The sequence below is a fragment of the Acidovorax sp. NCPPB 3576 genome (assembly GCF_028473605.1).
Lineage (GTDB): Bacteria > Pseudomonadota > Gammaproteobacteria > Burkholderiales > Burkholderiaceae_C > Paracidovorax.
The window spans coordinates 4034854-4091013 of the sequence record NZ_CP097267.1; the positions used below are offsets into that span (position 1 = coordinate 4034854).

General features: G+C 64.7%; 53 protein-coding genes and 2 tRNA genes (1 of these 55 only partly in view). 25 read left to right on the forward strand and 30 right to left on the reverse strand.

All coding sequences use genetic code 11. The features are described from left to right. Positions 1-39: 39 nt before the first annotated feature. The 6 genes from M5C98_RS18410 to serA all read right to left on the reverse strand — a co-directional run bounded on the left by M5C98_RS18410 (position 40) and on the right by serA (position 8368). Positions 40-1062, reverse strand: coding sequence for a Tim44 domain-containing protein (locus M5C98_RS18410; RefSeq protein WP_272548899.1), 1023 nt, complete (start codon positions 1060-1062; stop codon positions 40-42). Between the two features lie 53 nt (positions 1063-1115). Continuing rightward, a complete protein-coding gene (gene ubiE, locus M5C98_RS18415) occupies positions 1116-1847 on the reverse strand; it encodes a bifunctional demethylmenaquinone methyltransferase/2-methoxy-6-polyprenyl-1,4-benzoquinol methylase UbiE (protein WP_272548900.1) in 732 nt (243 codons plus the stop codon). Between the two features lie 121 nt (positions 1848-1968). Continuing rightward, positions 1969-2406: a DUF971 domain-containing protein gene (locus M5C98_RS18420; RefSeq protein WP_272548901.1), complete on the reverse strand. Its 438-nt coding sequence runs from the start codon at positions 2404-2406 to the stop codon at positions 1969-1971. 123 nt (positions 2407-2529) lie between these two features. After that, positions 2530-2988: an HIT family protein gene (locus M5C98_RS18425; RefSeq protein WP_272548902.1), complete on the reverse strand. Its 459-nt coding sequence runs from the start codon at positions 2986-2988 to the stop codon at positions 2530-2532. After that, entirely contained in the window at positions 2988-6902 is a 3915-nt protein-coding gene (locus M5C98_RS18430) for an FAD/FMN-binding oxidoreductase (RefSeq protein ID WP_272548903.1), read from the reverse strand. The genes M5C98_RS18425 and M5C98_RS18430 overlap by 1 nt, the downstream gene beginning before the upstream one ends. Positions 6903-7138: 236 nt before the next feature. Further along, entirely contained in the window at positions 7139-8368 is a 1230-nt protein-coding gene (gene serA, locus M5C98_RS18435; RefSeq protein WP_272548904.1) for a phosphoglycerate dehydrogenase, read from the reverse strand. 359 nt (positions 8369-8727) lie between these two features. Here serA and ugpB point away from each other — a divergent pair, with 359 nt between their 5' ends. The 7 genes from ugpB to M5C98_RS18470 all read left to right on the forward strand — a co-directional run bounded on the left by ugpB (position 8728) and on the right by M5C98_RS18470 (position 16780). Continuing rightward, on the forward strand, positions 8728-10038 hold the full coding sequence (ugpB, locus tag M5C98_RS18440) for a sn-glycerol-3-phosphate ABC transporter substrate-binding protein UgpB (protein WP_272548905.1): 1311 nt from the start codon (positions 8728-8730) through the stop codon (positions 10036-10038). Between the two features lie 100 nt (positions 10039-10138). After that, positions 10139-11020 (forward strand): sn-glycerol-3-phosphate ABC transporter permease UgpA, encoded by an 882-nt coding sequence (gene ugpA, locus M5C98_RS18445; RefSeq protein ID WP_272548906.1) that lies wholly within the window; start codon positions 10139-10141, stop codon positions 11018-11020. Positions 11021-11074: 54 nt separating this feature from the next. Next, positions 11075-11926 carry a sn-glycerol-3-phosphate ABC transporter permease UgpE gene (ugpE, locus tag M5C98_RS18450; RefSeq protein WP_272548907.1) on the forward strand — a complete coding sequence of 284 codons (852 nt, stop codon included), beginning with the start codon at positions 11075-11077 and terminating at the stop codon, positions 11924-11926. A gap of 44 nt (positions 11927-11970) precedes the next feature. Then, positions 11971-12975: a sn-glycerol-3-phosphate import ATP-binding protein UgpC gene (locus M5C98_RS18455; RefSeq protein WP_272548908.1), complete on the forward strand. Its 1005-nt coding sequence runs from the start codon at positions 11971-11973 to the stop codon at positions 12973-12975. A gap of 8 nt (positions 12976-12983) precedes the next feature. Further along, entirely contained in the window at positions 12984-13343 is a 360-nt protein-coding gene (locus M5C98_RS18460; RefSeq protein WP_272548909.1) for a bleomycin resistance protein, read from the forward strand. Between the two features lie 117 nt (positions 13344-13460). After that, positions 13461-14243, forward strand: a complete 783-nt coding sequence (ugpQ, locus tag M5C98_RS18465; protein ID WP_272548910.1) for a glycerophosphodiester phosphodiesterase — start codon at positions 13461-13463, stop codon at positions 14241-14243. Positions 14244-14326: 83 nt separating this feature from the next. Beyond that, positions 14327-16780 carry a DUF3772 domain-containing protein gene (locus M5C98_RS18470; RefSeq protein WP_272553333.1) on the forward strand — a complete coding sequence of 818 codons (2454 nt, stop codon included), beginning with the start codon at positions 14327-14329 and terminating at the stop codon, positions 16778-16780. Positions 16781-16878: 98 nt separating this feature from the next. Here the strand turns inward: M5C98_RS18470 and M5C98_RS18475 are convergent, their stop codons facing one another. Then, a complete protein-coding gene (locus tag M5C98_RS18475) occupies positions 16879-17844 on the reverse strand; it encodes a Bug family tripartite tricarboxylate transporter substrate binding protein (RefSeq protein ID WP_272548911.1) in 966 nt (321 codons plus the stop codon). A gap of 156 nt (positions 17845-18000) precedes the next feature. Here M5C98_RS18475 and M5C98_RS18480 point away from each other — a divergent pair, with 156 nt between their 5' ends. After that, entirely contained in the window at positions 18001-18639 is a 639-nt protein-coding gene (locus tag M5C98_RS18480) for a LysE family translocator (protein ID WP_272548912.1), read from the forward strand. Between the two features lie 27 nt (positions 18640-18666). Here M5C98_RS18480 and M5C98_RS18485 read toward each other — a convergent pair whose 3' ends face one another. After that, complete coding sequence (locus M5C98_RS18485; protein ID WP_272548913.1) at positions 18667-18942, reverse strand: hypothetical protein; 276 nt, start codon at positions 18940-18942, stop codon at positions 18667-18669. A gap of 73 nt (positions 18943-19015) precedes the next feature. On the opposite strand from M5C98_RS18485, the gene hemA reads away from it, so the two are divergent. The 6 genes from hemA to M5C98_RS18515 all read left to right on the forward strand — a co-directional run bounded on the left by hemA (position 19016) and on the right by M5C98_RS18515 (position 25520). After that, positions 19016-20314, forward strand: a complete 1299-nt coding sequence (gene hemA, locus M5C98_RS18490) for a glutamyl-tRNA reductase (RefSeq protein WP_272548914.1) — start codon at positions 19016-19018, stop codon at positions 20312-20314. Positions 20315-20413: 99 nt separating this feature from the next. After that, the gene (prfA, locus tag M5C98_RS18495) at positions 20414-21496 is read left to right on the forward strand and encodes a peptide chain release factor 1 (protein WP_272548915.1); all 1083 of its coding nucleotides are present in this window, start codon (positions 20414-20416) and stop codon (positions 21494-21496) included. A gap of 86 nt (positions 21497-21582) precedes the next feature. Beyond that, positions 21583-22431, forward strand: a complete 849-nt coding sequence (prmC, locus tag M5C98_RS18500; protein WP_272553334.1) for a peptide chain release factor N(5)-glutamine methyltransferase — start codon at positions 21583-21585, stop codon at positions 22429-22431. 136 nt (positions 22432-22567) lie between these two features. Further along, the gene (grxD, locus tag M5C98_RS18505; RefSeq protein ID WP_272548916.1) at positions 22568-22894 is read left to right on the forward strand and encodes a Grx4 family monothiol glutaredoxin; all 327 of its coding nucleotides are present in this window, start codon (positions 22568-22570) and stop codon (positions 22892-22894) included. Between the two features lie 158 nt (positions 22895-23052). After that, a complete protein-coding gene (locus tag M5C98_RS18510; RefSeq protein WP_272548917.1) occupies positions 23053-24060 on the forward strand; it encodes an AAA family ATPase in 1008 nt (335 codons plus the stop codon). 125 nt (positions 24061-24185) lie between these two features. Next, positions 24186-25520, forward strand: coding sequence for a hemolysin family protein (locus M5C98_RS18515; protein WP_272548918.1), 1335 nt, complete (start codon positions 24186-24188; stop codon positions 25518-25520). A 53-nt stretch (positions 25521-25573) separates the two neighbouring features. On the opposite strand, the gene M5C98_RS18520 is transcribed toward M5C98_RS18515, so the two are convergent. Further along, positions 25574-26242, reverse strand: coding sequence for a lytic transglycosylase domain-containing protein (locus M5C98_RS18520; RefSeq protein ID WP_272548919.1), 669 nt, complete (start codon positions 26240-26242; stop codon positions 25574-25576). Continuing rightward, a complete protein-coding gene (locus tag M5C98_RS18525; RefSeq protein ID WP_272548920.1) occupies positions 26239-27981 on the reverse strand; it encodes a proline--tRNA ligase in 1743 nt (580 codons plus the stop codon). The genes M5C98_RS18520 and M5C98_RS18525 overlap by 4 nt, the downstream gene beginning before the upstream one ends. A gap of 91 nt (positions 27982-28072) precedes the next feature. On the opposite strand from M5C98_RS18525, the gene M5C98_RS18530 reads away from it, so the two are divergent. Next, positions 28073-28780 carry an RNA pyrophosphohydrolase gene (locus tag M5C98_RS18530; protein ID WP_272548921.1) on the forward strand — a complete coding sequence of 236 codons (708 nt, stop codon included), beginning with the start codon at positions 28073-28075 and terminating at the stop codon, positions 28778-28780. 54 nt (positions 28781-28834) lie between these two features. On the opposite strand, the gene proB is transcribed toward M5C98_RS18530, so the two are convergent. From proB to rplU, 4 genes are all read right to left on the reverse strand, one after another. Beyond that, positions 28835-29974 (reverse strand): glutamate 5-kinase, encoded by a 1140-nt coding sequence (proB, locus tag M5C98_RS18535; RefSeq protein WP_272553335.1) that lies wholly within the window; start codon positions 29972-29974, stop codon positions 28835-28837. An 82-nt stretch (positions 29975-30056) separates the two neighbouring features. Beyond that, positions 30057-31127, reverse strand: coding sequence for an Obg family GTPase CgtA (gene cgtA, locus M5C98_RS18540; RefSeq protein WP_272548922.1), 1071 nt, complete (start codon positions 31125-31127; stop codon positions 30057-30059). A 123-nt stretch (positions 31128-31250) separates the two neighbouring features. Next, positions 31251-31508, reverse strand: coding sequence for a 50S ribosomal protein L27 (gene rpmA, locus M5C98_RS18545; protein ID WP_272548923.1), 258 nt, complete (start codon positions 31506-31508; stop codon positions 31251-31253). A gap of 14 nt (positions 31509-31522) precedes the next feature. Continuing rightward, positions 31523-31834 (reverse strand): 50S ribosomal protein L21, encoded by a 312-nt coding sequence (gene rplU, locus M5C98_RS18550; protein WP_092741307.1) that lies wholly within the window; start codon positions 31832-31834, stop codon positions 31523-31525. A gap of 256 nt (positions 31835-32090) precedes the next feature. On the opposite strand from rplU, the gene M5C98_RS18555 reads away from it, so the two are divergent. The 8 genes from M5C98_RS18555 (at position 32091) to M5C98_RS18590 (ending at position 38790) form a co-directional block, all read left to right on the forward strand. Further along, positions 32091-33020, forward strand: coding sequence for a polyprenyl synthetase family protein (locus M5C98_RS18555; RefSeq protein WP_272553336.1), 930 nt, complete (start codon positions 32091-32093; stop codon positions 33018-33020). Positions 33021-33039: 19 nt separating this feature from the next. Further along, positions 33040-33116: transfer RNA gene (locus tag M5C98_RS18560), tRNA-Pro, on the forward strand. Positions 33117-33228: 112 nt separating this feature from the next. Then, complete coding sequence (pilB, locus tag M5C98_RS18565) at positions 33229-34959, forward strand: type IV-A pilus assembly ATPase PilB (RefSeq protein WP_272553337.1); 1731 nt, start codon at positions 33229-33231, stop codon at positions 34957-34959. A 20-nt stretch (positions 34960-34979) separates the two neighbouring features. Further along, a complete protein-coding gene (locus M5C98_RS18570) occupies positions 34980-36197 on the forward strand; it encodes a type II secretion system F family protein (RefSeq protein WP_272548924.1) in 1218 nt (405 codons plus the stop codon). Further along, a complete protein-coding gene (locus M5C98_RS18575) occupies positions 36197-37081 on the forward strand; it encodes a prepilin peptidase (protein ID WP_272548925.1) in 885 nt (294 codons plus the stop codon). Before M5C98_RS18570 ends, M5C98_RS18575 begins: the two co-directional genes overlap by 1 nt. Positions 37082-37088: 7 nt before the next feature. Next, complete coding sequence (gene coaE / locus M5C98_RS18580; protein ID WP_272548926.1) at positions 37089-37709, forward strand: dephospho-CoA kinase; 621 nt, start codon at positions 37089-37091, stop codon at positions 37707-37709. A gap of 63 nt (positions 37710-37772) precedes the next feature. After that, positions 37773-38528: a cell division protein ZapD gene (gene zapD, locus M5C98_RS18585; RefSeq protein ID WP_272548927.1), complete on the forward strand. Its 756-nt coding sequence runs from the start codon at positions 37773-37775 to the stop codon at positions 38526-38528. A 13-nt stretch (positions 38529-38541) separates the two neighbouring features. Beyond that, positions 38542-38790, forward strand: a complete 249-nt coding sequence (locus M5C98_RS18590) for a DNA gyrase inhibitor YacG (protein ID WP_272548928.1) — start codon at positions 38542-38544, stop codon at positions 38788-38790. Positions 38791-38842: 52 nt separating this feature from the next. On the opposite strand, the gene M5C98_RS18595 is transcribed toward M5C98_RS18590, so the two are convergent. The 7 genes from M5C98_RS18595 to M5C98_RS18630 all read right to left on the reverse strand — a co-directional run bounded on the left by M5C98_RS18595 (position 38843) and on the right by M5C98_RS18630 (position 48595). Then, entirely contained in the window at positions 38843-39274 is a 432-nt protein-coding gene (locus tag M5C98_RS18595; RefSeq protein ID WP_272548929.1) for an NUDIX domain-containing protein, read from the reverse strand. Positions 39275-39278: 4 nt separating this feature from the next. Further along, complete coding sequence (locus M5C98_RS18600) at positions 39279-40151, reverse strand: ATP-binding protein (RefSeq protein ID WP_272553338.1); 873 nt, start codon at positions 40149-40151, stop codon at positions 39279-39281. 22 nt (positions 40152-40173) lie between these two features. Beyond that, entirely contained in the window at positions 40174-41403 is a 1230-nt protein-coding gene (gene argJ, locus M5C98_RS18605) for a bifunctional glutamate N-acetyltransferase/amino-acid acetyltransferase ArgJ (protein WP_272548930.1), read from the reverse strand. A 61-nt stretch (positions 41404-41464) separates the two neighbouring features. After that, positions 41465-42787, reverse strand: coding sequence for an ABC transporter ATP-binding protein (locus M5C98_RS18610; RefSeq protein ID WP_272548931.1), 1323 nt, complete (start codon positions 42785-42787; stop codon positions 41465-41467). Positions 42788-42818: 31 nt separating this feature from the next. Further along, complete coding sequence (locus M5C98_RS18615; RefSeq protein WP_272548932.1) at positions 42819-44546, reverse strand: ABC transporter permease; 1728 nt, start codon at positions 44544-44546, stop codon at positions 42819-42821. A gap of 149 nt (positions 44547-44695) precedes the next feature. Next, complete coding sequence (secA, locus tag M5C98_RS18625) at positions 44696-47452, reverse strand: preprotein translocase subunit SecA (RefSeq protein WP_272548934.1); 2757 nt, start codon at positions 47450-47452, stop codon at positions 44696-44698. Positions 47453-47587: 135 nt separating this feature from the next. Further along, on the reverse strand, positions 47588-48595 hold the full coding sequence (locus tag M5C98_RS18630; RefSeq protein ID WP_272553339.1) for a M23 family metallopeptidase: 1008 nt from the start codon (positions 48593-48595) through the stop codon (positions 47588-47590). 4 nt (positions 48596-48599) lie between these two features. Here M5C98_RS18630 and M5C98_RS18635 point away from each other — a divergent pair, with 4 nt between their 5' ends. Beyond that, positions 48600-48899, forward strand: a complete 300-nt coding sequence (locus M5C98_RS18635; RefSeq protein ID WP_272548935.1) for a hypothetical protein — start codon at positions 48600-48602, stop codon at positions 48897-48899. A gap of 40 nt (positions 48900-48939) precedes the next feature. Here the strand turns inward: M5C98_RS18635 and M5C98_RS18640 are convergent. The 6 genes from M5C98_RS18640 to petA all read right to left on the reverse strand — a co-directional run bounded on the left by M5C98_RS18640 (position 48940) and on the right by petA (position 53145). Continuing rightward, positions 48940-49015: transfer RNA gene (locus M5C98_RS18640), tRNA-Thr, on the reverse strand. 49 nt (positions 49016-49064) lie between these two features. Beyond that, positions 49065-49598, reverse strand: coding sequence for a ClpXP protease specificity-enhancing factor (locus M5C98_RS18645; protein WP_272553340.1), 534 nt, complete (start codon positions 49596-49598; stop codon positions 49065-49067). Positions 49599-49631: 33 nt separating this feature from the next. Beyond that, positions 49632-50243, reverse strand: a complete 612-nt coding sequence (locus M5C98_RS18650) for a glutathione S-transferase N-terminal domain-containing protein (RefSeq protein ID WP_092741337.1) — start codon at positions 50241-50243, stop codon at positions 49632-49634. 99 nt (positions 50244-50342) lie between these two features. Further along, positions 50343-51098, reverse strand: coding sequence for a cytochrome c1 (locus M5C98_RS18655; RefSeq protein ID WP_272548936.1), 756 nt, complete (start codon positions 51096-51098; stop codon positions 50343-50345). A gap of 20 nt (positions 51099-51118) precedes the next feature. Beyond that, entirely contained in the window at positions 51119-52534 is a 1416-nt protein-coding gene (locus M5C98_RS18660; protein WP_272548937.1) for a cytochrome b, read from the reverse strand. An 11-nt stretch (positions 52535-52545) separates the two neighbouring features. Beyond that, positions 52546-53145: a ubiquinol-cytochrome c reductase iron-sulfur subunit gene (gene petA / locus M5C98_RS18665; RefSeq protein ID WP_272548938.1), complete on the reverse strand. Its 600-nt coding sequence runs from the start codon at positions 53143-53145 to the stop codon at positions 52546-52548. 136 nt (positions 53146-53281) lie between these two features. Here petA and mscL point away from each other — a divergent pair, with 136 nt between their 5' ends. Further along, on the forward strand, positions 53282-53710 hold the full coding sequence (gene mscL, locus M5C98_RS18670; RefSeq protein WP_272548939.1) for a large conductance mechanosensitive channel protein MscL: 429 nt from the start codon (positions 53282-53284) through the stop codon (positions 53708-53710). A gap of 59 nt (positions 53711-53769) precedes the next feature. Here mscL and pdxA read toward each other — a convergent pair whose 3' ends face one another. The 3 genes from pdxA to M5C98_RS18685 all read right to left on the reverse strand — a co-directional run. Then, positions 53770-54831: a 4-hydroxythreonine-4-phosphate dehydrogenase PdxA gene (gene pdxA, locus M5C98_RS18675; RefSeq protein WP_272548940.1), complete on the reverse strand. Its 1062-nt coding sequence runs from the start codon at positions 54829-54831 to the stop codon at positions 53770-53772. Between the two features lie 79 nt (positions 54832-54910). Continuing rightward, complete coding sequence (gene lolD, locus M5C98_RS18680) at positions 54911-55681, reverse strand: lipoprotein-releasing ABC transporter ATP-binding protein LolD (protein ID WP_272548941.1); 771 nt, start codon at positions 55679-55681, stop codon at positions 54911-54913. Continuing rightward, a protein-coding gene (locus tag M5C98_RS18685; protein WP_272548942.1) for a lipoprotein-releasing ABC transporter permease subunit crosses the window boundary here: on the reverse strand, positions 55674-56160 show its 3' portion. It continues 767 nt past the right edge of the window; the window shows 487 of its 1254 coding nt (coding positions 768-1254); its start codon lies off the right edge, out of view; it ends in the stop codon at positions 55674-55676. The genes lolD and M5C98_RS18685 overlap by 8 nt, the downstream gene beginning before the upstream one ends.

Below are 56160 nucleotides of genomic sequence, written 5' to 3' on the forward strand. Positions count from 1 at the left end.
GCTTTACCCCCGCACCCGCCGCGCCATTGCGGCCGAGCCTTATTGCAAGGCTTGCACGCCGGCCACCAGCCAGCCGCTGCTGCCGGCCTTCGGCTTGGTCATGTTCCACACTTCGCGGAACGGGCTCGGGCCGGCCGAGAGCTCCTCGCGGATCATGCCGGAGAACTCCACGCTGGCCATGTAGCCGTCGCCCAGGTCCTCGATGCCCAGCAGTTGCGCTTCCAGCATGACCACGTCGGTGTGGTTGGGCTGGCTGGCGCCGCGCAGCGATTCACGCTCGCTCAGCTGGGTGCGGATCTCTTCCACCATGCTGTCCGTCATCATCGAGCGCAGCGCAGCGATGTCGGAGCGGTCCCAGGCGCCTTGCAGCGTGATGAAGTTGCGCTTGGCCGCGGTCAGGAAACCTTCGGTGTCGAAGCCTTCCGGCACGCCCCAGTTCTGCGAGCCTGCCAGTGCCGAGCCGATCACCACGCCCGAGCCGCCGCCGCTCTGGCGCGAAGCATCGAAAGCCATGCTGCTGCGCTCGAAAGGCCGTGCGGAGGCATCGTTGCCCACGTTCTGCGGGCTGTACTGGCGGGGCATCTGCGCCTCGGCCGGCGAAGCGGCACCGCCGCCTGCGCCCTGGAAGGCGAAGGGCGAGTTGCCGGCACCGCCTTCGGCGGGCTTGCGCGAACGCATGAACATGCGGAACAGGGCGAACGCACCCAGCGCCAGCAGCGCGATCAGCAGGAACTGGCCGAAGCCCGCGCCCAGGCCGAGCGAATGGGCCAGCCACGCCAGGCCCAGGCCCGCGGCCAGGCCGCCGAGCATCGCGCCCCAGGGCTTCTTGGCGGCCGCCGCCGGAGCGGCTGCGGGAGCGGCGCCGGGCTTGGCCGCCGCTGCGCTGTTGACGTTCTGCGCCGGCGCACCGGGCGAGGCGGGCGGCGGTGACGCGGCCTCGCGCTGCGTCACGTTGCTCGATTGCTTGCCAACGGACTTGCCGCCACTCATGCGGCGCGCATCCGCATCGGCATGCACTACCAACAACATGGCGACCAGCGCCACGGACCACAGTTTCATCATGTCATCTCCAATTTATAGATAGGTGCCGGCTGCCGACGAAAACACAAGACGGCTCAACACTTGATTCCAACATGCAAAGCAACGATTCCCCCCGTCATGTTGTGATAGTCCACATGCCCAAAGCCATTTTTCTGCATGAGGGTTTTGAGTTCTTCCTGCCCCGGATGCATCCGGATCGACTCGGCGAGGTAGCGGTAGCTGGCGTCGTCGCCGGCCACCATCTGGCCCAGGCGGGGCAGGATCTTGAAGGAATACCAGTCGTAGGCCTTCTCCAGCGGCTTGGCCACCTTGGAGAACTCCAGCACCAGCAGGCGGCCGCGCGGCTTGAGCACGCGGCACATCTCGGCAATGGCCTGGTCCTTGTGCGTCATGTTGCGCAGGCCGAAGGCCACGCTCACCACGTCGAAATGGCCATCGGGAAAGGGCAGCTTCTCGGCGTCGCAGACCAGCGTGGGCAGCACCACGCCGGCATCGATGAGGCGGTCGCGCCCCACGCGCAGCATGGCTTCGTTGATGTCGGTGTGCACCACCTCGCCCGATGCGCCGACCTTCTTGGCGAAGGCCTTCGCCAGGTCGCCCGTGCCGCCCGCGATGTCGAGGACGCGGTGGCCCTCGCGCAGGTTGGCGACCATGACCGTGTAGGCCTTCCATGCGCGGTGCAGGCCACCGGACATGAGGTCGTTCATGACGTCGTACTTCGATGCGACGGAGTCGAAAACGCCGCGCACGCGGCGCGCCTTTTCCGCTTCATCGACCGACTGGAATCCGAAATGCGTGGTGCTCATTCCGCGATGCTAGGCGCGCGGGCCCCGCTCGTACAGCGACAACCCCGCGCCTGCATGGGGCATCTGTCGCAATTCGGACGTTCGGCCCGCGCCAAAACGGACCGAAACGGGCCGGCAAAACTCAGTGGCCGCAGCCTCCGTGGCCGTGCGAATGGCCGCCACCGCCGCCACGCCTGGGTGGCATCGGCGTGTCGCGATCGGCGCCGGCCTCGGCCAGCCGGCGCAGGTAGTCGGCCCACAGCGCATCGTGGCGCTGGCCCAGTTCATACAGGTAGTCCCACGAGAAGATGCCCGTGTCGTGGCCGTCGGAGAACGTGGGCTTGACCGCGTAGTTCCCCACCGGCTCCAGCCCCGCGAGCGTGACGTGGCGCTGGCCGGTCTGCAGCACCTCCTGGCCCGGGCCGTGGCCCTGCACCTCGGCGGAGGGCGAATACACGCGCATCAGCTCGAACGGGATGCGGAAGGCCGCGCCGTCCGAGAACACCACCTCCAGCACGCGCGATGCCTCGTGCACCGTGATCGACTGCGGCGTGGGTGCGCCGGCTTTCAAACCTGCCATGGAAATCCTCTGTGCGTTTGCGTTGTGCCCGCTGCGGGCGGCCCGATGGAGCCGGAGCGCGATTGTCCCACCGCGCCCTGGCCGGGCCGGCAGTGGGCTCCGCTCGGGCTCAGGCGCGTTGCGTCAAGCCAGCTGCGACAGCCGCCCGGCCATCGCCGCCTCGGCCGCGGCCAGGCGGGCGGCCACATCGGCCTCGCGCTCGGGTGCGCGGTCGCGCTGCGGCGCGGCCCACACGGCGCCTGAGAAATGGCTGTCCCATGCAAAGCGCGCGATCACGTGCCAGTGCAGGTGCGGCACCATGTTGCCGAGCGCGGCCAGGTTGATCTTGTCCGGCTGCACGTGGGCGCGCAGCGCGGTCTCCACAGCCGCCACGGCGTCCATGCAATGCTGGCGGTCGCCCGCGTCCAGATCGGTGAACTCCGCCGCATGCGCGTTCCACACCACGCGATAGAAGGCCGGAAAGCCCGGCTCCTGCGCGCGGACCACGCGCAGCTTCGGGCCGCGCCAGACCAGCGCGCCGCCGTCGCCATCGCACAGCGGGCAGTCGGCCGCGGTGGCCGCAGCAGGCGCGGTGGCTGCCATCAGACAAGCACCCGCTCGATGCCGCCCGCATTGGCGCGCTGCACGTATTCGGGCATCCAGTTGTCGCCCAGGATCTCGCGCGCCATCTCGACGACGATGTAGTCGGCCTCCAGCAGGCCGTTGTTCAGGTCGTCCTGGTAGCGGTTCAGGCCCTGCAGGCAGCTGGGGCAGCTGGTGAGGATCTTCACGTTGTCCTGCGCACCCACGGCACCGCTGGCGCGCAGCGCGGCCTCGCCCTTCTTGATTTCCTCTTCCTTGCGAAAGCGCACCTGCGTGGAGATGTCGGGCCGCGTCACGCCCAGCGTGCCGGATTCGCCGCAGCAGCGCTCGCTCTTGAGCACCTGCGGCCCCACCAGCGCCTTCACGGTCTTGACCGAGTCCTGCAGCTTCATGGGGTTGTGGCAGGGCTCGTGGTACAGGTAGGCGCCCTTGCCCTGCAGGGTCACGCCCTTTTCCAGCAGGTATTCGTGGATGTCGATGATGCGGCTGCCCGGGAAGATCTTGCCGAAGTCGTAGCCCTGCAACTGGTCGTAGCAGGTGCCGCAGCTCACCACCACGGTCTTGATATCGAGGTAGTTGAGCGTGTTGGCCACGCGGTGAAAGAGCACCCGGTTGTCGGTGATCATCTTCTCGGCCTTCTCGAACTGGCCGCTGCCGCGCTGCGGGTAGCCGCAGCACAGGTAGCCCGGCGGCAGCACGGTCTGCACGCCCGCATGCCAGAGCATGGCCTGCGTGGCCAGGCCCACCTGGCTGAACAGGCGCTCGGAGCCGCAACCGGGAAAGTAGAACACCGCCTCCGTCTCGGCCGTGGTCGTGGCCGGGTTGCGGATGATGGGCACGTAGTCCTTGTTCTCGATGTCCAGCAGCGCGCGCGCCGTCTTCTTGGGCAGCCCGCCGGGCAGCTTCTTGTTGATGAAGTGGATCACCTGCTCCTTGACCGGCGCGGTGCCGACCGTGGCCGGCGGCCGCGCGGTCTGGCGGCGGCCCACCTTGCGCAAGAGTTGAACGGCGATGCGCTGGGCCTTGAAGCCCACGCCGACCATGGCGCTGCGCATCAGCTTGATGGTGTCGGGGTTGGTGGCGTTGAGCATGGTCATGGCCAGCGCGTTGCCGGGGCGGAAGGTCTTCTTGCCCATCTTGCGCAGCAGGTTGCGCATGTTCATCGTCACGTCGCCGAAGTCGATCTTGACCGGGCACGGCGTGTAGCACTTGTGGCACACGGTGCAGTGGTCGGCCACGTCCTCGAACTCCTGCCAGTGCTTGATCGACACGCCCCGGCGCGTCTGCTCCTCGTACAGGAAGGCCTCGACCAGCAGCGAGGTGGCGAGGATCTTGTTGCGCGGGCTGTACAGCAGGCTGGCGCGCGGCACGTGGGTGGCGCACACGGGCTTGCACTTGCCGCAACGCAGGCAGTCCTTGACCGAATCGGCGATGGCGCCGATGTCGCTCTGCTGCATGATCAGCGACTCGTGCCCCATCAGGCCGAAGCTGGGCGTGTAGGCGTTGGTGAGGTCGGCGAACATCAGCGAGTTGCGGGCCGAACCGGGCTCCCGCGCAATATCCGCTAGGGCACCATGCTCCTGATTTCGTAGCAGCTTGCCTTTGTTGAAGCGCCCTTCGGGGTCCACGCGCTGCTTGTAGTCGGCGAACGGCCGCAGCTCGTCGTCGGTCAAAAATTCGAGCTTGGTGATGCCGATGCCGTGCTCGCCCGAGATCACGCCGTCGAGCTGGCGGGCCAGCACCATGATGCGCGCCACGGCCTCGTGCGCCGTCTGCAGCATGCGGTAGTCGTCGCTGTTGACGGGGATGTTGGTGTGCACGTTGCCGTCGCCGGCATGCATGTGCAGCGCCACCCACACGCGGCCCTTGAGCACGCGCTGGTGGATGGCGGCCGTCTCGTCCATGATGGGTTTGAAGGCGGCGCCGGCGAAGATCTTGGCCAGCGGCTCGCGAAGCTGGGTCTTCCAGCTCGCGCGCAGCGTGTGGTCCTGCAGCTGGGCGAAGAGCGGCTCCACGTCACGCAGCCAGCCGGTCCACAGCGCGCGCACCTCGCCCACCAGCGCCACGGCCTGGCCCACGCGGTCTTCCAGCAGCTCGGCGGACGGGATCTCGTGCGCATCGTCCTGGCGGCCCAGCGGCAGGTTGCCGCGCAGGAAAAAGTCTTCCAGCGCATCGCACAGCGCGATCTTGTTGCGCAGCGACAGCTCGATGTTGATGCGCTCGATGCCGTCGGTGTACTCGGCCATGCGCGGCAGCGGGATCACCACGTCTTCGTTGATCTTGAAGGCGTTGGTGTGGCGGCTGATGGCGGCCGTGCGCTTGCGGTCCAGCCAGAACTTCTTGCGTGCCTCGGGGCTGATGGCGATGAAGCCCTCGCCCGAGCGCGAATTGGCCAGCCGCACGACCTCGCTGGTCACGCGCGCCACGTCGTCGGCGTTGTCGCCTGCGATGTCGCCGAACAGCACCATCTTGGGCAGGCCGCCGCCGTGCCGCTTGCTCTTGGTGGCGTAGCCCACGGCCTTCAGATACCGGTCGTCCAGGTGTTCCAGGCCCGCCAGCAGCACGCCGCTGCGCTGCTGCTCGGCGAACATGAAGTCCTTGATCTCCACGATGCTGGGCACCGCATCCTTGGCGTTGCCGAAGAACTCCAGGCACACGGTGCGCGTGTGCTCGGGCATGCGGTGCACCACCCAGCGCGCGCTGGTGATGAGGCCGTCGCAGCCCTCTTTCTGGATGCCGGGCAAACCCGACAGGAACTTGTCGGTCACGTCCTTGCCCAGGCCCTCCTTGCGGAAGGTCTTGCCGGCGATGTCCAGGCGCTCGGTGCGGATCGGCGTCTTGCCGTCGGCCTCGAAATACTGCAGGTCGAAGCTGGCCACCTCGGCGTCGTGGATCTTGCCCATGTTGTGGTTCACACGGGTCACCTCCAGCCACTGGGCGTCGGGCGTCACCATGCGCCAGCTGGCGAGGTTGTCGAGCGCCGTGCCCCACAGCACGGCCTTCTTGCCGCCGGCGTTCATGGCGATGTTGCCGCCGATGCAGGACGCCTCGGCGCTGGTCGGGTCCACGGCGAACACGTAGCCCGCTCGCTCGGCCGCATCGGCCACGCGCTGGGTGACCACGCCGGCCTCGGTCCACACGGTGGCGACCTCGCGGTCCATGCCCGGCAGGCGGCGCATTTCCACCTCGGTCATGGCTTCGAGCTTTTCGGTGTTGATGACCACGCTGCGCCAGGTGAGCGGAATGGCGCCGCCGGTGTAGCCGGTGCCACCGCCGCGCGGGATGATGGTCATCTCCAGGTCGATGCAGGCCTTGACCAGCGCGGCCATCTCGGCCTCGGTGTCGGGGGTGAGCACCACGAACGGGTATTCGACGCGCCAGTCGGTCGCGTCGGTCACGTGGGACACGCGCGAGAGGCCGTCGAACTTGATGTTGTCCTTGGCCGTGTGGCGGCCCAGGCGCTTTTGCACCTGGCGGCGCAGCTGCGCCGCCTCGACGAATGTGGCGTCGAACTCGGCGATGGCGCGGCGCGCGGCGTCCACCAACTGGCCCACCAAATGGTCGCGGCCGGAATCGTCGGCCGGCGTGCGGCGCTTGCCGATCTCGGCCAGGCGGTGCTCCAGCGCCTCGACCAGCAGCTTGCGCCGGTCGGGGTTGTCCAGCAGGTCGTCCTGCAGGTAGGGGTTGCGCTGAACCACCCAGATATCGCCCAGCACTTCATAGAGCATGCGGGCGGAGCGGCCGGTGCGGCGCTCGCGCCGCAACTGGTCGAGCACGTCCCAGGACGGCAACCCGAGCAGGCGGATGACGATTTCCCGGTCGGAAAACGAGGTGTAGTTGTAGGGAATCTCTCGCAGGCGGGCAGGCTCGGCGGCCTGCGCCTGCAGGGCAGCCAGCGCTATGGGAACGTTCATGGGGTCAACCTGGGTCGGGCGCGTGGGGCGCCCCTGTGCCTCGGGGCCGCGATTTTATGCCAGCCTCCGGGTAGTCCCGGGGGCCGGGCCGGGCCCACCGGCCGGCGCAACACCGCGCAGACCCTGATTGCTACTATTTTTATAGCATCATGCCGGCGTTTTCATTGCGCCGGAGGCCGTTTTGGCCCTGAATCCCACGGCGGCCCAGCGGAGTGCCCGCCGGCCTGCCCGGCCGATCAGAACAGCACGCGGCTGCGGATCGTGCCCGGCACCTTGGCCAGCTCGTCCTGCGCCAGGTCGGACGACTGGGCGTCGATGTCGATCACCACGTAGCCCACCTTCTCGTTGGTCTGCAGGTACTGGGCGGCGATGTTGATCCGGTTGTCCGAGAAGATCTGGTTGATCTGCGACAGCACGCCCGGCACGTTCTGGTGGATGTGCAGCAGCCGGTGCTTGCCCGGGTGCGCGGGCAGCGCCACCTCGGGGAAGTTGACCGATGAGATCGAGGTGCCGTTGTCGCTGTACTTGACCAGCTTCTCGGCCACTTCCAGACCGATGTTGGCCTGCGCCTCCATGGTGGAGCCGCCGATGTGCGGGGTGAGGATCACGTTGTCCAGCCCGCGCAGCGGCGACAGGAACTCGTCCTTGTTGGTGCGCGGCTCGACCGGGAACACGTCGATGGCGGCGCCCAGCAGTTTCTTGGCCTTGAGCGCCTCGGCCAGCGGCTCGATCTCCACCACCGTGCCGCGCGCGGCGTTGATCAGAATGCCGCCGGGCTTCATCGCCGCGATCTCGGCCGCGCCGATCATCCACTGCGTGGACGCCAGCTCGGGCACGTGCAGGCTCACGATGTCGGCCTGGCCCAGCAGCGCGTGCAGCGAGGGCGCCTGGCGCGCATTGCCCAGGGGCAGCTTGTTGACCACGTCATGGAAGATCACGTGCATGCCCAGGCCCTCGGCCAGCACCGACAACTGCGTGCCGATGGAGCCGTAGCCCACGATGCCCAGCGTCTTGCCGCGGATCTCGTAGGCGTTGTCGGCCGACTTGAGCCAGCCGCCGCGGTGCGCCACGGCGTTCTTCTCGGGAATGCCGCGCAGGAGCAGGATGGCTTCGGCCAGCACCAGTTCGGCCACCGAGCGGGTGTTGGAGTACGGGGCGTTGAACACGGCGATGCCGCGCTCGCGGGCGGCGTTCAGGTCCACCTGGTTGGTGCCGATGCAAAAGCACCCCACGGCCACGAGCTTGTGCGCCTGGGCGAAGACCTCGGCCGTGAGCTGGGTGCGCGAGCGGATGCCCACGAAGTGCGCATCGGCGATCTTGCGCTTGAGTTCGTCGTCGGGCAGCGCGCCGGAGATCGCCTCGATCTGCGTGTAGCCCGCACCGCGCAGCACGTCGAGCGCGGACGGGTGGATGCCCTCGAGCAACAGGAACTTGATCTTGCTTTTGTCCAGAGAGGTTTTGGCCATGGAAAGGTCCGGAGGATCGGAAAAGGAAAAGGCGCGGGATTCGGCCCCGCGATCAGCCCCAGAACGGGGACGCGAGATCATTGTGCACCGCACAAAACCCTCCTGGCATCCTTGCAATTCGCTGAAATGGTGCACGGCACCAGTCGCCAATGCGACTCGGCGCGGCGCCGATCTGTCACGAAATTGTCATGAAATCGCCAACGCTGGCGCCCGTTTGGCGGCCATGGCGGGGCCCTGCGCCGCGACGGGTTTCCCCGCTTGATCGGTGCGTGGGCCTATGCGACAACGACACATTCGTGTCACGAAATGCGTCCTACCATCGGCGCTTCGTGCATTTCGTATCGATTCGAGGAGTTTTCATGCAATTCAAGCACCTGGCGGCCACTGCCGCCATCGCCGCTTCGTTCTGCGCCACGGCGCAGGCACAGACCGAGATCCAATGGTGGCATTCGATGACCGCGGTCAACGGCGAGTGGGTGAACGATCTGGCCAAGCAGTTCAACGAAAGCCAGAAGGAATACAAGATCGTGCCGACCTACAAGGGCACGTATGACGAGTCCATGACGGCCTCCATCGCCGCCTTCCGCGCCGGCAACGCACCGCACATCCTGCAGGTGTTCGAAGTGGGCACGGCCACCATGATGGCCAGCAAGGGCGCCATCGTGCCCGTGGGCAAGGTGATGCAGGACGCGGGCGCCAAGTTCGACCCGGCCGCCTACATCCCCGCCGTGGCCGGCTACTACACGGCCCCCAACGGCCAGATGCTGAGCTTCCCGTTCAACAGCTCCACCACCATCTTCTATTTCAACAAGGACGCCTTCAAGGCCGCCGGCCTGCCCACCGACAAGGCCCCCTCCACCTGGCCCGAAGTGATCAACGCGGCGGCCAAGCTCAAGGCCTCGGGCCACAAGTGCCCGTTCACCACGGCCTGGCAGAACTGGACGCAGGTCGAGAGCTTCTCGGCCTGGCACAACGTGGAGTTCGCCAGCAAGTCCAACGGCCTGCAGGGCCTGGACGCGCGCCTGAAGGTGGATTCGCCCCTGCACGTGCGCCACATCGAGAACCTGGCCAACATGTCCAAGCAGGGCCTGTTCGTCTACAAGGGCCGCGGCAACGTGCCGGAAGCCAGCTTCGTGTCGGGCGAGTGCGCCATGATCAACACGTCGTCGGGCTTCTACGGCAACGTGGCCAAGAACGCCAAGTTCGCCTACGGCCTGGCGCCCCTGCCCTACTACCCCGATGTGGCCGGCGCGCCGCAGAACACCGTGATCGGCGGCGCGAGCCTGTGGGTCATGGCCGGCAAGAAGCCCGCTGAATACAAGGGCGTGGCGCAGTTCTTCCAGTTCATCTCCACGCCCGAAGTGCAGTCCGCCAGCCACAAGCGCACCGGCTACCTGCCCGTCACCAAGGCCGCGTACGAGCTGACCGAAAAGTCGGGCTTTTACCAGCAGAACCCCGGCACCGACGTGGCCGTGACGCAGATGATCCGCAAGGTCACCGACAAGAGCCGCGGCATCCGCCTGGGCAACTACGTGCAGATCCGCGCGATCGAGGACGAAGAGCTCGAACAGGTGTGGTCCGGCAAGAAGACCGCCAAGGAAGCGCTGGACACGATCGTCAAGCGTGGAAACGAGCAATTGGAACGCTTCCAGAAGGCGAACAAGTCTTAATACGACTTAAACTGACCGTTTCGCCAACCGCAAAAAGCAGATGGGTCGTCCATCTGCTTTTTGCTTTGGGAAGCGCCTATTTCTCCCAACCTTCCGCCCCATGGAAAAACGCGTCCGCTTCAAATCTGCCTGGCTGCCCTGGCTGCTCATCGCGCCGCAGATGGCCATCATCCTGGTCTTCTTCTTCTGGCCTGCCAGCCAGGCCTTGGTGCAGTCGATGCAGTTGCAGGACGCCTTCGGCACCTCCACCGAATGGGTGGGCCTCGATAACTTCCGGCAGCTCTTCAACGACGGCAGCTACGTCGAGTCGTTCAAGACCACGGCGATGTTCTCCGTGCTGGTGGCGGGCATCGGCATCAGCCTGTCGCTGATGCTGGCGATCTTCGCCGACCGCGTGGTGAAGGCGGCCATGTTCTACAAGACCATGCTGATCCTGCCCTACGCCGTCGCGCCCGCCGTGGCCGCGGTGCTGTGGGTGTTCATGTTCTCGCCGTCGCTCGGCGTGGTGGCCTATGGCCTGGAGAAATTCGGCATCCACTGGAACCACCTGCTCAACTCGGGCCAGGCCATGACGCTGATCGTGATGGCCTCGGTGTGGAAGCAGATCTCCTACAACTTCCTGTTCTTCCTGGCGGGCCTGCAGTCGATCCCCAAGTCGCTCATCGAAGCCGCGGCCATCGACGGCGCACGCCCCTGGCGACGCTTCTGGACGATCCAGTTCCCGCTGCTGTCGCCCACCACGTTCTTCCTGCTGGTGATCAACGTGGTCTATGCCTTCTTCGACACCTTCGCCATCGTCGATGCGGCCACGCAGGGCGGCCCGGGCAAGGACACGGCCATCCTCGTCTACAAGGTCTATTACGACGGCTTCAAGGCCATGGACCTGGGCGGCTCGGCCGCGCAATCGGTGGTGCTGATGCTGATCGTCGTCGCGCTCACCGTGGTGCAGTTCCGCTATGTCGAAAAGAAAGTGAACTACTGATGCAACGCCTGATGCAATGCCTGGCGCAAAGCGTTTTTTCGATGGAGGCCGCCCATGGTTGAGCGCCGCCTGACCGCCGGCATCCTGGCCCATGTGATCATGGTGCTGGGCGTGCTGATCGTCGCCTTTCCGCTGTACCTGGCGTTCGTCGCCTCCACGCACACCGCGCAGGAGATCGTGCAGGCCCCCATGCCGCTGCTGCCCGGCGGCCACTTCTGGGAGACCTACAAGGCTGCCCTGTTCGGCCGCGATTCTGGCGCGGGCTCCACCGCCCCGGTGGCCCGCATGATGTGGGTCAGCCTGGTGTCGGCCCTGGTCATCACCTTCGGCAAGATCGCCATCTCGCTGCTGTCGGCCTTCGCCATCGTGTACTTCCGCTTTCCCTTCAAGGGCCTGTGCTTCTGGCTGATCTTCATCACGCTGATGCTGCCCGTGGAAGTGCGCATCGGGCCAACGTACCAGGTGGTCTCCGACCTCGGCATGCTCAACAGCTACGCGGGCCTGACCGTGCCCCTGATCGCCTCGGCCACGGCCACGTTCCTGTTCCGCCAGTTCTTCCTGACCGTGCCCGACGAGCTGGTGGAGGCCGCGCGCATGGACGGCGCGGGCCCGATGCGGTTCTTCAAGGACATCCTGATCCCGCTGTCCAAGACCTCGATCGCCGCGCTGTTCGTGATCCAGTTCATCTACGGCTGGAACCAGTACCTGTGGCCGCTGCTGGCCACCACCAGCGAAGACATGTACCCCGTGGTGATCGGCATCAAACGCATGATCGCCGGCGGAGACGGCCAGAACGAATGGAACATCGTCATGGCGACGGCCATCCTGGCCATGCTGCCGCCGGCCGTGGTGGTGATGCTCATGCAGAAGTGGTTCGTCAAGGGCCTCGTGGACACCGAGAAATAACGATCAAACGATCAACGATCGATCTGACAAGAATCCCAAAAAATATGGCTTCCCTCTCGCTTCGCAACGTTGTCAAACGCTATGGCGTCGGCCCCAAGGCCACCCCGGTCATCCACGGCGTCAGCGCCGAAATCCAGGATGGCGAATTCATCGTGATCGTCGGCCCGTCGGGCTGCGGCAAATCCACGCTGCTGCGCATGGTCGCGGGCCTGGAAGAGATCAGCGGCGGCGAGATCGCCATCGGCCCGCGCGTGGTGAACGACCTCGAACCCGCCGAGCGGGACATCGCCATGGTGTTCCAGAACTACGCGCTCTACCCGCACATGACGAACTTCGACAACATGGCCTATGGCCTGAAGATCGCCAAGGTGCCCAAGGACGAGATCAAGCGGCGCGTGGACAAGGCCGCCAAGATCCTGGAGCTGGGCCACCTGCTGGAGCGCAAGCCGCGCGAGCTGTCCGGCGGCCAGCGCCAGCGCGTGGCCATGGGCCGTGCCATCGTGCGCCAGCCCCAGGTGTTCCTGTTCGACGAGCCGCTGTCCAACCTGGACGCCAAGCTGCGTGCGCAGACCCGCCTGGAAATCCAGAAGCTGCACCGCGAACTGGGCATCACCAGCCTGTTCGTCACCCACGACCAGGTCGAGGCCATGACGCTGGCCCAACGCATGATCGTCATGAACGGCGGCGTGATGGAGCAGTTCGGCACGCCCGAGGAGGTCTATCACTCGCCCGCCTCGACCTTCGTGGCCAGCTTCATCGGCTCGCCGCCCATGAACCTGCTCAAGAACGCGGAAGGCGGCAAGCAAGGCGCGATCCTCGGCGTGCGTCCGGAGCACCTGGACATCGGCGACACCGGCTGGGCCGTGCAGGTCGAGACCGTCGAGCTGCTGGGCGCCGAGCGCCTGGTGTATGCGCGCATGAACGGAGAACCGCTCATCGTGCGCGTGGAAGAAGGCACGCACTCGCCCCAGCCCGGCGACACCATCCACGTTGAGCCGCGCCCGGCGCGCCTGCACTGGTTCGACGCCGCCACCGGCAAGCGGATGTGACCGGCACCATGAGCGATCTGGCACCGGCCCGGCTCGTGCACGCGACCGTTCCCGTGCTGGCCTCGCTCGACCTGGACGAGAGCGCGGCCTTCTGCGCCGACCGGCTGGGGTTCGCCCCCCGGCTGCGCATGGACGACTACCTCATCGCCGAGCGCGACGGCTGCGAGCTGCATTTCTGGCGCTGCACCGAGCGCCACATCGCCGAGAACACCTCCTGCTACGTGCGCGGCGACACCCGCGCGCTGCATGCCGACTTCGCTGCGCGCGGCCTGGCCGTCGATCCCCCGCGCGAGCAGCCCTGGGGCATGCGCGAGTTCTACGTGATCGACCCGCACGGCAACCTGCTCAAGTTCGGCGAACCGCTATGAAGCCCCCCGGAGTCGCCACCGGCGCCTGCTGGCTCGGCCTGCTCCGCGGCCATCGGACAGGACAGGCCGTGCCGGCATCGAACACCGAGACAGCCTTCCAAACCATCGTTCACTGACATGACCGCCCCTTCCGCTGCTGCTGCCGTTGCGCCTGCCGTTTCCGCGTCCGACTGGCCCTATCCCCGCTGGATCGCCCACCGCGGCGCCGGCAAGCTCGCGCCCGAGAACACGCTGGCCGCCTTCCGCCTGGGCGCGCACCACGGCTACCGCATGTTCGAGTGCGACGCCAAGCTCAGCAGCGACGGCGTGCCCTTTTTGCTGCACGACGCCACGCTGGAGCGCACCACCTGCGGCCGGGGCACGGCCGGCGAGCAGGCCTGGAGCGACCTGTCGCGCCTGGACGCCGGCGCCTGGCATTCGCGCGCCCACGCCGGCGAGCCGCTGCCCACGCTGGACGCCGTGGCGCGCTTTTGCCGGGCCAACAGCCACCTGCTGAACATCGAGATCAAGCCCACGCCCGGCACCGAAGAAGAAACCGGCCGCGTGGTCGCCGCGCACGCCGCGCGCCTGTGGCAGGGCGCCGCGGTGCCGCCGCTGCTCACCTCGTTCCAGGTGCGTGCGCTGTCCGGCGCGCGCGATGCGGCACCGCTGCTGCCGCGCGGCCTGCTGCTGGACACGCTGGGCGCCGGCTGGCTGGACACCGCGCAGCAACTCGGCTGCGTGGCCGTGGTCTGCAACCACGCGCTGTGGAATACCGAGACCGTGGCCCAGGTGAAAGGCGCCGGGCTGCGCGCCTTGAGCTACACGGTGAACGACGAATGGGCCGCGCAGCGCCTGATCGACCTGGGCACCGACGGCATCATCACCGACCGGGTGGACCTGTTCAGCCCCGGGCAGTGATACGCTTTCGGGTCCTTGTACGCACGGACTCGCCCTTGCTCCCTTCCTTTTTCAGAACCCTGCTGGCCGGCCTGCTCGTGGGCCTGGCCCTGTCCCACTCCGCGGCGGCGCAGGACCGGACCGCGGCGGCATCCGCCCCGGCCTCGGCGGCCAGCGCCACGGCCCCCCGGGCCGGCGATCCCGCCCCCCGCTCGGTGGACGACCTGCGCAAACAGCTCGATGCCGTCCCCAAAAAGCTCGACCCCGACGATGACGGACGCAAGCTCGTCAACGAGGTCTATGCCATCGGCACGGCCGCCGAGCAGCTCGTCGCGCAGCGCACCGAAGCGCTGGCCGACCTGGACACGCGCCTGGCCGGCCTGGGCCCCTCGCCAGAAAAAGGCGCGCCAGCCGATTCCCCCGACGTGGCGCAGCAGCGCGCCGCGCTGGCCAAGCAGCGCGCCATCGTGGACGCCGACCTCAAGCTCGCCCGCCTCATCGTGGTCGATTCCGACCAGCGCAGCGCCGACCTCGTGCGCCAGCGCCGCCAGCAGTTCCAGGACGCGCTGACCGCCCGCATCGACTCGCCCCTGGGCCCCACCTACTGGCGCGCGCTGCGCAATGCCTGGCCCTCCGACACCGCCCGGCTGTCGATGCTGGCGGTCGAAATGCGGCAGGCCCTGGAGCGGGCGCTGGAGCCCGCGCGGCGCACCACCTTTCTCGGCAGCCTGATCGGCGCGCTGCTGCTGGCCGTGGTGGGCAACTGGGTGGCCAAGCGCGTGCTGGTGCGCGTGGCGCCCACGCGGCTGCCGGCCGGGCGCCTGCGGCGCTCGCTGCTGGCGGCCGTGTCGGTCGTCGTGCACGTGCTGCTCATCGGGCTGGCGGCGCAACTGGCGCTCAGCGGCATCGATGTGGGCGACAACCTCGGCGACCGGCTGCACAGCCTGGGCAGCACGGCGGTGCGCCTGGCCATCTTCGCCTCGTTCGCCATCGGCCTGGGGCACGCGCTGCTGTCGCGCCGGCGCAGTTCCTGGCGCCTGCCCTCGCTGTCGGACGACCTGGCGCGGCGGCTGAGCCCCTACCCCTGGTGGATCGCCCTCGTCGCCATCACCAGCGGGCTCATCACCGAAGTGAACACCGCCGTGGGCGCCAGCCTCGCGGCCGAGGTAACGACGCAGGCCGTGACGGCGCTGCTCGTCTCGCTCACCGCCATTTCCTGCCTGCGCCACCTGCACGCTCCGCGCACCGCGGCCCGTGACGGTGCGGCGGAGGGCGGCAGCGAGGCCGCCGAGGCCGCTGCCGCGCCCCCGCGCCCGCTGTGGGTGGGCCTGCTCGTGGCCTGCGCGGGCTTTGCCTCGGTGGCGACCCTGGTGCTGGTCGCGCTGGGCTTCGTCGCCCTGGCCAGCACGCTGGCGCGCCAGATGGTGTGGAGCGCCATCGTCTTCGCCACCGCCTACCTGCTCTACCAGCTGGCCGACGACGTGTGCGAGGCCGTGCTGTCGTCCAAGGGCAGCTTCGGGCGCCGGCTGCATTCCGGCATGGGCATCGACGCGGGCCTGCTCGACCAGGCGGCCGTGCTGGGCTCGGGCGTGCTGCGCGTGGTGCTGTTCTTCTACATGATCATCGCGCTGATGGCGCCCTTCGGCACCGGGCCGGACGAGGTCTTCCGGCGCGGCAGCAGCCTGAACAACGGCCTGCAGGTCGGCAACTTCGCGCTCGCACCCCAGGCCCTGCTCACCGCGCTGGCCGTGGTGGCGGCGGGGTTCGTGGGCATCCGCGTGCTCAAGCGCTGGCTGAGCGAACGCTACTTTCCCAACACGTCGCTCGAGCCCGGCATGCGCAGCTCCATCGTCTCGCTGCTGGGCTACGTGGGCGGCGTGCTGGTGGTGGCCGCGGCGCTGGCGGCGCTGGGCATCAGCGTGGAGCGCATCGCCTGGGTGGCCAGCGCGCTGTCGGTGGGGATCGGCTTCGGGCTGCAGGCCATCGTGCAGAACTTCATCTCGGGCCTGATCCTGCTGGCCGAGCGGCCGGTGAAGGTGGGCGACTGGGTGGTGCTGGGCGATACCGAGGGCGACGTGCGCCGCGTGAACGTGCGCGCCACCGAGATCCAGCTGGGCGACCGGTCCACCGTGATCGTGCCCAACTCGGAGTTCATCACCAAGACCGTGCGCAACATGACGCTGACCGGCGCGCCGGGCCGCGTGCTGCTGCGCCTGCCCGCGCCGCTCGATACCGACGCACAGCGCATGCGCGAGGTGATCCTGCAGGCCTTCCACGCGCACGAAGGCATCATGGAAGACCCCGAACCCATCGTGCAGCTCGAAGGCATCCTGAACGGCACGCTCACCTTCCTGGCCATCGGCTACGTGAGCAATCCGCGCAACTCGGGCGGGGTCAAGAGCGACCTGCTGTTCACCATCCTCGACAACCTGCGCGGCGCGGGCCTGGCGCTGTCGCCGCCGGCGACCACGTCGCTCGCGTACCCGACACCGACCTCGCCCACCGTGGCAGTGCCGCAGCCCCAGGGCAGCAACGGGCCGGGCACGACCGTGGTCTGACCGGGACGCGGCCACCCCGGCTGCAACGATATGCTATTAATTTAATAGCATAATGCCCTAGTGGAATATGCGCTGGAGGCCGATTGGGCTCGAATGCCTCAATCCAGCTTCGCGCCCGACTGCGCCACGGCCGTGGCCCAGCGCGGCATCTCGGTGGCGAGGAAGGCCGCGAAGGCATCCGCGCCCAGGAAGGCCGGATCGGCGCCCTGCGACACCATGCGCTCGCGCACCTCGGGCGATTGCAGCACCTGGCCGAACGCATCGCTCAGCTTGGCGACCACGTCCTTGGGCGTGCCGGCCGGCGCGAGAAAACCGTAGAAGCCCACCACCTCGAAGCCCTTGAGCCCGCTCTCGATCGCCGTGGGCACGTCCGGCAGCGCCGGGTTGCGCTGCCGGCTGGTCACGGCCAGGGCGCGCACCTTGCCCTGCTTGTGGTACGCGGCCGCCTGCGGAATGCTCTCGGCCATGAACTGCACCTGGCCCGCCATCAGGTCGGTGAAGGCCGGCGCGCTGCCGCGGTACGGGATGTGGACCATGAACAGGCCCGTGGCCGTCTTGAACATCTCCGGCACCAGGTGGCTGATGCCGCCGTTGCCCGCCGAGCCGAAGTTGACCTGGCCCGGCTTGGCTCGCGCGTACTGGATGAATTCGGGCAGCGTCTGCGCCGGCAGCTTCGGGTTGACCAGCAGCGCCAGCGGCTGCATGGCGGTGCGCGCGATGGGCGTGAAATCCTTGAGCGTCTGGTAGGGCAGCCGGCGGTACAGCGCCGGGTTGATCACCATCACGCCGGTGTTGGCCAGCATCAGCGTGTGGCCGTCGGGCGGCGCCTTCATCACGTCCTGCGCGCCGACAGTGCCGCCCGCGCCCGACTTGTAGTCCACCACCACGGGCTGGCCGAGCACGGCCTGCAGCTTGTCGGTGAGCAGGCGGGCATGCTGGTCCAGCGGCCCGCCCGCGGGAAAGCCGATCACGATGCGGATGGGGTGGGAGGGAAAGCCCTGGGCCAGGGCGGCCACGGACAGACAGGCCAGGGTGGCGGCCGCCAGGCAGGTGCGCAGGCGCATGCGAAGGTCTCCTTTTTTTGGGGTTTCCGAGTACAAAGGGTGCAGCTTAGGGCCCGCCCTCAGGGCATGGCACGGGTGTTACCCGCAAAGGCCACGGCAGCGCGGCCCGCTCGGCGAAAATGCCCGTTGTTCTCAGCGACTGAAAGCACCCTCTCCATGACCCTCGCCCATTGGCTCCTTTTCTGCGGCGTCTCGCTGCTGATGTCCTTCACCCCCGGACCGGCCGTGCTGCTGGCGGTCTCGAACTCGGTGGATGTCGGGGCGAAGCGGACGGCGTTCAGTTCGCTCGGCAGCGTGATCGGCATCTTCGCCATCTCGGGCCTGGCGATGGTCGGCATGGGCACCATCCTCAGCCTGTCGGCGAACGCGTTCCTGATCATGAAAGTGGTCGGCGCGCTGTACCTGATCTGGCTGGGCATCAAGCGCTGGCGCAGCCAGGACGCGCTGATCGGCAACGATGCGGGCCTGGCGCCCACCCAGCGGCGCGAGCGCAAGAACTGGCAGTTGGTGGCCCAGGGGCTGGGCGTGTCGCTGACCAACCCCAAGGCCATCCTGTTCTTCTCGGCCCTGTTCCCGCAGTTCATCGTGCCCGGCGAGCCGCTGTTCACGCAGTATTTGCTGCTGACCACGACGTTCGCCGTCTGTGCGCTGATCTCGCACGCCTTCTACGTGGTGCTGATCTCGCTGGTGAAAGGCCACGTGGTGGCGCGCGCCAAGCTGTTCAACCGCATCGTGGGCGGCACCTTCATCGCGCTGGGGCTGGGCCTGCTCAAGACGCGGCACAAGCTGGGCTGACGGCCCGACCCCTCAGGGCACGTTTTCTCAGCGCCAGCCGCGCAGCAGCACCCACTGCGCGGTCGCGCAGCCCACCGCCAGCGCCGCGTAGGTGAGCATCTTTCCGTCGCGCCCCCACCACGCCAGCCCGGCCGCAAGGATGAGGCAGCCCACGCCGAACTGCACGGCCATCTGGGCGAGCGTTCCGTGCGCGGCCGCCCGCTTTCGCAGGAAGACCTTGCAGCCGGCGACCAGCAGCAGCGCCACGGCGAACGCGGGCAGCACGAAATTCAGCAGATGGTTGACGGCGGACAAAGCACCCATGGACATGACCCAGATCAAGACTATTACAGGCATAGCCCCCGGTATGGGGCCGGCAATTTTATAATCGCGGCTTATGGCAGTCTGGGCCCTTGGCATCAACCACACGACCGCGCCGCTCGATCTGCGCGGTCGTTTTGCGTTCGCGCTCGATCAGATCGCGCCGACGCTGCAGGGTTTGCGCCAGTCGCTGGGCGGCGCGAGCCGCCACCCCAGCGTCGAGACGGCCATCATCTCCACCTGCAACCGCACCGAAATCTACTGCGCCGGCAGCGAGTCCGCGCTGGACCACACGCTGGGCTGGCTCGCCGAAAGCGGCGGCGTCAGCCCCGCACTGCTGCGATCGCACTCCTATTCCCTGGAAGACGGTCTGGTCGCCCGCCATGCCTTCCGCGTGGCCAGCGGGCTCGATTCCATGGTGCTGGGCGAGGCGCAGATCCTCGGCCAGATGAAGGACGCCGTGCGCGCCGCCGAGACCGCCGGCGCGCTGGGCACCACGCTCAACCAGCTCTTTCAGCGCAGCTTCGCCGTCGCCAAGGAAGTGCGCACCAGCACCGAGATCGGCGCCCACAGCATCAGCATGGCTGCCGCGGCCGTGCGGCTGGCCGGCCAGTTGTTCGAAGACCTGTCCGAGATCCGCGTGCTGTTCGTCGGCGCGGGCGAGATGATCGAGCTGGCCGCCACCCACTTCGCCGCCAAGAACCCCAAGGCCATCGCCGTGGCCAACCGCACGCTGGAGCGCGGCGAGAAACTCGCCACGCGCTTCGGCGGCGAGGTCATGCGCCTGGCCGACCTGCCCGACCGCCTGCACGAGTTCGACGCCGTGGTGAGCTGCACCGCCAGCAGCCTGCCCATCATCGGCCTGGGCGCCGTGGAGCGCGCCCTGAAAAAGCGGCGCCACCGCCCCATGTTCATGGTCGATCTGGCCGTGCCGCGCGACATCGAGCCCGAGGTCAAGGCGCTGGAGGACATCTACCTCTACACCGTGGACGACCTGGCCGGCGTGGTGCAGACCGCCCAGGCCCACCGCCAGGCCGCCGTGGCCCAGGCCGAGGCCATCATCGACGCGGGCGTGCAGAGCTTCATGCACTGGATGGACCAGCGCAGCCCCACCGGCGGCGTGGTGCCGCTGATCCAGCAGCTCAACGCCCAGACCGACGAATGGCGCGCGCTGGAGATCGCCCGCGCCAAGAAACTCCTGGCCAAGGGCGAGGACATGGATGCGGTGCTGGAAGCCCTGTCGCGCGGCCTCACGCAGAAGATGCTGCACGGCACCCTGGCCGAGCTGCGGGCCGGCGACGCCGAGACGCGCGCCCAGACGGCCCAGACCGTCTCGCGCCTGTTCCTGCGCTCGCAAAGCAAAACCGGCCTGTAGCGACGCGGCTGCGCGGCCTTTGGGCCAAAAACGCCTCCAGCGCTTATCTCCCTAGCGCGATCAGCTACAAAAATCGTAGCAAACTCTTTTCCCCCGACGATGAAGCCCTTTCTCAGAACCCAGCTCGAGCGCTATGCGCTGCGCCTGCAAGAACTCGACTTCCTGCTCTCGCGCGAGGACATCATGTCCGACATGGCGCAGTACCGCACCATCTCCCGCGAGCATGCCGAGGTCACGCAGATCGCCGGCCGCTACGCCCGCCACCAGCAGCGCGAGGCGGATCTGGCCGGTGCGCGCGAGATGCTCGCCGACCCCGACATGGCCGAGATGGCGCAGGAGGAGATCGCCGCCTCGGAAGCCGAACTGGTGCAGCTCGAAGAAGAACTTCAGCGCCTGCTGCTGCCCAAGGACCCCGACGACGCCCGCAATGCCTTCCTCGAAATCCGCGCGGGCACGGGCGGCGACGAGTCGGCCCTGTTCGCGGGCGACCTGGCGCGCATGTACACCCGCTACGCCGCCAACGTGGGCTGGAAGATCGAGATCCTGAGCGCCAACGAGAACGAGATCGGCGGCTACAAGGAAGTGGTGCTGCGCGTGGAGGCCGACGGCGCCTATGGCGCGCTGCGCTTCGAATCCGGCGGCCACCGCGTGCAGCGCGTGCCCGCCACCGAAACGCAGGGCCGCATCCACACCAGCGCCTGCACCGTGGCCGTGATGCCCGAGCCCGACGAGCACCAGGCCATCACCCTGAACCCCGCCGACCTGCGCATCGACACCTTCCGCGCCAGCGGCGCGGGCGGCCAGCACATCAACAAGACCGACTCGGCCGTGCGCGTGGTCCACCTGCCCACCGGCATCGTGGCCGAATGCCAGGACGGGCGCAGCCAGCACAGCAACAAGGCCAAGGCCCTGCAGGTGCTGCAGGCGCGCATCCAGGAAAAGGAACGCAGCGAGCGCGCCGCCAAGGAGGCCGCCCTGCGCAAGGGCCTGATCGGCTCGGGCGACCGCAGCGACCGCATCCGCACCTACAACTTCCCGCAGGGGCGCCTGACCGACCACCGCATCAACCTCACCCTCTACAAGCTGCTGGCCATCATGGAAGGCGACCTCGCCGACGTGCTGGACGCCCTGCGCCACGCGCGCGAGGCCGAGCAACTGGCCGAGCTGGAAACCACCGCCTGAACCGATCCAGCCCCCGCGTTGTGAAGGTTTTTGAGCAGAATCGCCCTCATGCCGCCGGATTCATTGCCTCGGATGCTATTGATTTCATAGTGAACACTTCGACGACCCTTGCCCAGGCCGTGTCCCAGGCCCACCGCCTGGGGCTGGCGCGCATCGATGCGCAACTGCTGCTGCTGCACGCTCTCGGCCGCCCCGACGCCGGCCGCGCCTGGCTCCTCGCGCACGACACCGACGCCCTGCCCCTGCCGACGCTGGCCGCCTTCCTTGCCCTGTGCCAGCGCCGTGCCGCCGGCGAGCCGGTGGCTTATTTGACTGGCCGCAAGGAGTTCTACGGACTGGCGCTGCAGGTCGATGCGCGGGTGCTCGACCCGCGTCCGGACACCGAAACCCTGGTGGACTGGGCCCTGCAGGTGCTGGAGCCCGTCACCGCCCCGCGCGTGATCGACCTGGGCACGGGCAGCGGCGCCATCGCCCTTGCGCTGCAGCACCAGCGGCCCGATGCGCAGGTGCTGGCGGTCGATGCCAGCGCCCAGGCGCTGGACGTCGCACGGGCCAACGCCGGTCGGCTGGGCCTGCCGGTGCGGTTCGCCACGGGCGACTGGCTCGCGGGCCTGGAGGACAGCGCGGTGTTCGACACCATCGTCTCCAATCCGCCCTACATCGCGGCGGACGACCCGCACTTGGCCGCGCTCACCCACGAGCCCCTGAACGCCCTGGCCAGCGGTGCGGATGGGCTGGACGACATCCGCACCATTTCGGGGCAGTCGATCTCCCATCTGGTGCCGGGTGGCTGGCTGCTGCTGGAACACGGCTGGGACCAGGCCGAGGCCGTGCAGGCGCTGCTGCGCCAAGCCGGCTTCAACCAGGTGCAAAGCCGCACCGATTTGGCCGGGCATGCGCGCTGCACCGGGGGCCGCCGCCCGCCCGCGCCGTGATTCGGCCAACGGGCACTGGATAAGCACCCGCAGCGCCCCCATGTGGAGCCTGATCACCGCAGCGCCCACGGGCCTTCGCCGACAGTGAAATAATCACGCCTTGCCGCCGATCCACGGCCACTTCCAGGAGCAACCCATGAGCGACACCCAGCAACGCATCGACGCCCTCGTCAAATCCAACGACATCCTGCTGTTCATGAAAGGCAGCGCGAGCTTTCCGATGTGCGGCTTCTCGGGCCGTGCCATCCAGCTCCTGAAGGCCTGCGGCGTGGACCCCAAGAGCGTGGCCACCGTGAACGTGCTGGACGACGCGGAAATCCGCCAGGGCATCAAGGAATACAGCAGCTGGCCCACCATCCCGCAGCTCTACGTGAAGGGCGAATTCATCGGCGGCTCGGACATCATGATGGAGATGTACGAGTCGGGCGAACTCAAGCAGGTGTTGGGCACGCAAGGCGAGTGACGTCCGCGGCCTTCACGGGCTGCATCGACCGCAGGCCGCTTTCGGGCGGCCTTTTGCATGGGAACAACAAGGCCGGGTTGACGGGGTTTTTCCGCCGTTGAGACCGGGCATGTTGTGTGCTTGAATGGGTGCGTGACTTCCTCACACAGGAGCGCGCCATGACGACACACAGCCTTGTTCCGCAAACGCCGGCCTTGAGCCTGCCGGTGGCCCAGTTGCGCAACGTGTTCCACCCCTGCGACGTCGAGCGCAAGCTCACGCGGCTGCAGGACAGTGGCAGCCAGCGCGAATACGAAAATCTGCGCGCGGTGTACGAACGCATGCTGGAACGCGGGCCCGAACGCTTCCAGGTCAAGCCTTCCGGCGTGCCGGACATGGCCCACCTCTACGACCAGTTGCCCAACTTCACCGACGTCCTCGACGACGTGAAGCGCCACGTGGCCCTGGCGCAGGACAGCCGCGACGGGCTCGAAGTCACGCCCATGCTGCTGCTGGGCCCGCCGGGCATCGGCAAGACCCACTTCGCGCGGCACCTGGCCGAGCTGCTGGGCACCGGCATGAACCTCGTCCCCATGAGTTCGATGACCGCCGGCTGGCTGCTGTCGGGCTCGTCCTCGCAATGGAAGGGTGCGCGGCCCGGCAAGGTGTTCGAGGCGCTGGTGGAAGGCGAATACGCCAACCCCGTCATCGTCGTGGACGAGATCGACAAGGCCGCGAGCGACGCGCAGTACGACCCGCTGGGCGCGCTCTACGGCCTGCTGGAGCACGACACGGCGCAGAGCTTCACCGACGAATTCGCCGAGGTCGCCATCGACGCGAGCCAGGTCATCTGGATCACCACCGCCAACGACGAGCGCGGCATTCCCGACCCCATCCTCAACCGCATGAACGTGTTCGAGGTGCAGGCGCCCACGCCGGAGCAGGCCCGCGCCATTGCGCGCAATCTGTACCAGGGCATCCGCAACGGCCACGACTGGGGCCGCATGCTCGACCCCGAACCGCAGTCCGATGTGCTGGACCTGCTCGCGCAAATGCCACCGCGCGAAATGCGCCGCGCTCTGATGACCGGCTTCGGCAACGCGCGCCTGCAGCACCGCAGCGCGGTCGAAGTCGGCGACCTGCCGCGCAGCGCGGGCGGCAAATCGCGCATCGGCTTCCTGCAGTGACCTGAAGACCGCCGCCCTCGCCGCCCGCACGCAGCCCATGCGTGCGGGCAGGCAGCGGCGTGCGGCGGGGCAGCTACACTCGGCACGCTGGCGCACGGCACGATCATGGCTGCGCCTGCCGTCCCATGACCCTGTCCCAAAGTCTTTTTGTTATCGGCCTCCTCATCGTGGCCAGCGCGTTCTTCTCCATCGCGGAAATCTCCCTGGCGGCTTCGCGGCGCCTGCGCCTGCGCCAGATGGCCGACGAAGGTGACACGCGCGCCGACCGCGTCATGCGCATGCAGGAGCAGCCGGGCGACTATTTCACCGTGGTCCAGGTCGGCCAGAACGCCGTCGCCATCCTGGGCGGTATCGTGGGCGAGGGCGCACTCAGCCCCCATTTCACCGAACTGTTCGCCTACTGGCTCAGTAACGCGCGAGCGGAGACCGCGGGCTTCCTCGCGTCGTTCACCATCATCACTTCGCTGTTCATTCTGCTGGCCGACCTGTTCCCCAAGCGGCTGGGCATGGCGAATCCCGAGCGCCTGGCACTGCGCGTGTCGGCACCGATGAAGCTGCTGATGACCGTGCTGCGGCCCGTGGTGTGGCTGTACAGCCGCGGCGCGGACGTGCTGTTTCGCGTGCTGGGGCTGTCGTCGCTGCGGGACGACCGGGTCACCTCCGATGACATCCTGGCCATGATGGAAGCCGGCGCCCGCGCCGGCGTCCTGGCCGCGCGCGAGCAGCAGGTGATCGAGAACGTGTTCGAGCTGGACACGCGCACCGTCGGCAGCGCCATGTCGCAGCGCGACCGCATCGCCTACTTCCTGCGCGACGACCCCGACACGGTGATCCGCGCGCGCATCGCCGAAGAGCCGTTCTCGACCTATCCCGTGTGCGACGGCGACATCGACCACGTGGTCGGCTACGTGGACGCCAAGGACCTCTTTCAGCGCGTGCTGAACAACCAGCCCATTTCGCTGGCCGACGAAGGCCTGGTGCGCAAGGTGCTCATCGTGCCGGATCGGCTTTCGTTGTCCGAGGTGCTGGAGCAGTTCCGCCAGGTGCACGAAGACTTTGCGGTGATCGTGAACGAATACAGCCTGGTGGTGGGCGTCGTCACCCTGAACGACGTGATGAGCACCGTGATGGGCGACCTCGTCATGGGCCCGGCGGACGAAGAGCAGATCGTGCGGCGCGACGAGAACTCCTGGCTCATCGACGGCGTGACGCCGGTCGAAGACGTGCTGCGCGCGTTGAACCTGGACGAACTGCCCCACGCCGAAGAATACGAAACGCTGGCCGGCTTCCTGATGGTGATGCTGCGCCGCGTGCCGCGGCGCACCGACAGCGTGAACTGGGGCGGCTACAAGTTCGAGGTGCTGGACGTGGACAGCTACCGCATCGACCAGATCATGGTCTCGCGGCTACAGGATTCGAACGGCGCCCCCATCGCCGCCGCCGCTGCCAGCGGCATCTGAAAACCCGGCCGACAAAGATTGGGACCGGCGCCCGGCACGGCCGCAAGGCTGGCTCAGGCGGCGGCGGTGGTGATTCGGTCCTGGAACGCCCAGTTGCGCTGCGCAGCGAACACCGCATCAGGGTACTGCGGCCGGCCGCGGCTGCCGTTGTAGCGGCCCAGCGTCATGAACAGATCGCCACGCTCCCGGTCCAGATAGTGGCGCAGGATCACGCAGCCAAACCGCAGGTTGGTCTGCATGTGGAACAGCTTGCCGGGATCGCCGTCGCCGATCACCCGCGTCCAGAACGGCATCACCTGCATGTAGCCACGCGCCCCGACGCTGGACACGGCGAACTTGCGGAACGCGCTCTCGACCTGCACCAGGCCCAGCACCAGCGACACGTCGAGCCCCGCCCGCTTGGATTCGTACCAGACGGTCTGCAGGAAGTCGCGGCGCACCTCCCACTCGGGCTTGCGGCGGCGCAGGCGGTCGCTCATGGTGCCCAGCCAGCGCAGGTACAGCAGGCGCGCTTCCGTCGTCCCGAACTGGGGCTCAGGCGGCGCCTGGTTGAGAACGGCGGAACTCAAGGCGGTGCGAACGGAGTCGATCAGGGGCTCTTCCAGTTGGCCCCCGGCATGGGCGGCCTGGGGGGCCGCCAGCCAGGCCGCTGGACCGGCAGACAAAGACACCAGACAGGCTCGGCGCGAAACCGCCCCGCCCTCGCCTTTCATTGCACTCATGGTGTCAGCCGGCCCTGGATGTGCGCCAGGATGTCAGCCGTGGCCACCTTGGTCGCGGCGGTATCCCGGCGATGCTGGTACTCCAGTTGGCCTTCCTTGAGCCCACGGTCGGAGATCACCACGCGATGGGGCACGCCGATCAACTCCCAGTCGGCGAACATCGCGCCCGGGCGCTCGCCCCGGTCGTCCAGCAGCACATCGACCCCCGCCGCCAGCAGATCAGCGTGGAGTTGTTCGGCAGCGGCCTTGACCTCAGCGCTGCGGTCCATGCCGATCGGGCATACCACCACCGTGAAAGGGGCGATCGCATCGGGCCAGATGATGCCGCGGTCGTCGTGGTTCTGTTCGATGGCAGCGGCCGGCAGCCGGGTGATGCCGATGCCGTAGCAGCCCATCTCGAAGAAAGCGGGCTTGCCGTCTTCGCCCAGGAAAGTGGCATTCATGGCCTTGCTGTACTTCGTGCCGAGGTAGAACACATGGCCGACTTCGATGCCGCGCTCGATGGCGAGTTCCCCCTGGCCGTCGGGCGAACGATCCCCTGCCACGACATTGCGCAGATCGGCCACCACCTCGGGTTCGGGCAGATCGCGGCCCCAGTTCACGCCCGTCATGTGGCAATCGATTTCGTTGGCGCCACAGATCCAGTCGGCCATCACGGCCACTTCGCGGTCCACCACCAGCTTCACCGGCTTTTGCAGCTTCAGCGGGCCCAGGTAGCCCGGCTTGCAGCCGAAGTGGTCTTCGATCTCGCCCACGGTGGCGAAGCGGAAACCCGCCAGGCCAGGGACCTTGGACACCTTGATCTCGTTCATGTCATGGTCGCCACGCAGCAGCAGCAGCCAGACCTGCGTCTTGATGATCTCGCCGGTGTCGTTGGTCTCGTCGGTGGCCAGCACCAAGGACTTCACGGTGGTCTGCAGCGCCACGCCCAGCAGTTGGGCCACATCCGCGCAAGTGCTCTTGCCAGGCGTCGGCGTCTTGGCCAAGGCCTGGGTTGATGCCGGGCGGGGCCCTGCCGGGGCCAGCGCCTCGGCCTTTTCCATGTTCGCGGCGTAATCGCTCTGCGGGCAGTAAACGATCGCGTCTTCGCCCGTGGCGGCGATCACCTGGAACTCTTCGCTCAGGTCGCCGCCAATGGCGCCGCTATCCGCGGCCACGGCACGGTAGGTCAAGCCGAAGCGGTCGAAAATACGCCGGTAGGCCTGGGCCATCACCTGGTAGCTGGCCTTGGCGGCATCCTGGTCGCGGTCGAAGGAATAGGCATCCTTCATGATGAACTCGCGGCCCCGCATCAGGCCGAAACGCGGGCGGCGCTCGTCGCGGAACTTGGTCTGGATCTGGTACAGGTTCTTGGGCAGTTGCTTGTAGCTGCGCAGCTCTTGGCGCGCGATGTCAGTGACCACTTCTTCGCTGGTCGGCTGGATCACGAAATCGCGCCCGTGGCGGTCCTGGATGCGCAGCAGCTCCGGCCCCATCTTGTCGAAGCGGCCGGTCTCCTGCCAGAACTCCGCCGGCTGCACCACAGGCATGGCGACCTCGACGGCACCGGCCCGGTTCATCTCTTCCCGCACGATGGCCTCCACCTTGCGGATGACGCGCAGTCCCATGGGCATGTAGTTGTAGATGCCCGCCCCCAGCTTCTTGATGAGGCCCGCCCGCGTCATGAGCTTGTGGCTGACCACTTCCGCATCGGCCGGGGCTTCCTTGAGGGTGGATACGAAGAATTGGGACGCTTTCATTGGGGGGATTTCATGCAATTGCGCCCGGTCTGCTTGCTGCGCACAAGGCGCCGTGCATAATGGTCACAGTTTAAAAAATTGGGGTTAGATTATGCTTGACCGGGACGGCTTTCGGCCGAACGTCGGCATCATCCTGCTCAACCAGAAAAACCAGGTGTTCTGGGGCAAGCGCATCCGCACCCACAGCTGGCAGTTCCCGCAGGGCGGCATCGATCGGGGGGAGACCCCCGAACAGGCAATGTACCGCGAACTGCACGAAGAAGTGGGATTGCAGCCGGGCCATGTGCGCGTGGTTGCCCGTACCAGGGACTGGTTGCGCTATGAGGTGCCTGACCGGTACATCCGCCGCGATGCGCGCGGACACTACAAGGGCCAGAAGCAAATCTGGTATCTGCTGCAGTTGCTGGGCCATGACTGGGACCTGAACCTGCGCGCCACCAACCATCCCGAATTCGACGCCTGGCGTTGGAACGATTACTGGGTGCCGCTCGATGTGGTGGTGGAGTTCAAGCGCGGCGTGTATGAGATGGCGCTTACCGAGTTGGCACGTTTTCTGCCTCGCCACGAGCAACGCAATCGTTATTTGCGCAGCGGCATGCGGTCCCGTGAAGGCGAAGGCTTGCCCAGCGGCATGCCCATGCATCGCGCCGGCTCGTTGCTGGTCAGCCCAGGCATGGAAATGCCGCCTGGGGCCAGCTTCGACCCCGATCCTCAGAAGAGCAAAGCCCCTTCGGCACCCATGGAACAGGGAGCGGGAATTCCACTCTCGCCCACGCAGTTTTCGCCCAAGTTGGTCTAACACGCGCTGCTTTTTCTGCAAGGAAGGGCAAGCTTCAAGCCAGCGCCTGAGAAATCAGGCGCTCGCAAGAACCATATTGTCCCGATGCACCATCTCTGGCTCGGCGGCATACCCCAAAAGCCGCTCGAACTCCGATGATGGCTTTCGGCACAGGAGCCGAGCCTCCGCACTGGCGTAGTTTGCGAGCCCTCTGGCCACTTCCGCCCCGGTTTCGTCACGCACAGCGATAACGTCACCGCGCGAAAAGTCACCATCAACGGTGATCATCCCGATCGGCAGAAGGCTTTTTCCCTCCGCTCGAAGCTTTACCGCGGCCCCCATGTCCACGGTCACGGAGCCACGCATTTGCAAATGGTCTGCCATCCACTGCTTGCGCGCCTGTTTTTTCTGCGTCTGCGCGACCAGCAGGGTTCCAATGGCCTCTCCCTGCGTCAGGCGCACCAGCACATCGGTCTCCCGGCCCCACGCAATGACGGTGGAAGCACCCGAACCCGCAGCCCGTTTGGCCGCAATGATTTTCGTGATCATGCCGCCGCGACCGATGCTGGAGCCTACGCCACCCGCCATCGCTTCCAGGGTCAAGTCGCCGGCCTGGGCTTCATGTACAAACTTCGCATCCGGATTGTGTCGGGGATCCGCCGTGTAAAGCCCTTTTTGATCCGTCAAGATAATCAAGGCATCCGCCTCGATGAGGTTGGCGACCAACGCACCGAGCGTGTCGTTATCACCGAACTTGATCTCGTCCGTGACCACCGTATCGTTCTCGTTGATCACAGGCACCACGCCCAAGCGCAGCAGAGTGAGCAAGGTAGAGCGGGCATTCAGATAGCGCTCACGATCCGCCAAATCAGCGTGCGTGAGAAGCACTTGCGCACTGCTCAGCCCTTGCTCCCTCAACTTGGTCTCGTACATCTGTGCAAGCCCCATCTGACCCACTGCCGCCGCCGCCTGGAGTTCGTGGATCTCATGGGGACGCGTCGCCCAACCCAGGCGTTTCATCCCTTCCGCGATCGCGCCGCTGGACACCATGACCACCTCGCGCCGTCCGCCCGATTCGCCGCGCGCCAGCGCAGCCAGTTGGCGACTCCATTCTCCAATGGCGGCCTCATCCAAGCCCCGTCCCTCGTTGGTCACGAGGCTGGATCCTACTTTGACGACAATGCGGCGCGCGTCGCGCAATATGCTGGAAACCATATGAACAATATTGGCCTTCAACGCTTGATGGACAAGCGATGAACGCTATTAAATAAATAGCATGGACGGAGATGCATTCGAATCACTCAGGCCGATCGCCCACGAAACGTGGATCCACCTCTTCCGGCGCCTGCTCCGCCTTTTGCTGAACTTGCACATGCCGGTAAATGGCATGAATCAACGGCTCGCAACCTTCGCGAGTCAAGGCTGAAATCTCGAAGACGGGCCCCTTCCACTTGAACCGCTTCACGAAGTCCCGCACGCGCTTCTCCCGCTCTTCCTTCGGAACCATGTCCAACTTATTAAGCACAAGCCAGCGCGGCTTTTCGTAAAGGCCCGCATCGTACTTTTTAAGCTCGCCCACAATGGCCTTGGCTTGTGCGACAGGATCAACCGCATCATCGAAGGGCGCCAAGTCGATCACATGCAACAGCAAACGCGTGCGCTGAAGGTGGCGCAGGAATTGGTGCCCGAGGCCCGCCCCTTCAGAGGCGCCTTCGATCAATCCAGGAATATCCGCAACGACAAAACTCTGCTCAGGCCCCACACGAACTACGCCCAGGTTGGGATGCAGGGTCGTGAAGGGATAGTCGGCGATCTTGGGTCGCGCGTTGGAGATGGCAGCGATCAGGGTGGATTTGCCAGCGTTGGGCATGCCCAGCAGACCGACATCGGCCAGCACCTTCAACTCCAGTTTGAGATTCTTCTTCTCGCCAGGCCATCCTGGCGTTTTTTGGCGCGGCGCACGATTGATGGCGCTCTTGAACCGCATGTTGCCAAAGCCGCCGTCACCACCCTTGGCAATGGTGATCACCTCTCCCGGCTCCAACAATTCATACAGGACCTCGCCGGTCTCCGCATCGGTGATGATGGTGCCCACCGGCATCTTCAAGGTAATGTCATCGCCGGCGGCACCGAACATGTCAGAGCCCATGCCATGCTCACCGCGCTTTGCCTCATGGCGGCGGGAATAGCGAAAATCCACCAACGTATTCAAATTTGGATCGGCCACGGCAAAGACATGCCCTCCCCGGCCGCCATCACCCCCATTGGGTCCGCCAAACTCCTTGTATTTTTCATGCCGGAACGACACACAACCATTGCCCCCGTCGCCGGCAGCAATGTCGATAAAGGCTTCGTCGACGAACTTCATGGGTATCCAGTTTACAAAACAGATTTCGGAAAGGTACGCCGAGCCAAACAGCCGGCAGCAAACACTTCCAAAACGACAAAGCCCCGACAGGTCGGGGCTTCGAAAGCATCAAAGTGACAGGCGTTAGGCCGGCGTCACATTGACCGTGTGCTTGGACAGTGCGCCCTTCGTGCCGAAAGACACGTGGCCATCGACCAGTGCGAACAGCGTGTGGTCTTTGCCTACGCCAACGTTCGTGCCGGGATGGAAACGCGTGCCACGTTGGCGCACGATGATCGAGCCAGCGCTGATCAATTCGCCACCAAAGGCCTTCACACCGAGCATCTTGGGCTTGGAATCGCGCCCGTTTCGCGTAGAGCCGCCGCCTTTTTTCTGTGCCATGACATCAGCTCCTTTTAACCGGCGATCGCACCGATTTGCAGTTCGGTGAACTGCTGGCGATGGCCTTGGCGTTTCTGATAGTGCTTGCGACGGCGCATCTTGAAGATGTGCACTTTGTCGTGCTTGCCGTGCGCCACGACGGTTGCCGTGACGGTTGCGCCGGACACCAGGGGAGTGCCAACCTTGATTTCAGCGCCGTTTCCGACGGCCAGAACCTGGTCGATCACAATTTCCTGGCCTACGTCCGCAGCAATCTGTTCTACTTTAATTTTTTCGCCGGAAGCAACGCGATACTGCTTGCCGCCGGTTTTTATGACCGCGTACATGTGAACCTCTTTGAATGGAGTTCTGCGGACGAATTTCCGCAGAGCCGGCGACTATAGCATGAGGAAGTTTTTTTAGCCAGTCAGCCGAATCTGCTGAGGCAACGGCTTCAGAGATCAGCTTTTGAAGCAGGAAAGCGAAGGGCATTCGAGTCGGCACAAAGCGATTCCTATAATCCATCTTTCGTCGCTGCACACGCTCATCTTGTCCACCACCACCTCCAGCACCTCAGCAACCCTCGCCTTGATCGCCGACGACATGCACGAGGTGGACAAAGTCATTGCCGCCCGGCTGAATTCGTCAGTCTCTCTTGTGGGCGACATTGCCCGTTACATCATTTCTGCTGGAGGCAAGCGACTGCGCCCCGCATTGCTTTTGCTGATGTGCGGCGCACTCGGCTACAAGGGGCTCCAGCGTTTCAATCTGGCAGCGGTTGTGGAGTTCATTCATACCGCCACCCTGCTACATGACGATGTGGTGGATGAATCTACCTTGCGGAGAGGCCGTCCGACGGCCAATGAAAACTTTGGCAATCCGGCGAGCGTGCTGGTCGGTGATTTCTTGCACTCGCGCGCCTTCCAGATGATGGTCGATGCCGATGACATGCGCGTGATGCAGATCCTTTCGGAGGCCACCAACGTCATTGCCGAAGGAGAGGTGCAGCAACTCATGAACACCCATGACGCCTCGCTGGACGAGCAGGGCTATCTGGACGTCATCCGGTCCAAGACGGCCAAACTCTTCGAGGCGAGCGCTCGGCTAGCGGCCATTCTGGCCCGCAGCACCCCCGATTTGGAGAAGGCCTGCGCAGATTACGGCCAAGCATTAGGGACTGCTTTTCAAGTCATTGACGACGTGCTTGACTATGATGGCGACTCATCGGAAATGGGGAAAAATCTTGGCGATGATCTCCGGGAAGGCAAAGTCACCCTGCCCTTGATCATTGCAATGCAGCGCGGCACTCAAGAGCAGCGGCTACTGATAGAAAACGCCATACAAACTGGCGCCGTGGAGGAGCTTCCTGCCATCGTGCAAATCGTGAAAAGCACTGGAGCACTTGAGGCGACGCGGTTTGCTGCAGCGGCTCAAGCCCAGCAGGCGATCGATGCAGCGAAGCAATTGCCCCCCAATAGTTACACAGAAGGTTTGCTAGAATTGGCTTCGCAATTATTGGAGCGGCGCCTGTAATTGCCATAAAAGCAACAATCGGGGTGTAGCTTAGCCTGGTAGAGCGCTACGTTCGGGACGTAGAGGCCGGAGGTTCGAATCCTCTCACCCCGACCATGCCGTTAAGCCTTCGTGGTTTCGCTGCACTCCCGCTGTGCAATTCCATGGCTTGAACATCTGGGCGATGTTAGGATGGTTTCCTTTCATCCACATTGATTCTGCTGGTTACATGGCTGTTGATACCGCACCCAAAGAAGGCGCCGCAATTGCCTTGCCTGGCCTAGGCCGGGCTTTGATGTCAGCCGGCAAGCTGAGTCAAAAATCAGCTGAAGACATCTTTCGCAAATCGCAGGCGGGGAAAACCAGCTTCATTGCTGAACTCACAGGGTCTGGAGCCGTGTCTTCAGCCGAGTTGGCGCACACGGTCTCTGCCGTGTTCGGTGCGCCTTTACTGGATCTGGAAGCGATTGACCCCCTCCGGATTCCTAAAGATCTGCTTGATCCAAAGATCTGCATTGCCTATCGCGTCGTTGCTCTGAGCAAGCGCAACAATCGGCTGATTGTGGCGACGGCTGACCCTACTGACCAAGAAGCAGCAGAGAGGATCAAATTCACGACCCAGATGGGCGTGGATTGGATTATTGCGGAATATGACAAGCTTATCAAACTTATAGAGGCTAATAATAAGTCGGTAAGTGAATCGATGGAAAGTCTGTCGAGCGGGGGAGATTTCGAATTTGACGATGTCAAGATTGAAGAGGCTCCCGAAAATGCAGACAGCGCCAACGATGTTGAAGATGCGCCTATCGTCAAGTTCCTCCATAAAATGCTTTTGGACGCGTTCAATATGCGTGCTTCCGATTTGCATTTTGAACCTTACGAACACCAATACCGGGTACGCTTTCGCATCGATGGCGAACTACGCGAAATTGCTTCGCCACCAATTGCCATCAAGGACAAGCTTGCGTCCCGAATCAAGGTCATTTCCCGGCTTGATATTTCGGAAAAACGTGTGCCACAAGATGGCCGTATGAAACTGAAAGTCGGCCCGGATCGGGTCATCGACTTTCGGGTGAGTACGCTGCCAACGCTCTTTGGTGAAAAGATCGTGATTCGGATTCTGGATCCTAGCAGCGCCAAGTTGGGCATTGATGCGCTAGGTTACGAGCCAGAAGAAAAGGCACGACTGATGCATGCGATAGGACGACCTTATGGCATGATTTTGGTTACCGGACCAACTGGCTCCGGAAAAACCGTTTCTTTGTACACCTGCCTGAACTTGCTCAATAAGGCGGGAGTCAATATTGCCACCGCTGAGGACCCTTCGGAAATCAATTTACCTGGTGTTAATCAGGTAAACGTTAATGAGAAGGCGGGACTAACCTTTGCTGTCGCACTCAAATCGTTTCTGCGTCAAGATCCTGACATCATCATGGTCGGCGAAATTCGCGACCTTGAAACAGCGGATATTTCCATTAAGGCTGCCCAGACGGGCCACTTGGTGCTGTCCACCCTACATACCAATGATGCGCCAACCACGCTCACCCGGATGCGCAATATGGGAATTGCGCCATTCAATATTGCGTCAAGCGTCATTCTGATAACAGCCCAGCGCTTGGCTCGCCGTTTATGCCCCGTCTGCAAAGCGCCTGCGGATATTCCACATGAAACCTTGCTCGAATCCGGCTACAAAGAGGATGAGATCGATGGTACTTGGGTGACATATCGTCCGGTGGGTTGCTCTGCTTGCAACAATGGCTACAAAGGACGACTGGGTATTTATCAAGTCATGCCAATTTCCGAAGAAATTCAACGCATTATTCTGCGGGATGGAAGTGCATTGGAAATCTCCAAGCAAGCCAAAGCGGAGGGGGTCCGCTCCTTACGCGATGCAGGTCTTCATAAAGCCAAGATGGGGCTAACCTCTCTCGAAGAGGTGCTGGCCGTCACCAACGAATAGCGCCAATCGCGAGGATTATTATGGCAACCGCCGCATCGAGAGATATCAAGGACTTTGTCTTTGAGTGGGAGGGCAAGGATCGTAGTGGAAAGATTGTCCGCGGAGAAGTGCGAGCCGTCGGCGAAAACCAAGTCCAAGCGACATTGCGCAGACAAGGAGTCCTGCCCACCAAAATCAAGAAGCGGCGCATGCGTTCGGGCAAGAAAATCAAGCCCAAGGACATCGCTCTGTTCACGCGCCAGATGGCAACCATGATGAAGGCCGGCGTACCGTTGCTGCAATCCTTTGATATTGTGGGCCGAGGCAATACCAATGCCAGCGTCACAAAGTTGCTCAATGACATTCGAAGTGATGTGGAAACGGGAACATCGCTAAATGGTGCATTTCGCAAGTACCCAATGTATTTCGACAGTCTTTATTGCAATCTTGTTGAAGCTGGCGAAGCTGCAGGTATTTTGGAGGCTTTGCTGGATAGGCTTGCCATGTACATGGAAAAGACCGAGGCCATCAAATCGAAGATCAAATCAGCATTGATGTATCCCATTTCGGTGGTTATCGTTGCATTTGTTGTCGTAACGGTGATCATGATTTTTGTGATTCCCGCATTCAAGGAAGTCTTCACTTCATTTGGAGCAGAATTGCCAGCGCCCACGCTCCTTGTGATGGGCATGAGTGAGATATTTGTCAAATGGTGGTGGCTCATTTTTGGCGTATTAGGTGGGGGATTTTATTTTTTCATGCAGGCTTGGCGCCGTAGCGAAAAAGTACAGATGTTCATGGATCGCCTATTGCTGCGGCTACCCGTTTTCGGGTCTTTGATTGATAAATCATGTGTAGCTCGCTGGACTCGTACGCTGTCCACCATGTTCGCCGCTGGCGTTCCCTTGGTTGAAGCCTTGGATTCGGTGGGTGGTGCATCTGGCAATTCCGTGTATGCCCTCGCTACTGAAAGAATTCAGCAGGAAGTGTCGACAGGGACGAGCTTGACGGCAGCCATGGGCAATGCCAATGTCTTCCCCTCCATGGTGATTCAAATGTGCGCCATCGGGGAAGAATCAGGCTCCATCGATCACATGTTGAGTAAGGCAGCGGATTTCTACGAAGCAGAAGTGGATGAAATGGTTGCAGGGCTCTCCAGCCTAATGGAACCTATCATCATCGTTTTCCTGGGCACGATCATTGGGGGCATCGTGGTTTCGATGTACCTCCCGATTTTCAAACTGGGTCAAGTCGTCTGATGGAACTGGGACCTTGGGGAGACGCTTCGGCACTCGGCATTTTGGGTCTGCTGATCGGTAGCTTCCTGAATGTCGTGATCTATCGTTTACCGAAGATGATGGAGCGGCAGTGGGCCGCAGAATGCGCAGACTTTGCTGCCACAGCGAATAAAGACGCGGCCTCCACTGAGATGTCGGTGGCGCCTGCGGAATCGTTCAACCTCTGGACGCCGGCGTCGCGCTGCCCCGCGTGCGGGCACGCAGTGCAATGGTATGAAAACATCCCAGTCCTTAGCTATCTGTGGCTTCGGGGACGATGCTCAGCGTGCAAAGTGCGAATCAGTCCCCGATATCCCCTGGTCGAACTGGCCACGGGAAGCCTCTTCTTCTTCTGCGGCTGGCACTGGGGCACGACGTTCACTGCAGTGGCTTGGTGTGGATTCGCCGCAGCGCTGGTCGCTCTGGCATTTATCGATTGGGACACCACGCTGTTGCCCGATGACATCACGCTGCCGTTGCTCTGGGCTGGCCTGATCGCCTCTGCGTTGCAGTGGACTACCGTGCCCTTGTTCAGCGCCGTCATGGGCGCCGTGGGTGGCTACCTTTCTTTGTGGACGGTGTACTGGGCCTTTAAGCTCGCTACGGGCAAGGAAGGCATGGGTCACGGGGATTTCAAGCTGTTTGCGGCACTGGGAGCCTGGTTCGGTTGGCCGGCACTGGTACCCATCATTCTCATCGCCTCCGTGATCGGCGCATTCATAGGCATCGGTATGAAATTTGCCAGTCAACTGCGCGAAGGTGGATACATTCCCTTCGGCCCTTTCCTGGTCGGATCAGGACTGGCGGCCATGGTGTTCGGGCCGGAAACGATCTTGCAAGGTTTATTGCGCAGCCTGGGGCTTTGAGCAGCGCATGGGGCTCGGATTACGAAGCGCTCTCCGCCTGGGCCTGACCGGCGGGATTGGCAGCGGGAAAAGTACGGTAGGGAAAATACTGGTAGAACAAGGCGCAGCGTTGATCGACGCGGATCACCTCTCGCGCCAAGCAACGGCACCACTGGGCGCGGCCATAGAGCCGATCCGCGAAACCTTCGGCGACGCATTGATCGACGCGCAAGGAGGCATGCACCGTGATCGCATGCGCGAGCTGGTGTTCAAGGACCCTTTGGCACGCCAGCGCCTGGAGCATATCGTCCACCCTTTGGTTTCTCTGGCAACCCAGAAAGCCGCTTCACACGCTGCGCTGAACGGTGCCAAATTGATCGTCTTCGACATTCCGCTGCTGGTCGAGTCGGCACGCTGGACGCACCAGTTGGATCAGGTTCTTATCGTGGACTGCACTCCGGAAACTCAAATTTCACGCGTTCAACAACGCAGCGGCCTCTCGCGCGCGATGGTGGAAGGAATCATGGCTTCTCAAGCGCCTCGCGCCATTCGGCGTGCTGCGGCAGACATGGTGCTTCACAACGATGGGATCTCGTTGCAAGGGTTGGAGTCGGCGGTGCTGCAGATCGCTCGGCGGTTCGGGCTATGATGCGCGGCATATCGGATGCGCGAAGCTGGCAGCGCCAGCCGTGTGCCCCAGGAACCCTGCAGCGTGATCCTTTACGAATATCCCTTCAACGAACGACTGAGAACCTACCTGCGGCTCGAGCAGCTGTTTCGCCGCCTGGGTGAGTTGATTCCGCGCCAGCATCCACTGGACCACCACTACGCTTTGGTGACGGTCTTCGAAATCATGGACGTCGCTGCCCGCGCCGACTTGAAATCGGATGTGCTGAAGGATCTGGAAAAGCAAAAGCACCAATTGGATGGCTACCGGGGCAACCCCTCGATTTCCGAGGCGGTGCTGGATGGCATCATCGCGCAACTGGACCGTTGCTTTGCCGGATTGAACGCACAGACTGGCAAGGCAGGCCAGGCCTTGGCGGAAAACGATTGGCTCATGAGCATCCGCAGCCGGGTGGGAATTCCTGGAGGCACCTGCGGTTTCGATCTGCCTGCCTACTACGCTTGGCAGCACCATGCGCCCCAAAAGCGGCAAAACGACCTGGAATCGTGGGCGACCACGCTGGCGCCTCTGGCAGAGTCGCTCTATGTGCTCCTTAAACTGCTGCGTGATTCCGGCGTGCCACAGAAGGTGGCTGCGGACCACGGGCAGTTCCAGCAAAACCTGCCCCAGGGCCGCACCTTTCAACTGCTGCGCCTTCGCATCGATCCTTCCCTGGATTTGGTCCCAGAGATCAGCGGCAACCGCCTGATCGTTTCGGTGCGGCTGATGCGTCAGCACGAGGATGGCAAGCTGCATGCCGCCAATGAAGATGCCGCATTTGAACTGACCCTGTGCGCCTGAGCGCCGCGTGACCATGAGCCGTTCCCAGCCGCGTTCCCCCGCCCCCTCAAACGCCAAATATGTGACTTGCCCGGCCTGCCGCGGCGAGAGCCTCTACAGCCCCAGCAATCCGTTCCGTCCGTTTTGCAGCGAACGCTGCAAGCAGTTCGATCTGGGTGCCTGGGCAAGCGAAGAATTTCGCGTGCCCACCGAAGCACCGACGCTGGAGCCTGACCTGAGCGACACGCTACCGTATGTCCCACCGGGTGCGTGGGAAAAATAGCCCCCAGCGCATATACCACTAGGGGCTGTAGCTATTATTTTTATAGCACCTCTCAAATAGGGGGGTCGAAGGTTTCTCCACGCTCCTGGGCCAGCCACTCCAGAACGGGATAGGCACCCGGCAGTACTGGCGAAACCTGCAAGGGCCAATGCTGCCAGGCCATGGTCTGGCCCTCGCGCATCTCGAAGTCGCCCTGCCATTCCCACACCTTGCACCAATGCAGCCGCACGAGGGCATGGGGATAGTCGTGTTCCGTTACCTTCCAGACGACCGCTGGGCCGATGGTGACGCCCAATTCCTCGATCAACTCTCGCCGCAAGGCCTGCTCGACGGTTTCCCCCGCCTCCAGCTTTCCTCCCGGAAACTCCCAATACCCGGCATAGGGCTTGCCTGCTGGACGGGTGGATAAGAGCATTGCGCCATCCGCGCGCAGCAGGATACCGACCGCCACCTCGGTGTGTTTTCTGGTGCCGGCATCGATCATTGGTTCAGCCATGCTGCCGCCCGGCATAGTCCCGCGCAAATTGGTAGGCCACCCGACCGCTGCGCGAACCGCGTTCCAAGGCCCAGACCAGCGCCTGGGGGCGCGCCGCCGCGATATCCGCCTCCACCACCCCAAGCGAGGACAGCCACTGCGCCACGATGGCAAGGTACTCATCTTGGCTGAACGGATAGAAGCTGACCCACAGGCCGAACCGTTCCGACAGCGATATCTTTTCTTCCACCACCTCGCCGGGGTGCACCTCGCCATCTTCCGTGTGGGTATAGGAGAGGTTTTCCTTGTGGTACTCGGGCAGCAGATGGCGCCGGTTGCTGGTGGCATACACCAGCACATTCTGGGTAGAAGCTGCCACCGAACCATCGAGGATCGACTTCAAGGCCTTGTATCCCGGCTCGCCGTCCTCAAAACTCAGGTCATCGCAATAGACGATGAATTTCTCCGGCCGGTCCGCGACGATTTCCACGATATCGGGCAGATCCGTGAGGTCCGCCTTGTCCACCTCGATCAGTCGCAGTCCCAGGGGGGCATACGTGTTGAGGCACGCCTTGATGAGCGAGGACTTTCCCGTCCCGCGAGCGCCTGTCAGCAGCACGTTGTTGGCCGGCCGGCCCTCCACGAACTGCAGGGTGTTGCGCTCAATCTTTTCTTTCTGTGCGTCGATCTCTTTCAGTTCATCCAGCCGCATGCCTGCCACGTGGCGAACGGGCTCCAGCGCCCCATGGCCGCCGCTGCGTTTGCGGTAGCGCCAGGCGATGGCGCGGGACCAATCCGGCGCAGTCAATGGCTGGGGCAGCACCGATTCGATGCGGGAGATCAGTTGCTCCGCGCGGAGCATCAGGTGTTCGAAGGTGGCGGTCATAAGCGCTGCGGGCTGCACGGATTCAGGAACGGTAGTCGGCGTTGATCGTCACGTACTCGTGGCTGAAATCGCAGGTCCACACCGTTTCCGCCGCATCGCCACGGCCCAGGCCCACACGCACGGTGATCTCGCTTTGCTTCATCACGCGCTGGCCATCTTCCTCGCGGTAGCTGGGGTTGCGCCCCCCCTTCGTCACCACATGCACATCGTCCAGATGCAGCTCGATGAGGGTTTGGTCCAAATCGGTGATGCCGGCATAGCCCACGGCGGCCAGAATGCGGCCCAGGTTGGGATCGCTGGCAAAGAAGGCCGTCTTGACGAGCGGCGAATGCGCAATGGCATACGCCACCAGCCGGCATTCTTCGGCCGTCTTGCCGCCCTCCACTTGCACGGTGATGAACTTCGTGGCGCCCTCGCCGTCGCGCACGATGGCCTGGGCCAGCTTCTGCGCAACGTCCAGCAGTGCGGCCTTGAGCGCCTGGCCCTCGGTGCTGTCCAGCGACACGATGGGCGCATGCGGGGCGTGCTGGGTGGCAATGGCCACGAACGAATCGTTGGTGGAGGTGTCGCCATCGATCGTCACCCGGTTGAACGAGCGGTCGGCCAGTTCGCGCAGCAACGGCTGCAGCAGCGCGGGCTCGATGCGCGCATCCGTGGCCAGAAAGCCCAGCATGGTGGCCATGTTGGGGCGGATCATGCCCGCGCCCTTGCTGATGCCCGTCACCGTCACGGTGGCACCGCCGATCTGCACCTGCCGGCTGAAGGCCTTGGGCAGCGTATCGGTGGTCATGATGCCTTCCGCCGCCTGCGCCCAATGGCCGGGCTGCGCATCCGCGATGGCAGCGGGCAGTCCGGCTTCGATGCGGTCGACCGGCAGCGGCTCCATGATCACCCCGGTGGAGAACGGCAGCACCTGCGAAGGCGACAGGCCCAGCAGGCCGGCCGCAGCCTGGCAGGTGGACCGTGCGCGCGCCAGCCCTTCGGCGCCCGTGCCCGCATTGGCATTGCCGGTATTGACCACGATGGCGCGGATGGCCTGTCCGCCCGCCAGGTGCTCGCGGCAGACCTGCACGGGGGCCGCGCAGAAGCGGTTCTGCGTGAACACGCCGGCCACGGTCGCACCTTCGTCGATCAGCAGCACCATGAGATCGCGGCGATTGGCCTTGCGCACCCCGGCCATGGCCACGCCCAGGCGCACACCGGGCACGGGATGCAGGTCAGCGGGATTCGGCGCAATCAGGTTCACGGGCATGGCAGTGGGTCTCGGCTGGTAAGGGACAGGAAGGAAAGGGAAACGGCGAAAGCTGCCAATTCTAGGGCGTGGCTTTTGGCGCGGCCTGGGGGGCATCGCCATCGGGCAAATGGATCAATCCCGTGTGGAAATCGTATTCGAACACCTCGCCATAGCGGCCCCATTCGATGACCGTGCGCAGCACCTGTTCGGCCTGGGCCTCGTCCAGGCTTTCGTGCAGCAGGCGCAGGAACGGCTTTTCCGGCAACTCGCCCGCGGGGTCCTGTTCCAGGCTGTGCCGCATGTGGGCCGCCAGCGGAACATGCGCAAGCAAGTGCTGGCCGAACAGGGTCTGGCGCACGGTGTTGGGCGCCTGCACGTAGCGCTGACCGAGCGCGGTCAGGTGCACGTCGCCATCGGCCAGTTGCGCAAACCCCAGCAGGGCCAGCGCCTGCGCCAGAACCAGCAACTCGTCGTCGGCCAGTTCCGCATCCTCTGCAATGCGCGGCAGATCGGCCCGGCCCTCGAAGGGCGCCTCGGACAGCCGCTCCAGCAAGCCTTCCATGCGCCCCACGTCGGCGGCCGGCAACTGGTCTGCCAGATGCATGCGCGGCGGTTCGGCGGCCTGACGGCCGGCACCTGGCTGGCGTGCCGTCATGAGGCCATAGACCTCGTCGATGAGGGCCCGGACCTCGAGACTGTCAGGATGGCGCGGACGCGGCAGGCGGATGGGCAGCTCAGCCCGCACGCGGCCCGGGTTGCTGGCGAAAACCAGTACCCGGTCGGCCATGAGCACGGCTTCCTCGATGTTGTGCGACACGATGAGCATGGCGCGCGTGGGCATGCTGCCGCTGCCCCAAAGCTCGAGGATGTCGTCGCGCAACCGTTCGCCCGTCAGCACATCGAGCGCTGAAAACGCTTCGTCCATCAACAGCACCTCGGGCTCTACCACCAGCGCGCGCGCAATGCCCACGCGTTGGCGCATGCCGCCCGACAGCTCGCGCGGCAACGCGCCTTCGAACCCGGAAAGACCGATCAGCTCGATGGCTGCAGAGGCACGGCGCGTTCGCTCGGCGGGCGCAACGCCACGCGCCTCCAGGCCCAGTTCCACGTTCTGCTGCACCGTGAGCCAGGGGAACAGCGCAAAAGACTGGAACACCATGGCGATGCCGCGCGCCGGGCCGTAAAGCGGCTGGCCTCGGTAGCGAACGTCGCCGGCGTCCACCGGAACCAGCCCGGCCAGAATGCGCAGCAGAGTGGACTTGCCCGACCCGGACTGCCCGAGCAACGCAACGATCTCGCCCTCCTGCAGCACGAGATCGACCCCTTCCAGCACCGAACGCGCGGTCCCGTCGCTGGAGCGAAAAGACTTGCCGACCTGGGCCAGTTCAGCGATGGGGGACATGGGAGAGGTTTCCATGGTTCGGTTCCAGGCGTCAGGAGTGCATGCGGTTTTCGGCCATGGCATAGAGACGCCGCCAAACGAAATGGTTCATGCCCATCACGAAGACGCACATCACGCCGATGCCCAGCGCGATGCGGGGAAAGTCGCCGATCGCCGTCATGTGGGCGATGTAGCTGCCCAGGCCATCGGCCTGCAGAGTGGTGTCGCCCCAGGTCACGTATTCGGCCACGATGCTGGCATTCCACGAGCCGCCGCTGGCCGTGATCGCGCCCGTGACGAAGCTGGGGAACACTGCGGGCAGCAGGTAGCGCTTCCAGCGCAGCCAGCCCGACAGCCCCAGGTTCTGTGCGGCATAGCGCAACTCCGAAGGCACGCTGGAGGCCCCGGCGATCACGTTGAAGAGCAGATACCACTGCGTGCCCAGCACCATCAGCGGCGCCAGCCAGAGGTTCGGATCGAGGTGCCAGCGCACGATCAGCACCACGGCCAGCGGGAACATCAGGTTCGCCGGGAAGGCCGCCAGAAACTGCGCCAGGGCCTGCAGCCGGCCCGCCCAGCGGGGATTCATGCCGATCCAGACGCCCACCGGCACCCAGACCACCGCCGCCAGCAAAATCAACACGACCACGCGCACCAGCGTGTACGTTCCGAGCACGAAGACATGGCCCACCTCGCGCCATCCCACCTCGCTGTGGATGAAGCGCACGAGCCAGATCACCGCCAGCATCACGGCCGCTGCCAGCAAGGCATCGCCTGCGCGCGTCAGGGCGGGATGGGGCGCCGATGGGCGTGCACGGATCGAGGTGCCGTCATGGCGCCGGCGCAGCCGCGTGAGCGACCATTCCAGCGGCACCACGAACAGCGCCACCACCCGCTTGAGTTGCGACGTGCGGCGCATCCAGGACAGCAGCCAGGAGGTCGGCTGGGCTTCGCTGCCGCCCTCTTCGAACCGGAACTTGTCGGCCCACGCGATGAGCGGACGAAAGAACAGCTGGTCGTACAGCACGATGCCCACCAGCATGCCCACGATCGCCCAGCCGATCGCACCCAGGTCGCGCGCCTCGATGGCCAGGGCGATGTACGAGCCCACGCCCGGCAGCTTGATGTCCTGGTGCGACACCGAGATCGCCTCGGACGCCACCACGAAGAACCAGCCGCCGGACATGGACATCATCATGTTCCATAGCAACCCTGGCATGGCGAAGGGCAGCTCCAGCCGCCAAAAGCGCTGCCAGCCCGACAGCTGGAACACCGCGGCGGCTTCGCGCAGCTCGGCTGGCACGGTGCGCATGGACTGGTACAGGCTGAAGGCCATGTTCCAGGCCTGCGAGGTGAAAATGGCGAAGATCGCCGCGCACTCGACGCCGAAGAGGTTGCCCGGGAACAGCGCGATGAACCCCGTCACCGTGATCGACAGGAAGCCCAGGATCGGGATGGACTGCAGGATGTCCAGCAGCGGCACCATCACGCGCTCCGCCGCCCGGTACTTTGCGGCCAGCGCCGCGAAGACGCAGGCAAAGACCAGCGATGCGCCCAGCGCGATGAACATGCGCAGCGTGGTGCGCAGCAGGTAGTACGGCAGCATCCACGGATCGAGCGACAGCGGCAGCACGTCGCCCACCTGGTAGGGCCGCGCCATCTGCGAGCCACCCCAGGCCAGCGCGAAGAGCACGGCCAGCACCAGGGGTAGCAAGGCCCAATCCCATCGGTTGCCGGTGGCCTGTACCACCTGCCGCGGGAAAAACCGCTTGTCGATCATCCTTGCGCCCTTCTCCCTGTGACGCGAAACAGCCTAGCAGCGGCCCGTGACAAGCCGAAGACGAAGCCGCTGCTGCGGCCCGCCGCGCACCATCCCCGCCGGCTTGGCGCATCGGCATCCCGCCCTGGCATCAGGGCGGTGCCCCGTGATCAGTCCAGACGGCCGTGGCAGCTCTTGTACTTCTTGCCGCTGCCGCAAGGGCACGGGTCGTTGCGGCCGACGCGGGGCACTTCGCCCGTGGCATCACCTGCCGCCATGCCCGCCTCGGAACGGACCTCCACTTCACCGGTTTCGGTGGGAGCGGTATAGGTCACGTTGGCAATTTTTTCGGCACGGCTCTCCAGGGCCTCGGCCGCCTCGTCCAGTTGGGCTGGAGATTGCACCTGCACCGTCATCAGGATCTTGGTGACCTCGTTCTTCACCTGGTCGATGAGTTGACGGAACAGCTCGAACGCCTCGCGCTTGTATTCCTGCTTGGGCTGCTTTTGCGCATATCCGCGCAGGTGAATGCCCTGGCGCAAATAGTCGAGGGCCGCCAGGTGATCGCGCCAGTTGGAGTCGAAGCTCTGCAGCAGCACCGCGCGTTCGAACTGGTTGAAATTCTCTTGCCCCACCAGTTCCACCTTGGCCTGGAACGCGGCTTTGCCTGCGGCGAGTACCTTTTCGAGAATCTCTTCGTCGGTGATGGCGTGCGCGCTTTCCACTTCCTGCTTCAGCGGCAGTTGGATCTGCCACTCCTCGGCCAGCGACTTCTCGAGCGCCTGCAGATCCCACTGCTCTTCCACCGATTCGGCCGGCACGTACTGGCGTACCAGATCGGTCAGGCAGTCTTCCTGCATGTTGGCGATCAGGCCAGACAGGTCGGTTGCGTCCAGGATCTCGTTGCGCTGCTGGTAGATCACCTTGCGCTGGTCGTTGGAAACGTCGTCGTATTCCAGCAATTGCTTGCGGACATCGAAGTTGCGCGCTTCGACCTTGCGCTGCGCCGATTCGATGCTGCGTGTGACGATGCCCGCTTCGATGGCCTCGCCGTCGGGCATCTTGAGGCGGTCCATGATCGCCTTCACGCGGTCGCCAGCGAAGATTCGCATCAGCGAATCGTCCAGGCTCAGGTAGAACCGCGACGAGCCAGGATCGCCCTGGCGGCCCGAACGGCCACGCAACTGGTTGTCGATCCGGCGCGACTCGTGGCGCTCGGTCGCAATGATGCGCAGGCCACCCAGTTCCTTGATCTTTTCGTGGTCGCGCATCCACTGCGCACGCACCTCGGCCACGCGGCTTTCCTTGGTGGCCTCGTCGAGCGACTCGTCGTTTTCGATGGCCGCCAGCGCCTTTTCGATGTTGCCGCCCAGCACGATGTCGGTGCCCCGACCTGCCATGTTGGTCGCGATGGTGATCATGCCCGCACGGCCTGCCTGCGCCACGATGTCGGCCTCGCGGGCATGCTGCTTGGCGTTCAGCACCTGGTGCGGCAGGTTTTCCTTTTGCAACAGTTGGTCGATGATTTCGGAGTTCTCGATCGACGTGGTGCCCACCAGCACGGGCTGGCCGCGCTCGTGGCACTCGCGGATGTCCTTGATCGCCGCCTCGTACTTTTCGCGCGTGGTCTTGTAGACGCGGTCGAGCTGATCGTTGCGCTTGCTCGGACGATTGGGCGGAATCACCACGGTTTCCAGACCGTAGATTTCCTGGAATTCATAGGCCTCGGTATCGGCCGTTCCGGTCATGCCCGCCAGCTTCTTGTACAGGCGGAAATAGTTCTGGAACGTGATGGACGCCAGCGTCTGGTTCTCGGCCTGGATGCCAACGCCTTCCTTGGCCTCGACGGCCTGGTGCAGGCCTTCGCTCCAGCGGCGGCCCGACATGAGGCGGCCCGTGAATTCGTCCACGATGACGATCTCGCCCTCCTGCACCACGTAGTGCTGGTCGCGGTGGTACAGGTGGTTGGCCCGCAGCGCCGCATACAGGTGGTGCATGAGCGTGATGTTGGCCGGATCGTAGAGCGATGCGCCCTCGGCGATCAAGCCGCGGCTTGCCAGCACGCGCTCGGCGGTTTCGTGGCCCTGCTCGGTGAGGAACACCTGGTGCGTTTTTTCATCGAGCGTGAAATCGCCCGGCTTGGTGACGCCTTCGCCGGTGCGCGGGTCGGCCTCGCCCTCCTGGCGCACCAGGAGTGGAACGACTTCGTTCATGGCGAGGTACATCGCCGTATGGTCCTCGGCCTGGCCGCTGATGATGAGCGGCGTGCGCGCCTCGTCGATCAGGATCGAGTCCACTTCATCGACGATGGCGAAGTTCAGTCCGCGCTGTACCCGGTCGCGCGACTCGTACACCATGTTGTCGCGCAGGTAGTCGAAGCCGTACTCGTTGTTGGTGCCGTACGTGATGTCGGCCAGGTAGGCAGCCTGCTTTTCCTCGCGCGGGGCCTGCGGCAAATTGATGCCGACGGTCAAGCCCAGGAAGTTGTACAGGCGCCCCATCCATTGGGCATCGCGGTTGGCGAGGTAATCGTTCACCGTCACCACGTGCACGCCCTCGTTCGACAGCGCATTCAAATACACGGGCAGCGTGGCGGTCAGCGTCTTGCCTTCGCCAGTGCGCATTTCCGAAATCTTGCCGTAATGCAGCGCCATGCCACCGAGCAGCTGGACGTCGAAGTGGCGCATTTTCATGATGCGCTTGGAGCCTTCGCGCACCACGGCGAAGGCTTCGGGCAACAGGTCGTCCAGCGATTCGCCCTTGGAGACGCGTTCCTTGAACTCGGCGGTCTTGGCGCGAAGCGCCTCGTCACTCAGCTTTTCGTAGTCGGGCTCCATCGCATTGATGCGGGCCACCGTCTTGCGGTATTGCTTGAGGAGCCGGTCATTGCGGCTGCCGAATAATTTGGTGAGGAAATTGGTGGCCATGCGAGCAGGACCGCGCCACGTGCCCGAAGGCGTACGGCGCGACCAGAATCCCTAAAGAAGAAGTGAGTTCAGGTGGGGCTGCGTTCTCGGGTTGCAAGTTGTGCAACCCTTGTCGGCAGGTCCGGACCGCAGATTTTACCTGCGTGGGGTGGTGGGTTGGCCATCGGCCTTTTGGGGAGGTCCGGCACTGGCGACCCGGGTGGATGGCGTCTGGGCTCCGGCCATCAGGAATTTCTGCGGATCCTGCGGGACGCCCTGCACCAGCACCTCGAAATGCAGGTGGGGTCCGGTGGAGCGCCCCGTGGTGCCGACCTCGGCGATTTTCTGCCCGCGGCGCACCAGGTCACCGCGCTTGACCATCGTCTTGGAAGCATGCGCATAGCGGGTGACCAACTGGTTGCCGTGGTCCACCTCGATCATGTTGCCGTATGCGGGGTGATACTCCTGCGCGACCACCACGCCCCCGGCAGCTGCAAGGATGGAGGTGCCTGTGTCGGCCTGAAAGTCCAATCCGGTATGCAAGGCGGAATGCCCCGTGATGGGATCGATGCGCCAGCCGAAGGCGGAACCGGGGAGCTTGCCCAGCACCGGCGCCTGCGTCGGCACCATGTGCTTTCGGATGTGCTGGTCGAACAGCCGCGACTCCACCACCGTCATCAGATCCACCCGGCGGTCCGTGAGTTGGGCCAGGTCGTCCAGCGTGCGCTGCAGCTCCTGCATGTCCATGGGATGGCCCGACACCAGGGCGCCGCCCTGTCCCGGGGGCCGTGTCAGCTCCGACGCCGGCATGCCTGCCAGCCCCAGCACCCGCTCGCCCAGCGATTCCAGCTGCATGACGCGCGCCTGCATCTCGCCGACCTTGCGCGCCATGGCATCGAGATTGGCGCGCATGAAGCGGTCGCGTTCTTCCATTTCGTCCTTGGCCACCAGCTTGACCAGCGATCCGACGATGGGCCAGCCCTCGCGTGCGCCCTTGAGAAAAACCCAGTGGTACAGCATGGCCGCGACCAGCATGATGGTGAACGACACCAGCAAGCCAGCCCCCAAGAGCCGTGTCCCTGTCAGGTGTATGGCCCGGCTTCGCGCAAGCCGGGCGTCCGTGATAATCAAGTGCACTACATTTCTCCGCGCCGCGCGGCGCATTGCCATGAACCGCCGTCACCAAGCCGTCACCCTGCTTCAAGCCACGGAGGGATCCCCCACATTGGCCAAGCTGGCGGCATTGACACGCGAATCCACGGAGCGGCTCAAGGCCGTCGAGCTACTGATTCCAGCCACATTGCGGCCCGCCATTCAGGCGGGGCCGATCGAAGGTCCGACATGGTGCCTGCTGGTGCGCAGCAACGCAGCGGCGGCCAAGGTACGCCAACTGCTGCCGGCCTTGCAGGCGCATTTGCGTACTCGGGGGTGGGAGGTTAACTCCATTCGCCTCAAAATCCAAACCTGAAACCCGCAAGGGAAGGCATGGCAAAGGGAGTCCAAAAAGATGGTGCCGATTGTCGGAATCGAACTGACGACCTACCGCTTACAAGGCGGGTGCTCTACCAACTGAGCTAAATCGGCGAAGGGTGCATTCTAGCCGCGCGAAATGCTCCGCAGCGGCAACGCAACGCTATTTGACGCGTTTGAGCGAGGGCCGCCCGCCCGTGCCCGGCGACGTCGGCCGGGGTGGCGTGCCACCATCGTCAGGGGACGAATCGGTGGATACCAGCTGCACCACGCGATCATCCGCGCCCGTCGAAGGCTCGGACTCTGCGGGCGAAGAGGCAGCGGTGCTGAGGACCGACGAAGACAGCACGCCGCCTTCGCTCGGTTCCAGCACGTCCAATGGGGGCGGGAAGGCCATGCCCTGGCCGTTCTCACGCGCATAGATGGCAATCACGCGGCCCACGGGGACCATGATGTCGCGTGGCTTGCCGCCGAAGCGGGCCTTGAACTCGATGAAATCATTGCCCAGCTGCAACGCGCTGGTCGCGTCGTAGCTGATGTTGAGCACGATCTCGCCGTCCTTCACATACTCGCGCGGCACCTGGACCGATTCATCCACCCGCACGGCGACATAGGGCGTGAGCCCGTTGTCGGTGCACCACTCGTACAGGGCCCGAATGAGATAGGGGCGAGTGGAGGTGGAGTCCTGGGCGTTCATCATGGTGGCGTGCGGGAAGGAAGGATCGCGCAATCACTTGCGCATGACTTTTTCGGAAGGCGTCAGCGCTTCGATGTACGCAGGACGCGAGAAGATGCGCTCAGCATACTTGAGCAGCGGCGCGGCGTTCTTGCTCAGGTCGATGCCATAGTAGTCCAGGCGCCAGAGCAGGGGCGCAATGGCCACGTCCAGCATCGAGAAATTCTCGCCCAGCATGTACTTGTTCTTGAGAAACACCGGCGCCAGCTGCGTGAGGCGGTCGCGGATGTGGGCGCGGGCCTTTTCCAGTGCCTTCTCGTTGCCCTTGGTGGCACGCGACTCCAGGATGTTCACGTGAATGAACAGTTCCTTCTCGAAGTTCAGCAGGAACAGGCGCACACGGGCACGGTCCACCGGGTCGCCGGGCATCAGTTGCGGATGCGGGAAGCGCTCGTCAATGTACTCGTTGATGATGTTCGATTCGTACAGGATCAGGTCGCGCTCGACCAGGATGGGCACCTGTCCGTAGGGGTTCATCACGCTGATGTCTTCGGGCTTGTTGTACAGGTCCACATCGCGGATTTCGAAGTCCATTCCCTTCTCGAACAGAACGAAACGGCAGCGATGGGAGAAGGGACAGGTCGTACCCGAATAAAGCACCATCATGGTGAGAGGCTCCTAAAAATCAAAAAGAGTGGGCGCAGGATGCGTCCACTCTGAAAACCTGGGCAGCGCCAGGTCTGGCGCCGCAGGCGGTTGGTGCGGTTACTTGATGTCTTTCCAGAAAGCTGCGTTGAGCCTCCAGGCAATCACCGTGAACACACCGAGGAAAATCAAAACCCAGACTCCGACGCGCAACCGGGTATTTTGCGCTGGCTCGCCCATCCACTGCAGGTAATTGACGAGATCACCCACGGCCTGGTCGTATTGAAGGGGGCTCATTGTGCCCGGACTCACCTGCGTCCAGCCCTTGAAGACTTCCGTCTTGTGGCCGTGGCTCTCGTGCTCTTCGAACACGGGGCGGCGGTCGCCCTGCAATTGCCAGAGCACGTGGGGCATGCCGACGCTCGGGAAGGCGAGATTATTCCATCCCGTGGCCTTGGTCTCGTCGCGGTAGAAAGTGCGCAGGAAGGTATAGAGGTAATCCGCCCCCGTGCCGCCGTGGCCGGCGCGCGAGCGGGCGATCACCGTGAGGTCGGGCGGATTGGCGCCGAACCAGTCCTTGGCCTGGCGTGGATCGATGGTGGCCTTCATGGTCTCGCCCACCTTTTCGGTGGTGAACAGCAGGTTGTCCTTGATCTGCTGGTCGGTGAGGCCAATGTCCTTCAAGCGGTTGAACCGCATGAACGCGGCCGAATGGCAGCTCAGGCAATAGTTGACGAAGAGCTTGGCGCCGTTCTGCAGCGAGGCCGTGTCGTTGGTCTGGACCGGTGCCTTGTCCCAGGCGATGCCGCCTTCGGCAGCCTGCGCGCCCGTGGCAATGCCCAGAGCAGCGATCAGCGTGAAGATGATTTTTTTCATGGGGTGGGTCTCCTGCCTGCTCAATGGGCCTTGAAGATCACGCGGTCCGGCACGGGCTTGGGCTCGCCGAGCCGGCTCCACCAAGGCATGAGCAGGAAGAAACCGAAATAGAACAGCGTGCCCACTTGCGAAACACGCTCGCCCAGTGGCGAAGGTGGCTGCACGCCCAGATAGGCCAGCGCGACGAAGTTGATCACGAAGATGCCGTACAGGTACTTGTGCCAGCTCGGACGGTAGCGGATGGACTTGACCGGGCTCATGTCCAGCCAGGGCAGGAAGAACAGGATGATCACGGCGCCGCCCATCACGACCACGCCCCAGAACTTGGCGTCGATCAACAGCATGAGCGCGACAGCCGCGGCGGCCGCAGCCACCATGGCCACCTTGATGAAGGCCGGCAGGCGCCCCTTGACCACGCCGAAACCAGCCGCCAGCACCACGCACGCGATGAGGGCGTACATCATCTCGCTGGTGATGGCGCGCAGCATGGAATAGAACGGCGTGAAGTACCAGACAGGCGCGATGTGCGCCGGCGTCTTGAGCGAGTCGGCAGGAATGAAGTTGTTGTATTCGAGGAAGTAGCCACCGAACTCGGGCGCGAAGAACACCACGGCCGAGAAGATGAACAGGAACACGCACACCCCGAAGATGTCATGCACCGTGTAGTAGGGGTGGAACGGAATGCCGTCGAGCGGATGGCCCTTTTCGTCCCGAGGGGCGTTGGGGCCCTTGATTTCCACGCCATCGGGGTTGTTGGAGCCCACATCGTGCAGCGCCAGCAAGTGCGCCACCACCAGGCCCAGCAGCACCAGCGGCACGGCGATCACGTGGAAGCTGAAGAAGCGGTTCAGCGTGGCATCGCCCACCACGTAGTCGCCGCGGATCAGCAAGGCGAGGTCTGGGCCGATGAAGGGAATGGCCGCGAACAGGTTCACGATCACCTGCGCGCCCCAGTACGACATCTGGCCCCAGGGCAGCAGGTAGCCCATGAACGCCTCGGCCATCAGGGCCAGGAAGATGGCGCAGCCGAAGATCCACACCAGTTCGCGCGGCTTGCGATACGAGCCGTAGAGCAGCCCGCGGAACATGTGCAGGTACACCACCACGAAGAACGCCGAGGCGCCCGTGGAGTGCATGTAGCGGATGAGCCAGCCCCACGGCACGTCGCGCATGATGTACTCGACCGACTCGAAGGCCTTGGCCGCGTCGGGCTTGTAGTGCATCACCAGGAAGATGCCGGTGACGATCTGGATCACCAGCACCAGCAGGGCCAGGGAGCCGAAGATGTACCAGAAGTTGAAGTTCTTCGGAGCGTAGTACTCCGACATGTGGACGCGGTAGGCGTCGAACGCGGTCGGGAACCGGTTCTCGAACCAGTTGGTGACTTTGGCGCCGGTGGAGGCGTTGGGGGAGATGTCCTTGAATTCGTGGGCCATGTCGTGTTCCCTCATGCCTTCTTGTCTTCACCGATCAGGAGCTTGGTCTCCGACAGGTACATGTGGGGAGGCACTTCCAGGTTGTCCGGCGCCGGCTTGTTCTTGAACACGCGGCCGGCCATGTCGAACGTGGAGCCGTGGCACGGGCACAGAAAGCCGCCCTTCCAGTCGTCGGGCAGCGAGGGCTGCGCACCAGGTGCGAACTTGTCCGAAGGCGAGCAGCCCAGGTGGGTGCAGATGCCCACGGCCACGAGGATTTCAGGCTTGATGGACCGGGCCTCGTTGCGGGCGTATTCGGGGGTGAGTTCGCTCGGCTTGCGCTCCGATTTCGGGTCGGCCAGTTGCGCATCCAGCGAGGGCAGCGCGGCGAGTTGATCAGGCGTGCGCTTGATGATCCACACGGGCTTGCCGCGCCATTCGACCGTGACTTTTTCGCCCGGCTTGAGATCGGAAATATCCACTTCGACCGCGGCGCCTGCCGCCTTGGCCTTCTCGGAAGGCTGGAACGTGCTCACGAACGGTACGGCGGTTGCTACGCCGCCCACGGCACCAGCGCAGCCAGAGGCGATGAGCCACGTCCGCTTGCTGGAGTCGATTGGAGTTTCACTCATGGGTGTCCTCGTTGTACTTCGCTGGGTGGGGCAATCGCGGAATTGTAGCGGAGTGAAAATGGGTATTCCTAGGCGTTAACACCCCTGAACCTGGGCAATACTGCGAGGGTTTTCAGCTATATCAAGGAGGGGCGAAATGAGCATCGCAAAGGAATTCAAAGAGTTCGCGATCAAAGGTAATGTGGTAGATCTTGCGGTCGGCGTGATCATCGGCGGCGCCTTCGGCAAGATCGTCGATTCGGTGGTCAGCGACCTGATCATGCCGGTGGTGGGGCTGGTCTTCGGCCGGCTGGATTTCTCCAACCTGTTCGTGGTGCTGGGCACCGTGCCGCCCGGCGTGCCGCAGACGCTGGACGCGCTCAAGAAAGCCGGCGTTCCCGTGCTGGCCTACGGCAACTTCATCACCGTGGCGGTCAACTTCCTGATCCTGGCGTTCATCATCTTCATGATGGTCAAGCAGATCAACCGCCTCAAGCGCCAGGCGCCGGCACCCGCCCCGGCCCCGGTGGCGACGCCGGAAGACATCGTGCTGCTGCGCGAGATCCGCGACAGCCTCAAGCGCTGAAAGGCAGGGCGCGCGGCGCGCCCGGTGCACCCGGCACGGGCGGCCTGCCTCCTGGCCGATCAGGCGGCCGAGGCCAGCCGCCGCGCCATGCGCACCGCCTCGATCAGGCTGGAGGCATCCGCGATGCCCTGGCCGGCGATGTCGAACGCCGTGCCGTGGTCGGGACTGGTGCGCACCAGCGGCAGGCCGAGCGTCACGTTCACGCCCTTGTCCACGCCCAGGTACTTGACCGGGATCAGCCCCTGGTCGTGGTACATGGCCAGCACGGCATCGAACTCGCCGGCGCGCTGGGGCGTGTGGCGTGCCCGCATGAAGATGGTGTCTGGCGCGTAGGGGCCGTGCGCGTCCACGCCCTGCCGGCGCGCCGCCTCGACGGCCGGGGCGATCACTTCCAGCTCTTCACGGCCGAACAGGCCGCCCTCGCCCGCGTGCGGGTTCAGCCCCGCCACGCCGATGCGCGGCGCGCGGCCCAGGCTGCGCGATAGGGCTTCGTGGGTGATGCGCAGCGTGCCCAGCACGCTCTCGCGCGTGACGGCCGCGATCGCATCGCGCAGCGAAACGTGGATGCTCACCAGCACGGTGCGCAACTCGTCGCTCGCCAGCATCATGCGCACCGGCATGTCGGCCAGCGGCACGCCGGCATGGCGCGCGGCCTCGGCCTGCAGCAGCTCGGTGTGGCCGGGAAAATCCACGCCCGCGGCGCTCAGCGCCTCCTTGTGCAGCGGCGCGGTGACCAGTGCGGCGATCTCGCCGCGCAGCGCGGCCCGCGCAGCCCAGACCACGCAATCGGCCGCCGCCCGGCCGGCCTGGGCGCTCACCAGCCCGAACGGCACCGGCCCTGGCAACCCCGGCAGGGCCAGCACCGGCAGGCAGCGCGGCGGCACGCCGGCCACATCGGCGGGAGCATCCAGGGTGGCAACGGGCAGCAGCGGCTCACCAGGGCGCCGGATGCACTGCACCGCCCGGCGCAGCGTGGCCAGATCGCCCACGGCGAAACAGCCGCGCAGATCGCCCGGCGCATCGCGGAACGCCTTGGCGACGATTTCCGGGCCGATGCCTGCGGGGTCGCCCTGGGTGATGGCCAGGGGCGGCAAGGGGGAGTCGGTAGCAGCTAAGGACATAAACAGGCTCTAGCGCATATTCATCTAGGGCATACTGCTATTAATTTAATAGCATTCATGGATCGCAAGGCGAGAGGCCTTACCCCAGCACGCCCGAGGTCAGCCGCACCACGCGGTCGCAGCGCGCGGCGAGCGACTCGTCATGGGTGACCATCACGAACGCCGTGCCCTTGTCGCGCGCCAGTTGCAGCATGAGCTGGAACACCCCGTCGGCCGTGGCCCGGTCGAGGTTGCCCGTGGGCTCGTCGGCCAGCACGCAGGCCGGCCGGGTGACCAGCGCCCGCGCGATCGCCACGCGCTGGCGCTCGCCGCCGGACAGCTCGGCGGGCCGGTGCTGCACCCGCCCGCCCAATCCCACGGCGGTGAGCATCTCGACCGCCCGTGCCACGCAGTCGGCATACGGCATGCGGCGGATGCGCAGCGGCATCGCCACGTTGTCCTGCGCGCTGAACTCCGGCAGCAGGTGGTGGAACTGGTAGATGAAGCCGAGGTGCTCGTTGCGCAGCTGCCCCTGGCGGTCGGCCGACAGCGTGTCGAACGCCTCGCCCTGCAGCCGCACGCTGCCGGCGGTGGGCGCATCCAGCCCGCCCAGCAGGTGCAGCAGCGTGCTCTTGCCCGAGCCCGATGCGCCGACGATGGCGAGCGTCTCGCCCGCGTGCACGTCCAGGTCCACCCCTTGCAGCACGGTGACGTCCAGGCGCCCTTCGGTGAACCGCTTGGTCAGCCCCTTGGCCTGCAGGACGACACGCCCCAGGCCGCTCTGGGCGGCGGTGCCGAGCGCCGCAGGGGCTGCCCCCCCGGGGCCGGACGTGGCGGGCACCACGGTGCCGAGCGTGGATGAATCATTCATAGCGCAAGGCCTCCGCGGGGTTCACGCGGCTCGCGCGCCAGCTGGGATAGAGGGTGGCCACGAAGGCCAGCACCAGGGAAATGACGCCGATGGGCACGATGTCGCTGCTTTGCGGCTCGCTCGGCATCTTGCTGATGAGGTAGATGTCCTTGGGCAGGAAGCTCGCGTTCAGCGCGTGCTCAATGGCCGGCACGATCACGTCGATGTTCACCGCGATCCCCAGGCCCAGCAGCAGGCCGGCCAGCGTGCCGATGACGCCCACCATCGCGCCCTGCACCACGAAGATGCCCATGATGCTGCCCGGGCTCGCGCCCAGGGTGCGCAGGATGGCGATGTCCGCGCGCTTGTCGGTCACGGTCATCACCAGCGTGGACACGAGGTTGAACGCCGCCACCGCCACGATCAGCGTGAGGATGATGAACATCATGCGTTTTTCCAGCTGCACGGCGGCGAACCAGGTGCGGTTCTGCTGCGTCCAG

Bases quoted from the DNA above. Each gene is read 5' to 3' on its own strand.
- ugpA (WP_272548906.1), top strand. From the start codon at position 10,139: ATGGAAAAACGCGTCCGCTTCAAATCTGCCTGGCTGCCCTGGCTGCTC.
- M5C98_RS18655 (WP_272548936.1), bottom strand. From the start codon at position 51,098: ATGAAAAAAATCATCTTCACGCTGATCGCTGCTCTGGGCATTGCCACG.
- hemA (WP_272548914.1), top strand. From the start codon at position 19,016: ATGGCAGTCTGGGCCCTTGGCATCAACCACACGACCGCGCCGCTCGAT.
- ubiE (WP_272548900.1), bottom strand. From the start codon at position 1,847: ATGAGCACCACGCATTTCGGATTCCAGTCGGTCGATGAAGCGGAAAAG.
- M5C98_RS18525 (WP_272548920.1), bottom strand. From the start codon at position 27,981: ATGAAAGCGTCCCAATTCTTCGTATCCACCCTCAAGGAAGCCCCGGCC.
- M5C98_RS18510 (WP_272548917.1), top strand. From the start codon at position 23,053: ATGACGACACACAGCCTTGTTCCGCAAACGCCGGCCTTGAGCCTGCCG.
- M5C98_RS18595 (WP_272548929.1), bottom strand. From the start codon at position 39,274: ATGATCGATGCCGGCACCAGAAAACACACCGAGGTGGCGGTCGGTATC.
- ugpB (WP_272548905.1), top strand. From the start codon at position 8,728: ATGCAATTCAAGCACCTGGCGGCCACTGCCGCCATCGCCGCTTCGTTC.
- grxD (WP_272548916.1), top strand. From the start codon at position 22,568: ATGAGCGACACCCAGCAACGCATCGACGCCCTCGTCAAATCCAACGAC.
- M5C98_RS18475 (WP_272548911.1), bottom strand. From the start codon at position 17,844: ATGCGCCTGCGCACCTGCCTGGCGGCCGCCACCCTGGCCTGTCTGTCC.
- rpmA (WP_272548923.1), bottom strand. From the start codon at position 31,508: ATGGCACAGAAAAAAGGCGGCGGCTCTACGCGAAACGGGCGCGATTCC.
- M5C98_RS18570 (WP_272548924.1), top strand. From the start codon at position 34,980: ATGGCAACCGCCGCATCGAGAGATATCAAGGACTTTGTCTTTGAGTGG.
- serA (WP_272548904.1), bottom strand. From the start codon at position 8,368: ATGGCCAAAACCTCTCTGGACAAAAGCAAGATCAAGTTCCTGTTGCTC.
- ugpQ (WP_272548910.1), top strand. From the start codon at position 13,461: ATGACCGCCCCTTCCGCTGCTGCTGCCGTTGCGCCTGCCGTTTCCGCG.
- pdxA (WP_272548940.1), bottom strand. From the start codon at position 54,831: ATGTCCTTAGCTGCTACCGACTCCCCCTTGCCGCCCCTGGCCATCACC.
- M5C98_RS18555 (WP_272553336.1), top strand. From the start codon at position 32,091: ATGCACGAGGTGGACAAAGTCATTGCCGCCCGGCTGAATTCGTCAGTC.
- M5C98_RS18460 (WP_272548909.1), top strand. From the start codon at position 12,984: ATGAGCGATCTGGCACCGGCCCGGCTCGTGCACGCGACCGTTCCCGTG.
- ugpE (WP_272548907.1), top strand. From the start codon at position 11,075: ATGGTTGAGCGCCGCCTGACCGCCGGCATCCTGGCCCATGTGATCATG.
- M5C98_RS18575 (WP_272548925.1), top strand. From the start codon at position 36,197: ATGGAACTGGGACCTTGGGGAGACGCTTCGGCACTCGGCATTTTGGGT.
- M5C98_RS18660 (WP_272548937.1), bottom strand. From the start codon at position 52,534: ATGGCCCACGAATTCAAGGACATCTCCCCCAACGCCTCCACCGGCGCC.
- M5C98_RS18515 (WP_272548918.1), top strand. From the start codon at position 24,186: ATGACCCTGTCCCAAAGTCTTTTTGTTATCGGCCTCCTCATCGTGGCC.
- M5C98_RS18590 (WP_272548928.1), top strand. From the start codon at position 38,542: ATGAGCCGTTCCCAGCCGCGTTCCCCCGCCCCCTCAAACGCCAAATAT.
- petA (WP_272548938.1), bottom strand. From the start codon at position 53,145: ATGAGTGAAACTCCAATCGACTCCAGCAAGCGGACGTGGCTCATCGCC.
- argJ (WP_272548930.1), bottom strand. From the start codon at position 41,403: ATGCCCGTGAACCTGATTGCGCCGAATCCCGCTGACCTGCATCCCGTG.
- M5C98_RS18615 (WP_272548932.1), bottom strand. From the start codon at position 44,546: ATGATCGACAAGCGGTTTTTCCCGCGGCAGGTGGTACAGGCCACCGGC.
- M5C98_RS18650 (WP_092741337.1), bottom strand. From the start codon at position 50,243: ATGATGGTGCTTTATTCGGGTACGACCTGTCCCTTCTCCCATCGCTGC.
- M5C98_RS18600 (WP_272553338.1), bottom strand. From the start codon at position 40,151: ATGACCGCCACCTTCGAACACCTGATGCTCCGCGCGGAGCAACTGATC.
- M5C98_RS18485 (WP_272548913.1), bottom strand. From the start codon at position 18,942: ATGGGTGCTTTGTCCGCCGTCAACCATCTGCTGAATTTCGTGCTGCCC.
- M5C98_RS18645 (WP_272553340.1), bottom strand. From the start codon at position 49,598: ATGAACGCCCAGGACTCCACCTCCACTCGCCCCTATCTCATTCGGGCC.
- M5C98_RS18630 (WP_272553339.1), bottom strand. From the start codon at position 48,595: ATGCGCCGCGCGGCGCGGAGAAATGTAGTGCACTTGATTATCACGGAC.
- prfA (WP_272548915.1), top strand. From the start codon at position 20,414: ATGAAGCCCTTTCTCAGAACCCAGCTCGAGCGCTATGCGCTGCGCCTG.
- M5C98_RS18430 (WP_272548903.1), bottom strand. From the start codon at position 6,902: ATGAACGTTCCCATAGCGCTGGCTGCCCTGCAGGCGCAGGCCGCCGAG.
- M5C98_RS18410 (WP_272548899.1), bottom strand. From the start codon at position 1,062: ATGATGAAACTGTGGTCCGTGGCGCTGGTCGCCATGTTGTTGGTAGTG.
- M5C98_RS18610 (WP_272548931.1), bottom strand. From the start codon at position 42,787: ATGTCCCCCATCGCTGAACTGGCCCAGGTCGGCAAGTCTTTTCGCTCC.
- M5C98_RS18520 (WP_272548919.1), bottom strand. From the start codon at position 26,242: ATGAGTGCAATGAAAGGCGAGGGCGGGGCGGTTTCGCGCCGAGCCTGT.
- M5C98_RS18635 (WP_272548935.1), top strand. From the start codon at position 48,600: ATGAACCGCCGTCACCAAGCCGTCACCCTGCTTCAAGCCACGGAGGGA.
- M5C98_RS18425 (WP_272548902.1), bottom strand. From the start codon at position 2,988: ATGGCAGCCACCGCGCCTGCTGCGGCCACCGCGGCCGACTGCCCGCTG.
- mscL (WP_272548939.1), top strand. From the start codon at position 53,282: ATGAGCATCGCAAAGGAATTCAAAGAGTTCGCGATCAAAGGTAATGTG.
- secA (WP_272548934.1), bottom strand. From the start codon at position 47,452: ATGGCCACCAATTTCCTCACCAAATTATTCGGCAGCCGCAATGACCGG.
- proB (WP_272553335.1), bottom strand. From the start codon at position 29,974: ATGGTTTCCAGCATATTGCGCGACGCGCGCCGCATTGTCGTCAAAGTA.
- M5C98_RS18480 (WP_272548912.1), top strand. From the start codon at position 18,001: ATGACCCTCGCCCATTGGCTCCTTTTCTGCGGCGTCTCGCTGCTGATG.
- rplU (WP_092741307.1), bottom strand. From the start codon at position 31,834: ATGTACGCGGTCATAAAAACCGGCGGCAAGCAGTATCGCGTTGCTTCC.
- M5C98_RS18455 (WP_272548908.1), top strand. From the start codon at position 11,971: ATGGCTTCCCTCTCGCTTCGCAACGTTGTCAAACGCTATGGCGTCGGC.
- pilB (WP_272553337.1), top strand. From the start codon at position 33,229: ATGGCTGTTGATACCGCACCCAAAGAAGGCGCCGCAATTGCCTTGCCT.
- lolD (WP_272548941.1), bottom strand. From the start codon at position 55,681: ATGAATGATTCATCCACGCTCGGCACCGTGGTGCCCGCCACGTCCGGC.
- coaE (WP_272548926.1), top strand. From the start codon at position 37,089: ATGGGGCTCGGATTACGAAGCGCTCTCCGCCTGGGCCTGACCGGCGGG.
- M5C98_RS18530 (WP_272548921.1), top strand. From the start codon at position 28,073: ATGCTTGACCGGGACGGCTTTCGGCCGAACGTCGGCATCATCCTGCTC.
- M5C98_RS18420 (WP_272548901.1), bottom strand. From the start codon at position 2,406: ATGGCAGGTTTGAAAGCCGGCGCACCCACGCCGCAGTCGATCACGGTG.
- cgtA (WP_272548922.1), bottom strand. From the start codon at position 31,127: ATGAAGTTCGTCGACGAAGCCTTTATCGACATTGCTGCCGGCGACGGG.